The organism is Limisphaerales bacterium (assembly GCA_014382585.1).
Lineage (GTDB): Bacteria > Verrucomicrobiota > Verrucomicrobiia > Limisphaerales > UBA1100 > JACNJL01.
In genome coordinates this window covers 146,799-204,469 of the sequence record JACNJL010000026.1, presented here as the reverse complement: position 1 = coordinate 204,469, position 57,671 = coordinate 146,799, and the positions used below count along the sequence as shown (strand labels likewise).

45 protein-coding genes (1 of these 45 only partly in view) are annotated in these 57,671 nt (G+C 57.1%); 26 read left to right on the top strand and 19 right to left on the bottom strand.

The annotated features are described in order from the left end of the window. The 7 genes from nuoH to H8E27_04290 form a co-directional block, all read left to right on the top strand. Nucleotides 1-283 carry the end of an NADH-quinone oxidoreductase subunit NuoH gene (gene nuoH, locus H8E27_04320; protein MBC8324832.1) on the top strand. Its footprint begins 770 nt before the window's first position, so 283 of the gene's 1,053 nt are visible here — the last part of the coding sequence; its start codon lies beyond the left edge, outside the window; its stop codon occupies nucleotides 281-283. A 1-nt stretch (nucleotide 284) separates the two neighbouring features. Continuing rightward, the gene (locus H8E27_04315) at nucleotides 285-935 is read left to right on the top strand and encodes an NADH-quinone oxidoreductase subunit I (protein MBC8324831.1); all 651 of its coding nucleotides are present in this window, start codon (nucleotides 285-287) and stop codon (nucleotides 933-935) included. Between the two features lie 112 nt (nucleotides 936-1,047). Further along, the gene (locus H8E27_04310; protein ID MBC8324830.1) at nucleotides 1,048-1,572 is read left to right on the top strand and encodes an NADH-quinone oxidoreductase subunit J; all 525 of its coding nucleotides are present in this window, start codon (nucleotides 1,048-1,050) and stop codon (nucleotides 1,570-1,572) included. Next, the gene (nuoK, locus tag H8E27_04305; GenBank protein MBC8324829.1) at nucleotides 1,569-1,895 is read left to right on the top strand and encodes an NADH-quinone oxidoreductase subunit NuoK; all 327 of its coding nucleotides are present in this window, start codon (nucleotides 1,569-1,571) and stop codon (nucleotides 1,893-1,895) included. The genes H8E27_04310 and nuoK overlap by 4 nt, the downstream gene beginning before the upstream one ends. Before the next feature lie 3 nt (nucleotides 1,896-1,898). After that, nucleotides 1,899-3,776, top strand: a complete 1,878-nt coding sequence (gene nuoL / locus H8E27_04300; protein ID MBC8324828.1) for an NADH-quinone oxidoreductase subunit L — start codon at nucleotides 1,899-1,901, stop codon at nucleotides 3,774-3,776. Between the two features lies 1 nt (nucleotide 3,777). Then, complete coding sequence (locus tag H8E27_04295; protein ID MBC8324827.1) at nucleotides 3,778-5,286, top strand: NADH-quinone oxidoreductase subunit M; 1,509 nt, start codon at nucleotides 3,778-3,780, stop codon at nucleotides 5,284-5,286. Then, nucleotides 5,283-6,767, top strand: a complete 1,485-nt coding sequence (locus H8E27_04290; protein ID MBC8324826.1) for an NADH-quinone oxidoreductase subunit N — start codon at nucleotides 5,283-5,285, stop codon at nucleotides 6,765-6,767. The genes H8E27_04295 and H8E27_04290 overlap by 4 nt, the downstream gene beginning before the upstream one ends. Here H8E27_04290 and pyk read toward each other — a convergent pair. Continuing rightward, nucleotides 6,764-8,176, bottom strand: coding sequence for a pyruvate kinase (gene pyk / locus H8E27_04285; GenBank protein ID MBC8324825.1), 1,413 nt, complete (start codon nucleotides 8,174-8,176; stop codon nucleotides 6,764-6,766). The genes H8E27_04290 and pyk overlap by 4 nt on opposite strands. Before the next feature lie 114 nt (nucleotides 8,177-8,290). Between pyk and H8E27_04280 the strand changes: the two genes are divergently transcribed. Next, nucleotides 8,291-8,530, top strand: coding sequence for a ferredoxin (locus H8E27_04280; GenBank protein ID MBC8324824.1), 240 nt, complete (start codon nucleotides 8,291-8,293; stop codon nucleotides 8,528-8,530). A gap of 57 nt (nucleotides 8,531-8,587) precedes the next feature. Here the strand turns inward: H8E27_04280 and H8E27_04275 are convergent, their stop codons facing one another. After that, on the bottom strand, nucleotides 8,588-9,823 hold the full coding sequence (locus H8E27_04275) for a competence/damage-inducible protein A (GenBank protein MBC8324823.1): 1,236 nt from the start codon (nucleotides 9,821-9,823) through the stop codon (nucleotides 8,588-8,590). A gap of 80 nt (nucleotides 9,824-9,903) precedes the next feature. Between H8E27_04275 and H8E27_04270 the strand changes: the two genes are divergently transcribed. From H8E27_04270 to H8E27_04260, 3 genes are all read left to right on the top strand, one after another. Continuing rightward, a complete protein-coding gene (locus tag H8E27_04270) occupies nucleotides 9,904-10,377 on the top strand; it encodes a transcriptional repressor (GenBank protein ID MBC8324822.1) in 474 nt (157 codons plus the stop codon). 136 nt (nucleotides 10,378-10,513) lie between these two features. After that, nucleotides 10,514-11,764: a hypothetical protein gene (locus H8E27_04265; protein MBC8324821.1), complete on the top strand. Its 1,251-nt coding sequence runs from the start codon at nucleotides 10,514-10,516 to the stop codon at nucleotides 11,762-11,764. Nucleotides 11,765-11,844: 80 nt separating this feature from the next. Next, nucleotides 11,845-12,444 (top strand): FMN-binding protein, encoded by a 600-nt coding sequence (locus H8E27_04260; protein ID MBC8324820.1) that lies wholly within the window; start codon nucleotides 11,845-11,847, stop codon nucleotides 12,442-12,444. Nucleotides 12,445-13,448: 1,004 nt separating this feature from the next. Here H8E27_04260 and H8E27_04255 read toward each other — a convergent pair. From H8E27_04255 to rpsU, 3 genes are all read right to left on the bottom strand, one after another. Beyond that, nucleotides 13,449-14,867, bottom strand: coding sequence for a sigma-54-dependent Fis family transcriptional regulator (locus tag H8E27_04255; protein MBC8324819.1), 1,419 nt, complete (start codon nucleotides 14,865-14,867; stop codon nucleotides 13,449-13,451). A 31-nt stretch (nucleotides 14,868-14,898) separates the two neighbouring features. Continuing rightward, entirely contained in the window at nucleotides 14,899-16,221 is a 1,323-nt protein-coding gene (locus H8E27_04250; protein MBC8324818.1) for a CCA tRNA nucleotidyltransferase, read from the bottom strand. 65 nt (nucleotides 16,222-16,286) lie between these two features. Further along, nucleotides 16,287-16,484 carry a 30S ribosomal protein S21 gene (gene rpsU / locus H8E27_04245; GenBank protein MBC8324817.1) on the bottom strand — a complete coding sequence of 66 codons (198 nt, stop codon included), beginning with the start codon at nucleotides 16,482-16,484 and terminating at the stop codon, nucleotides 16,287-16,289. Nucleotides 16,485-16,687: 203 nt separating this feature from the next. Between rpsU and H8E27_04240 the strand changes: the two genes are divergently transcribed. The 8 genes from H8E27_04240 to H8E27_04205 all read left to right on the top strand — a co-directional run bounded on the left by H8E27_04240 (nucleotide 16,688) and on the right by H8E27_04205 (nucleotide 23,793). After that, nucleotides 16,688-17,962 (top strand): hypothetical protein, encoded by a 1,275-nt coding sequence (locus tag H8E27_04240; protein MBC8324816.1) that lies wholly within the window; start codon nucleotides 16,688-16,690, stop codon nucleotides 17,960-17,962. Between the two features lie 87 nt (nucleotides 17,963-18,049). After that, nucleotides 18,050-18,634 (top strand): RNA polymerase sigma factor, encoded by a 585-nt coding sequence (locus tag H8E27_04235; GenBank protein ID MBC8324815.1) that lies wholly within the window; start codon nucleotides 18,050-18,052, stop codon nucleotides 18,632-18,634. 36 nt (nucleotides 18,635-18,670) lie between these two features. Beyond that, nucleotides 18,671-19,027, top strand: a complete 357-nt coding sequence (locus H8E27_04230) for a hypothetical protein (GenBank protein MBC8324814.1) — start codon at nucleotides 18,671-18,673, stop codon at nucleotides 19,025-19,027. A gap of 16 nt (nucleotides 19,028-19,043) precedes the next feature. Further along, a complete protein-coding gene (locus H8E27_04225) occupies nucleotides 19,044-19,649 on the top strand; it encodes a hypothetical protein (GenBank protein ID MBC8324813.1) in 606 nt (201 codons plus the stop codon). Nucleotides 19,650-19,711: 62 nt separating this feature from the next. Further along, the gene (lpxK, locus tag H8E27_04220; protein MBC8324812.1) at nucleotides 19,712-20,887 is read left to right on the top strand and encodes a tetraacyldisaccharide 4'-kinase; all 1,176 of its coding nucleotides are present in this window, start codon (nucleotides 19,712-19,714) and stop codon (nucleotides 20,885-20,887) included. Nucleotides 20,888-20,895: 8 nt separating this feature from the next. After that, nucleotides 20,896-21,783, top strand: a complete 888-nt coding sequence (locus tag H8E27_04215; GenBank protein ID MBC8324811.1) for a hypothetical protein — start codon at nucleotides 20,896-20,898, stop codon at nucleotides 21,781-21,783. Beyond that, nucleotides 21,780-22,838, top strand: a complete 1,059-nt coding sequence (gene waaF, locus H8E27_04210) for a lipopolysaccharide heptosyltransferase II (GenBank protein MBC8324810.1) — start codon at nucleotides 21,780-21,782, stop codon at nucleotides 22,836-22,838. Before H8E27_04215 ends, waaF begins: the two co-directional genes overlap by 4 nt. A gap of 43 nt (nucleotides 22,839-22,881) precedes the next feature. Beyond that, a complete protein-coding gene (locus H8E27_04205; protein ID MBC8324809.1) occupies nucleotides 22,882-23,793 on the top strand; it encodes a serine acetyltransferase in 912 nt (303 codons plus the stop codon). 25 nt (nucleotides 23,794-23,818) lie between these two features. Here the strand turns inward: H8E27_04205 and H8E27_04200 are convergent, their stop codons facing one another. Then, entirely contained in the window at nucleotides 23,819-25,219 is a 1,401-nt protein-coding gene (locus H8E27_04200) for a DUF1501 domain-containing protein (GenBank protein MBC8324808.1), read from the bottom strand. Nucleotides 25,220-25,301: 82 nt separating this feature from the next. Then, nucleotides 25,302-25,916: a hypothetical protein gene (locus H8E27_04195; GenBank protein ID MBC8324807.1), complete on the bottom strand. Its 615-nt coding sequence runs from the start codon at nucleotides 25,914-25,916 to the stop codon at nucleotides 25,302-25,304. Between the two features lie 182 nt (nucleotides 25,917-26,098). Here H8E27_04195 and ruvB point away from each other — a divergent pair, with 182 nt between their 5' ends. From ruvB to H8E27_04175, 4 genes are all read left to right on the top strand, one after another. Further along, nucleotides 26,099-27,115: a Holliday junction branch migration DNA helicase RuvB gene (ruvB, locus tag H8E27_04190; protein MBC8324806.1), complete on the top strand. Its 1,017-nt coding sequence runs from the start codon at nucleotides 26,099-26,101 to the stop codon at nucleotides 27,113-27,115. Nucleotides 27,116-27,195: 80 nt separating this feature from the next. Next, nucleotides 27,196-28,329 (top strand): ATP-binding protein, encoded by a 1,134-nt coding sequence (locus H8E27_04185; protein MBC8324805.1) that lies wholly within the window; start codon nucleotides 27,196-27,198, stop codon nucleotides 28,327-28,329. Nucleotides 28,330-28,442: 113 nt separating this feature from the next. Next, nucleotides 28,443-29,954, top strand: a complete 1,512-nt coding sequence (gene carB, locus H8E27_04180) for a carbamoyl-phosphate synthase large subunit (GenBank protein ID MBC8324804.1) — start codon at nucleotides 28,443-28,445, stop codon at nucleotides 29,952-29,954. 12 nt (nucleotides 29,955-29,966) lie between these two features. Continuing rightward, nucleotides 29,967-31,226, top strand: coding sequence for an MFS transporter (locus tag H8E27_04175; GenBank protein MBC8324803.1), 1,260 nt, complete (start codon nucleotides 29,967-29,969; stop codon nucleotides 31,224-31,226). A gap of 10 nt (nucleotides 31,227-31,236) precedes the next feature. On the opposite strand, the gene H8E27_04170 is transcribed toward H8E27_04175, so the two are convergent. The 5 genes from H8E27_04170 to H8E27_04150 are packed head-to-tail and all read right to left on the bottom strand — an operon-like array spanning nucleotide 31,237 to nucleotide 42,277. Beyond that, nucleotides 31,237-32,028: a DUF3445 domain-containing protein gene (locus H8E27_04170; GenBank protein MBC8324802.1), complete on the bottom strand. Its 792-nt coding sequence runs from the start codon at nucleotides 32,026-32,028 to the stop codon at nucleotides 31,237-31,239. After that, nucleotides 32,025-34,592 (bottom strand): hypothetical protein, encoded by a 2,568-nt coding sequence (locus tag H8E27_04165; protein ID MBC8324801.1) that lies wholly within the window; start codon nucleotides 34,590-34,592, stop codon nucleotides 32,025-32,027. The genes H8E27_04170 and H8E27_04165 overlap by 4 nt, the downstream gene beginning before the upstream one ends. After that, the gene (locus tag H8E27_04160; protein ID MBC8324800.1) at nucleotides 34,585-36,300 is read right to left on the bottom strand and encodes a fused MFS/spermidine synthase; all 1,716 of its coding nucleotides are present in this window, start codon (nucleotides 36,298-36,300) and stop codon (nucleotides 34,585-34,587) included. Before H8E27_04160 ends, H8E27_04165 begins: the two co-directional genes overlap by 8 nt. Continuing rightward, nucleotides 36,297-37,670, bottom strand: a complete 1,374-nt coding sequence (locus H8E27_04155; protein ID MBC8324799.1) for a dipeptidase — start codon at nucleotides 37,668-37,670, stop codon at nucleotides 36,297-36,299. Before H8E27_04155 ends, H8E27_04160 begins: the two co-directional genes overlap by 4 nt. A gap of 32 nt (nucleotides 37,671-37,702) precedes the next feature. Then, on the bottom strand, nucleotides 37,703-42,277 hold the full coding sequence (locus H8E27_04150) for a hypothetical protein (GenBank protein ID MBC8324798.1): 4,575 nt from the start codon (nucleotides 42,275-42,277) through the stop codon (nucleotides 37,703-37,705). A 162-nt stretch (nucleotides 42,278-42,439) separates the two neighbouring features. On the opposite strand from H8E27_04150, the gene H8E27_04145 reads away from it, so the two are divergent. Then, nucleotides 42,440-43,165, top strand: a complete 726-nt coding sequence (locus tag H8E27_04145; GenBank protein MBC8324797.1) for a glycosyltransferase — start codon at nucleotides 42,440-42,442, stop codon at nucleotides 43,163-43,165. A gap of 2 nt (nucleotides 43,166-43,167) precedes the next feature. Here the strand turns inward: H8E27_04145 and H8E27_04140 are convergent, their stop codons facing one another. Genes H8E27_04140 through H8E27_04125 form a run of 4 tightly spaced genes read right to left on the bottom strand, consistent with a single transcriptional unit; the run spans nucleotide 43,168 to nucleotide 49,042 of the window. After that, complete coding sequence (locus H8E27_04140; protein MBC8324796.1) at nucleotides 43,168-45,171, bottom strand: hypothetical protein; 2,004 nt, start codon at nucleotides 45,169-45,171, stop codon at nucleotides 43,168-43,170. 60 nt (nucleotides 45,172-45,231) lie between these two features. Further along, complete coding sequence (locus H8E27_04135; protein ID MBC8324795.1) at nucleotides 45,232-45,816, bottom strand: hypothetical protein; 585 nt, start codon at nucleotides 45,814-45,816, stop codon at nucleotides 45,232-45,234. Beyond that, nucleotides 45,813-47,297 carry a hypothetical protein gene (locus H8E27_04130; GenBank protein MBC8324794.1) on the bottom strand — a complete coding sequence of 495 codons (1,485 nt, stop codon included), beginning with the start codon at nucleotides 47,295-47,297 and terminating at the stop codon, nucleotides 45,813-45,815. The genes H8E27_04135 and H8E27_04130 overlap by 4 nt, the downstream gene beginning before the upstream one ends. Next, nucleotides 47,297-49,042 carry a type II/IV secretion system protein gene (locus tag H8E27_04125; protein MBC8324793.1) on the bottom strand — a complete coding sequence of 582 codons (1,746 nt, stop codon included), beginning with the start codon at nucleotides 49,040-49,042 and terminating at the stop codon, nucleotides 47,297-47,299. Before H8E27_04125 ends, H8E27_04130 begins: the two co-directional genes overlap by 1 nt. 313 nt (nucleotides 49,043-49,355) lie before the next feature. Here H8E27_04125 and H8E27_04120 point away from each other — a divergent pair, with 313 nt between their 5' ends. Continuing rightward, on the top strand, nucleotides 49,356-50,357 hold the full coding sequence (locus tag H8E27_04120) for a hypothetical protein (GenBank protein MBC8324792.1): 1,002 nt from the start codon (nucleotides 49,356-49,358) through the stop codon (nucleotides 50,355-50,357). An 11-nt stretch (nucleotides 50,358-50,368) separates the two neighbouring features. On the opposite strand, the gene H8E27_04115 is transcribed toward H8E27_04120, so the two are convergent. Further along, nucleotides 50,369-53,854 (bottom strand): pyruvate carboxylase, encoded by a 3,486-nt coding sequence (locus H8E27_04115; protein ID MBC8324791.1) that lies wholly within the window; start codon nucleotides 53,852-53,854, stop codon nucleotides 50,369-50,371. 122 nt (nucleotides 53,855-53,976) lie between these two features. Here H8E27_04115 and H8E27_04110 point away from each other — a divergent pair, with 122 nt between their 5' ends. Continuing rightward, nucleotides 53,977-56,502, top strand: a complete 2,526-nt coding sequence (locus H8E27_04110; GenBank protein ID MBC8324790.1) for a CehA/McbA family metallohydrolase — start codon at nucleotides 53,977-53,979, stop codon at nucleotides 56,500-56,502. Between the two features lie 37 nt (nucleotides 56,503-56,539). On the opposite strand, the gene H8E27_04105 is transcribed toward H8E27_04110, so the two are convergent. After that, on the bottom strand, nucleotides 56,540-57,337 hold the full coding sequence (locus H8E27_04105) for a hypothetical protein (protein MBC8324789.1): 798 nt from the start codon (nucleotides 57,335-57,337) through the stop codon (nucleotides 56,540-56,542). 15 nt (nucleotides 57,338-57,352) lie between these two features. After that, complete coding sequence (locus H8E27_04100; GenBank protein MBC8324788.1) at nucleotides 57,353-57,544, bottom strand: hypothetical protein; 192 nt, start codon at nucleotides 57,542-57,544, stop codon at nucleotides 57,353-57,355. Between the last annotated feature and the right edge of the window lie 127 nt (nucleotides 57,545-57,671).

Genomic DNA, 57,671 nt, shown 5'->3' with positions numbered 1-57,671 from the left:
CGCCGTGAGCGCGATGATGGTGGTGCTATTCCTCGGCGGTTGGACGCTTCCCTTCGCCGGCCTTAACGAGACGGCCACGTCACTCGGAATGGGGCTCTTGCAAGTCGGCATTTTCATTGGCAAACTCCTGCTGTTTATGGGTCTGTTCATTTGGGTGCGCTGGATGTTGCCGCGTTTCCGTTACGATCAGCTAATGGACATCGGCTGGAAACGCTTCGTGCCCCTGGCGCTGGCAAATATCGTGGTGACGGCGATTTACATGTGTTTGACCCACGGAAAATAAAATGGCCATCAAAGTCCAACGCGTAAAATTGAGTCTCTGGGAGCGCCTATTCATTCCCACCTTGTGGAACGGATTCAAGGTCACGCTCGGCCATTTTCTTTCGTTCAAAAAATCAAAAGTCTACGAAGAGAAAAACAAAGACAATCAATTCAAGACCACGCTGAGCTATCCCGAGGAGCTTTGGACTGTGCCGCCCGGCTTTCGCGGCGCGCCGTATTTGGTGAGCGATCAGGATGCCGCCACCAAATGCGTGAGCTGCCAACTTTGCGAATTTGTTTGCCCGCCAAAAGCCATCCGCATCACCCCGCCCGGTGAGGATGGCGAAACCGCCCACCGCGAAGGCGCGGAAAAGATGCCCAAGGAATTCGAGATCGATATGCTCCGCTGCATTTTCTGCGGCTATTGTGAAGAAGTTTGCCCCGAGGAAGCCATTTTCCTCGCCAAGGATTATTACGAAGGCTACGACGAAAACAAAATGCGTCGCGACTACGCCCTCACCGCCAGCAACCGCAAGGAAATGATTTTCAACAAAGACAAACTCCTCGAACGCGGCGGCACCCATCACGATCGCATCAAGAAATGGGAAAAGAAAACGGCGGATGCGAAGGCGCAGGAAAACTTTCCCGTTGGGAAAAACCCCAAGGCCCAATGACCAAATCCCAAGGAAACCCCAAACCCCAATTCTCAAGCTCGCCCCCTGAGTTTGGGCCTTGCTCATTGGTCATTGATAATTCCTTGGGCCTTGGTCATTGGTCATTGGTCATTTGATGGATCTCCTCTTTTACATCTTCAGCGCGCTCACCCTGCTTTGCGGGGCGCTGGTGGTGTTTAATCCGTTCAGCCGCAACCCCGTCACCAGCGCGATGTTTCTGGTGCTCACCATTATTTGTATGTCGGGGTTGTTCGTTTTGCTCAAAGCGTTCTTTTTAGCGGCGGTACAAATCCTGGTGTACGCCGGCGCAGTGATCGTATTGTTCCTGTTTGTTATTATGCTGCTGAACATTAAGGAAGAAGAACGGCAACGCTTCCGTAAATTCGGCACCTTCCTCGGCGCGGCGGCCGTGGCGGGGTTGGCGTGGATTTTGGTGACCACCGTAACTGGCTCCCGCGTGGATGAACGCAGCCTCGCCGACAACGCGGGCGAAACCAAACCACTCGGCGAATTGCTTTTTACCAATTACGTGATACCCTTTGAAATTGTTTCACTACTGCTTTTGGTGGCGATGGTCGGCTGCATTTTACTCAGCAAAGCCCCCGACACCGAAGACCCCAAGGAGGAAACCGAATGACCGGCGTCGGCCTCGAACATTATCTCGTCGTCAGCGCGGCGCTGTTTTGCCTTGGGCTGTTGGGCGTGGTCATTCGCCGCAATCTCATCATCATGTATATGAGCCTCGAGCTGATGCTCAATGCCGCCAACCTTGCGTTGGTTTCCTTTTCCCATCATCAACCGCCCTCGCCCCACGGCTCTCCGTTGGACGGGCAAATCATGGTGTTTTTCATCATCACCGTCGCTGCCGCCGAAGTAGCCGTGGGCCTCGCGCTGATCGTGGCGCTCTACCGCAAACGCCAAACCACCGACGTGGCCGATCTCACCTCGATGAAACTCTAACCAATGACCGACTCTGAACTCAAATTGACCTTCGCGATGGTCATCCTGTTTTTGCCACTATTGGCGGCGGTGGGTATTGGCCTCGGCGCGCGGCGGTGGCGCGGAGTCAGCGCAGGCCTTTCATTAGCGGCATCCACCCTCGCCTTTGTTTGCAGCCTCATCTTGTTCATCAAATTCCACGATGCACCGGCCGCGCTTGTGAAACCCTTGACCGCAATCGGCGGCGAACAATGGCTCCAACTGGATGGCTTCACCGTGGATTTCGCCGCGCTCATCGATCCGCTCAGCCTGTTGATGCTGCTCATCGTCACCACCGTCGGCACCCTGGTGCAAATCTTTTCGCTGGCTTATATGAAAACCGACGCGGGCTATTCGCGCTACTTCGGCGGCCTAAGCCTCTTCCTGTTTTCGATGCTCGGCATCGTGCTGGCCTCAAACCTTTTACTGCTGTTTATCTTCTGGGAACTCGTCGGCGTCTCCAGCTATTTGCTCATCAGCCATTGGTTTGAAAAACCCACCGCCGCCGATGCCGGCAAAAAAGCGTTCATCACCAACCGCATTGGCGACTTCGGATTTTTGCTCGGCATCCTGTTCGTATGGCAACTTCACGGCACGCTCGACATCACTGCATTGGCAGAAATCGGCGCGGTGGGTACGGCGGCGGGCTTGTTAATTTTTTGCGGCGCTGTTGGCAAGAGCGCACAGTTCCCGCTGCACGTGTGGCTGCCGGACGCGATGGAAGGCCCCACGCCCGTGAGCGCCCTCATCCATGCCGCCACGATGGTGGCCGCCGGTGTTTATATGCTTTGCAAACTGTTCTTCCTGTTCACGCCCGACGCGCTGGTCATCATCAGTTGGATCGGCGGCATCACCGCGCTGCTCGCGGCACTGATGGCGATCCAGCAAAACGACCTCAAACGCATCCTTGCCTATTCCACACTGTCCCAGCTTGGCTATATGGTCATGGCCGTGGGCTGCGCGGGGCCAGCGGCGAGTATGTTCCATCTCACCACCCACGCCGCGTTCAAGGCGCTGCTGTTTCTCGGCGCGGGCGCGGTGATTTATTCCTGCCATCACGAACAGGATATTTGGAAACTCGGCGGCCTTCGCAAAAAACTGCCACTCACTTACCGCTCATTTGTCACCGGCGCGCTCGCACTGGCGGGCTTTCCGTTGATGAGTGGCTTCTTCAGCAAAGACGCCATTCTCGCGCAAGCCTATGTGGCCAATCAACCGCTCTTTTACCTCGGCGTGGCAGTGGCGTTGCTCACGGCGTTTTATATGATGCGCTGTGTGCTGGTCGCCTTCCACGGCGAGCCGCGCGGCGAAGCAGCCCGGAAAGCTCACGAGGCACCGGGCGAAATGATCGGGCCATTAATCTTCCTCTCCATCCTCAGCATTGGCCTGGGCTGGCATTTTTTTGGACTGAACGATTTTCTATTAAACAAAAATATTTGGCTGAGCACAAAAATTACCGGCGCGGTAATTCCAAATGAAATGACTCACGCTGCCCATCTCGCAGCAATGGTTTCTGGCACGATCGCCAGCTTGGCGGGATTAGCGCTCGGCTGGGTGGCCTATCGCGGGGTGAAACAGGATCCTCTCCCCGGAATGCTCGGCGCACTGGCGCGCGGCATGCGTGACAAATTTTACTTCGATGAACTATACGTGTGGCTCAACCGATGGACACAAGAACGCCTGGCGCGTTATGCCGATTGGTTTGACCGCTGGATCATTGCCGGCCTTGGCGTGCGTGGCACCAGCGGTGCAATCGATCTCACCGGTTGCCTCCTGCGCCTCGTGCAATCGGGCAACCTCCAAACCTACGCCCTGCTGTTGGCACTGGGTTTGCTCGTGATGCTCACTTTTTTCCTATTCTAAAATGTCGCCACTCACTTACATTTTTGGTTGGCCGATTTTGATGGCGCTGGTGCTGATGGCCGTGCCGCGTGAAAACCGCGCCGTGTTTCGCTGGGGCACCATCCTCGCCACACTCGGCTCACTGGTGCTGGCGCTGTTTGTGTTCGTTAAATTCGAACCGAGCACCGACCTCACCTCCGTCAACCACGGCTACGCTTTTGTGCAATCCGCCCAGTGGATTCCCAGCCTCGGCATCAGCTTTCACGTCGGTGTGGATGGCATCAGCGTGCTACTGGTACTCATGGCCGCACTGGTCGCGTTTGCCGCCGCCTGTTGCGCCGGTGGCATCAAGGCGCGCGAAAAAGAATTTGCCATTCTGATGCTGCTGATGACCGGCGGCATCCTCGGCGCGTTTATGGCGCTCGATATTTTCCTGATGTATTTCCTGCACGAACTCGCACTCATCCCCACATTCATTATGATCGGCGTCTGGGGCCGCGGCGAGAACCGCGAATTCGCCGCCTACAAAACCACCCTCTATCTCAGTCTCGGCGCATTGCTCGCGTTGGTGGGGCTGATGATGATTTACCTCCACTACGAAACATTCAACCTGCCGGAAATCATCCATCGCATTCAATCCACCCAGCCCGACTTGATGACCACCGGCCAACAAGGGCTCATCTTTGCGCTGTTAATGTTCGGGCTCGGCATCCTCGTTGGCTTGTGGCCCTTCCACACGTGGGCCCCGCTGGCTTACGGCGCCGCGCCCACTGCCACGGCAATGATGCACGCGGGCGTCATCAAAAAGTTCGGCTTGTTTATGATCATCCGTGTCGCCCTCCCCATCCTGCCCGATGGCGCGCAACAATGGCTGCCGGTGCTCGCGTGGCTTTGTCTGGGCAACCTCCTTTACTGCGGCCTCGTGGCGATGCGCCAACGCGACCTCAACGGACTCATCGGCAACTCTTCCGTGGCGCATATGGGCTTTGTGTTTCTCGGCATCGCGAGTATGTCGCTCATCGGCCTCACCGGCGCAGTGATGGTGATGGTGGCGCACGGGCTGCTCGCCGCGCTGGCCTTCGCGCTCAGCGGGCATCTCCATCAACAAGCCCGCACGCTGGATATGGATAAACTTGGCGGATTGCTCACCGTGATGCCGTTCTGGGGCACACTGTTGTTAATGGCGCTGCTCGCCGGTTGCGGTTTGCCGGGCTTCGCAAATTTTGCCGGAGAAATCACTGTGTTCTTCGGCGCGTGGAAAACGCTGTCGCTCATCACCGGCATCGCCGCGTGGGCGGCGCTCGTGATCGGCGCGGTTTATATGTTGCGCGCCGCACGCCAATTGCTGCACGGCCCGCGTGCGGACGACGCCCCGCATACCGAGGACATCCCCGGCTGGCACAAGCTGCCTTTCATTCTGCTGCTCGGCGGGCTGTTGCTCTTTGGCTTCGCGCCAAAACTGTTGACCCATAAAATTGAAACCGCCCGCGAAAGCCTCGAGCACGTGGTGGAGATGTACAACCGCAAATGAATCTTTCCCTCATCAGCCTTGAAATCGGCGTGGCGCTGCTCGGTGTGTTGGTGTTGATGGCGGGCTTGTGGACACCGCCCAATCGACGGCCACTGTTGGGCTTCTGCACCGCACTCGGGCTCACTGTGATGCTGGCGCTGCTGGTGAAACAAGGGCTCACCGCCGAGCCTCTCACCGACTCCAGCGGCGGTTTTGTGCGCGATGGGCTGGCGGTGTTTTTCAAGGCGCTGTTCTTGTTGGCGGGAATTTTGGTGACCCTGCTCACGATGGGATTTGCCAATCGCCTCCGCACCGGCGGCGCAGAGGTGTACGCGCTCAACTGCTTCGCGCTGTGCGGGATGCTTTTTGCCGCGTCGGCCAATAGTTTTGTAATGCTGTTCGTGGCCATCGAGTTGATCACGATTACGTTTTATGTGCTCACCAGTTTACAAAGCCATCGCCTCCGCTCGCTGGAAGCGGGCATCAAATATCTCATCCTCGGCGCAGCGGCCTCGGCGATAATGGTCTTTGGTATCGCGCTCATTTATGGCAGCACCCACACGCTGCAGTTTAACCTCATCGCCGATGGCTTGGCCGCGGGACACATGAAGCAACTGCTGTTGTTCCAACTCGGCGCGCTGCTGTTGCTTGCCGGACTGGCATTCAAAATTGCGGCCGTGCCTTTCCAAATTTGGGCGCCCGATGTGTACCAAGGCGCGCCTGCACCGGTGACGGCCTTCCTCGCCATCGGCTCCAAGGCGGCGGGATTCGTGCTGCTGTTGCGCGTGCTGTACACCGCACTCCAAGTACAGCCCAACGGCCCGCGTTTGTTGGAGCCCGCCACAATGCTCTCGGTGATGGCGGCGGCCACAATTATTTTTGGCAGCCTCTGCGCGCTGCGCCAGCGCAATCTCAAACGACTGCTCGGCTACGCAAGCATTGCCAGCGCGGGCTATGTTTTGCTCGGCATCGTGGCACTCAATGAACGCGGCGCGGCGGCGGTACTCGTTTATCTTGCCGGATATTTGTTCGCCGTCATCGCGGCGTTCACCGTGATTTCCATCCTCACGCCCGACGACGAGGACGAAGACCTCAGCATCCTTGCCAACCTCCATCAACGCTCGCCACTCATGGCGGTGACCCTCACGCTGGCGGTTGCTTCGCTGGCGGGCATTCCCCCGCTCGCGGGGTTCTTGGGAAAAGTTCTTTTGCTGCGCGCGGTGATCGAACCCGCCGCCACTTTCCCGTGGCTCGTGGCCGTGGCGTTGCTCGGCGTGGTGGCCTCGCTGTATTATTACTTCGGAATCATCCGGGAAATTTTCTGGGGCAGCGGCCAATGGTGGGCGGAAAAAGCACCGAAAACCGCCCTTATCAAACTCGCCGATTCGCAGGTGGTGGTGCTGGGGGTGTGCCTGCTGGGAATGCTGGCACTGGGGGTTTATCCGGAACCCGTGCTGAAATTGGCTAATGACGCCGTCCAGGTGTTACGGTTGGCAAATTAGCCCACCCGGCACATCTGCACCGAGTCAGCAATTTCTTCAACCGCACTACTGGAGCTGACCACGACAACGATGTCGCCCGTATCCAATAATGATCTGGCAACCAATTCCTGTAACGCGTGGTTCACCGCCTCATGAGATCCAACTTCATCCCACGGTAATACCACCGGCCGCACCCCGCGAAGAAGTGCGAGCGGGGACGCCACCGATGCGTCGAGACACAGCGCCAAAATCGGCGCGCTGCGCGGGCGCATCCACGCCACCTCGGGAGCCAACCGGCCCGCCCGGGTGAACACGATGATTGCCTGCGCGCCCAAATCATCGGCCATGTGGACGGCGGCCTTGGCGAGTTTTTGGCGCTCGTTGGTGAGCGTGGCGAGTTCGTGAAAGCGTGCTGCGGGTTCGCTTTCCATTCGGCGCGCGATGCGGTCCATAGCTTCCACGCAAAGATTCGGAAACTCGCCAACGGAGGTTTCGCCGCTGAGCATAATGGCGTCGGTCTGCTCGAAAACGGCATTGGCCACGTCGGTGACTTCGGCGCGCGTGGGCATCGGTTCGTTAATCATACTCTCGAGCATATGCGTGGCGACGATGACGGGTTTGCCAACGGCTTGGCAGGCGCGCACGATTTCACGCTGCAAAATAGGCAGATCTTCAAAGGGGCATTCCACACCGAGATCGCCCCGCGCCACCATGATGGCATCGGCTTGGGCGATGATGGCGTCAATATGTTTCACGGCGTGTTGATCCTCAACTTTGGCGATGACCTTGGGCGGACGCGGATGGCCGGCCACCCGTTCCTGCAACAAAGCAACATCCGCCGCAGCGCGCACGAAGGACAACGCGAAGTAATCGACATCCAATTCCAATCCTATGGCGACATCGGCGCGGTCTTTCTCGGTGAGCGCAGGAAGATTAACTTTGGTGCCGGGAAGATTGATGTGACGTCGATTGCCGAGCTCGCCTCCGACTTCCACTTCGCACTCGGCCACGTGATCGGTCAGGCGTAGCACGCGCATCCGGATGAGTCCGCTGTCGATGAGGATGGTGGCGCCTTCCTCGATGTCATTAAGAAAATCCGGGTAATTGACGCTCACACAACGCTCGCTCTCAGCAGCAGCGTCCACGGTAAAATCAAAGCGGTCGCCTGTTTCCAAACACACCGGCGCGGGCAAATCGCCGGTGCGAATGGCCGGCCCCTGCAAATCCATCACGATCCCCGCTACACAACCGCGCGTGACGGCGGCAGCACGAATATGCCCCGTGACACTTCGCACCCAATCCTGTTTGGCGTGCGACATGTTGAGGCGAAACATATTCGCGCCGGCATCAAGCAGCGCGCCGATGGATTCTTCCGTTTGTGTAACCGGCCCGAGGGTGGCCAAAATCCGTGTCTGCCGCGTACTTTGCATCGGCGGAGATTGGGGTTGGATGTGTCATTAAGCGAGAATATACGCCGTAATTCGCCGTATAACCTTGATTCGGCAATAAAATGCGCGTAGCTTCCGCGCGGATAAAATTGGATTATGGCTGAAAAAGAGAACAAATACGAAGACAACGCCGCGGGCAAGTACTACTGCGACGAAGAATGCATTGACTGTGACTTGTGCCGTGAGACTGCACCGGAGAATTTCAAACGCAATGAAGACGGCGGCTACTCATTCGTTTACAAACAACCCGAGAATGAGGAAGAACAGGCGTTGTGCGACGAAGCGATGGAAGGTTGCCCCGTGGAAGCCATCGGCAGCGATGGCGCGGACGACTAAGGCGACCGAGGAATTGCTTCAAAATTCCCAGCCCGCACAAGCGGGCTATTTTTGTGATTACGGTGATTGCGCCAACCGTAAAAGATTCATCGCCCGTTGCACCACCAATTGTTTGAACGTCTCGCGATCAGTGGCGATGCGGGCGCTTACCACCTCCGTGCTATTGGGCGTGGCGCAGGCGATGAAGACGGTGCCGACGGGTTTCTCCGGTGTGCCGCCATCAGGGCCGGCGATGCCGGTGGTGGCTAGCGCATAATCCGCCCCGTGCGTGGCGCGCGCGCCTTCGGCCATTTGGCGGGCGACAATTTCGCTCACCGCACCGTGTTCGGCGAGCGTTTCGGGCTTCACACCGAGGGTGGTTTGCTTGGCTTCATTGCTGTACGTGCAATGACCCGCGAGGAAAACAGCCGATGCGCCGGGGACATTGGTAAGGTGATGGGCGAGCAATCCGCCGGTGCACGATTCGGCCACGGCGAGGGTTTTACCGCTCACGGTGAGTTGGCGGATGATGATGTCTTCCATCAACTCGTCATCGACGCCATAAATTTGCGGGCCTAATTTTTCGCGGACCAGGGCTTCAGCTTGGGCGATGCAATCAACTGCGCCTTTCCCGCTTGCGGTGAAGCGGACGTCCACTTCGCCGGCGCGGGCGCAGTAACCGATTTCCAATCCGCCACTGATGAATTCTGCCAAGGTTGGCGTGATGCTTTCTTCCACCGTCGTTTCGCCCACACCAAAAGTTTTGAGCGTGCGGATGGTGACAGGATTTTCCGGCGGCAATTTTTCGGCGAGCAATGGCTCGACCGATGCAGTGAACATCGGCCGCAACTCACGCGGCGGTCCGGGAAGCAAAATGAGCCACCCGCGGGGCGTGGGCAGCGCGAGGCCGGGCGCGGTGCCGTGGTCATTGCGCAGCACGTTGGCGCCCGTAGGCACTTGGGCTTGAATGAGCACGGCTTCAGACATCGGTCGGTTTCGGTTTGCAAAATGCGTGGTGATGCGGTCACGCGTTTCGGCGTCTTCTTCGAGCGACAGATCAAGAAGCCCGGCAATGAGTTGGCGGGTGAGATCATCACCGGTGGGGCCAAGGCCGCCGGTGATGAGGACGAGTTCAGCGCGGGCAATCGCTTCGCGGGCGGCGGCTTGGATAGCTTCGCCGGTATCGGGGACGGTTTGCTGATGAGCAAGCGTGTAGCCGGCACGCGTGAGTTGTTGGGCGAGCCAATGGTGATGGGTGTTGAGGACGTTGCCGAGCAGGAGTTCGCTGCCGGTGTTGATGAGTTCCACGCGCACGGACGGAGAGTGCCACGCCGGTGGATAACGCGCAATGCCGGGGCATTGACTTGAGGCGGGCTAATTGAGTAAGCTGCCCTATGCCCACACCGGACAGGAAGGCAGCGAAGGAAGCGTTCATCGCTTTTCTTGAGGAGAAAAATCTGCGAATCACCACGCAGCGCCGGGTGATTGTGGAGACCGTATTTAGCACCGACCAACATTTTACCGCTGAGCAATTGCTGGATTGGTCCCGCGAACGCGACTCAAGCGTCAGCCGCGCCACGGTGTATCGCACGCTGCCGCTGCTCACTGAGAGCGGCCTCGTGCATGAGATGGATTTCGGCAAGGATTACAAAATTTACGACCCCAACTACGCGGATCATCCGAATCATAATCACATCATTTGCGATGATTGCGACAAGATTGTGGAATTCGAGAGCGACAAACTCGATGCGTTGGAAACTGAGATTTCCAGCAAACTGGGTTTCTCCGTGAAATCGCAGCAATTGCGAATTAACGCCTCCTGCGAAGAGATGAAAAAGCTCGGCGCGTGCAAAAACAAAGACCATTAAACTCTGTTTTTGTGGGATAAAACGCACTCCTCACCTGTTTAAAACTTTTTCCAAAAAAGACCTTGACGATGAGAACCAGTCTCATTACCTTCGGCCCAGCAAGTCGAGACCGAGTCTCAATTGCAGGAAGAACCCGATGAGTGAACTACTGAAATTCGCCTGCACGGCAGCCATTTTGGCGAGCGCATTGAATGGTGCCGCCCAGGATGATGACCGCATTGATGCCCTCGAAAACCAAATCCGCGCGATGCAGCAGCGGTTGGATGCAATCAAAGAAGCCGATGCCGCCAACCGCCCGCCCGAATGGCTGGATCAGGTGCACGGCAAGGGGTTGACCATCGGTTTTTATGGTGAGGCCAAGTATAATATGACAAAGGGGAGCAACGGGAATTATTTTGACCCGCATCGCTTCGTGCTCATCCCGGGTTTCAAGCTGAGCGACAACGCTTACTTTAATTCCGAAATCGAAATTGAACACGGCGGTGTGGATGACAAAGATGACAGCCGCTTCCGCGGTGAAGTTGAAATCGAGCAGTTTTATTCCGACGTAAAAATCAACGACTGGCTCAACTGGCGTTCGCTCGGCGTAAGCCTTATTCCCGTTGGCAGCATCAACCTCCATCACGAACCGGATCAGTTTTATTCCGTGCATCGGCCCATCATGTATAAGTACATCGTCCCCTCCACGTGGATGGAAGGTTCGATGGGCCTTTTTGGCGACGTGCCGCAGGTGGAAGGCTTGAGTTGGTTCTTCCTCGTGTCGCAGGGTTTATCGTCTGAAAACGGCACGTTTGCTGACGGCTCCAAAGGTGTGCGCGATGCACGGCCCAACCTCAACGCCAAAGGCGACAACCGCCAGCTCGCTTACACGATGCGTCTGGAATACGACGGTGCTTCATCCGACACCGACTGGCTCAAAGGCCTTTCCGGCAGCGCCTCCAGTTACTTCGGCAACTATCAGGAAACCACAACCACCGACACCGATGTTTATCTGTGGGACATCGAGGCCAAGTACCGGTGGCACAGCGGGTTTATGAACAACTTTGAGCTGATCGGTGACTACGCGCAATGGCACTTCGCCAGCCCCGACGCCATTGCCGATGCGAATGTGGGCGACCGAATGTTCGGCTACCGCCTCGAGCTGGCCTACCACCACGTGCTCGAAGGCGATCAGGAACTCATCCCCTTCTTTCGATTGGAAGGCTACGACACCTCTGAAGGCAGCAAAGACAGCAACGCCTTTACCGACACCGGCTCAAGCAATTACCTCACTTACGGCGTTTACTACCAGCTCAACCGCCATATGGAATTGAAAGCCGCCGTGCGGCAGTCAATGGATGACGTCGACAACACCGAATTTTCCATCGGCGTTGGCTACCAATTTTAGGTTCCCGGAGCAAAAAATAGGATCGGTTAACCACTGCACCATCGACGCCCGTTTTCACGGGCGTCGATTTGCCGCAAAAAATGAAACGCAACATACAGCAAACACAGCTCACTTGGCTCGCCCTCGCGGCGGTATTGTTGCTAACCGCCCTGCCCACGCAGGCGATGCGCTATCTTACGCCGATGCAGGCGCAAAAACTGTGTTTCCCCGAAGCCGACAAATTTGAATGGCAACAGCGCAAATTCACCGCCGCCGAAGCGGCCCAAATCCAAAAGGCTTCCGGTGTGCCCTTGAAACTCCCCGGCGCGTGGTACGCCATCGCGATGAAAGATGGCCAAGTAATCGGCGCGGTGATAATCGATCGCGTCAAAGGCAAACACGAAGCCATCGACTTCGCGGTCGCGCTCGATGCCGTGGGCAAAGTGCGCTGCATTGAAATTCTTGAATACCGCGAAAGCATCGGCGATGAAGTGCGGCGTGCCGGTTGGCGCAATCAGTTTCAAGCCAAAGACAACCGCTCCAAACTCAAACTCAATGACGATATCGCCAACATCGCCGGTGCCACCATCTCGTGCCGCAACGTCACCGAAGGCGTCCGGCGCGTGTGCCATACTTGGCAGTTGGTGCTGCGCCCTGCTCTGGTGTCTGCTAAGCGGCTGCCAAAGCTGGCCGCCCGCTAACGCGGAAGCCATTGCCCCGGTCACGCGCGTTCAGCCGCACCTCGGCACGTTTGTTTCCATCACCGTTTATGCCGATGCCGCCAAGGCGCAGCCCGCCATCGCCGCTGCTTTCGATGAATTTCGCGGCGCCGACAAACTCCTCAGCATCCATCGCCCCGACAGCGCCCTCGCCCGCGCCAATGACAGCGGCGATCTAAGCCCCGAACTCACCCCCGTCATCCAACGCGCCCTCGACATCGCCAAAGAAACCGACGGCGCATTTGATCCCACCATCCGCCCGCTCGCCGATCTGTGGGGCTTCATCAAAAAAGAAGGCTATCGAATGCCCACCGAAAGAGAATTACGCATCGTGCTCACCAAAGTGAATTTTCGTCACATAGAAATAAAAGAAAATCACTTTATCAAAGGCGCGCACGATATGACCATCGACCCCGGCGGCTTCGGCAAAGGCTACGCCGTGGACCGCGCCATCGCCGCGCTGCAACGCCATGGCATCCAAAATGCAAAGGTCAAAGCCGGCGGCGACCTCCGTGTGATCGGACTCCCACCCGGCAAAAAACACTGGATCATCCGGCTCGAAGACCCCGAAAAAAAAGGCCAGCGCACCCCCGTAAAACTACGTTCGGGCGCAATGAGCACCTCGGGCCAATACGAAAACTTTATGATCATCGATGGCAAACGCTACGGGCATTTGCTCGACCCCCGCACCGGCAAACCCATCCAAGGCATCGCCGCCTGCACCCTCACTGCGCCCACCTGTTTTGAATCCGACGCCTACGCCACCGCCGCCTCCGTAATGGGCGTAAAAAAGAGCCAAGAGAAATTAGGCGAACGTTTTGGAATGCGATTTGTGTTGATGGATGAAAGCGGGGGATTGCGAGTGTTGATGACGGATCGCTTCCCTCGATGAAATGGTTGGGACGTTCTTCGCGTGTCCACGGACGCGCAAAGCGCGTCCCTACCACCCGGGCCACCGGCCCGGGCTACATCATCCATCAACCAACCTACTCCACCGTCAACTCACGTCTTATCTCAAATTTCTCAATCCGCTTGCGCAGCGTCGCTCTGGTGATGCCCAGGAGTTTGGCGGCTTGGACTTGGTTGCCGTTGGTTTCTTTGAGGGCGTTGATGATGAGTTCGCGTTCGACGGCGGGGATGATCTTCAATGTTTTATCCGCGCGCGCCCATTGGAAGAGTTTGGTGGAAAGGCTGGCAAGATTGTCGTCGCCGGCTTGCGGGGTGGCATCGGGGGCGGCTTGAAAAATTTCGGGTGGCAAATCTTCGAGCAAAATGGCGTCGCCTTTGGTCATCACGAGTGCGCGTTGGATGGCGTTTTCCAGTTCACGAACGTTGCCGGGCCAATCGTGAGATTTAAGCTGCGCGAGGGCGTCGGGCTGGAGCGTTTTGGGGCGCCGCGGGTTGGGGGAATTTTTGGTGAGGAAATAATCGACGAGTTGCGGAATGTCGCCCGTACGATCGCGCAGCGCGGGGAGTTGAATGCGAACGACGTTGAGGCGATAAAATAAATCCTCGCGGAATTCGCGCGCGGCCACGGCTTTTTCCAGCGGTCGATTGGTGGCTGCGATGATGCGCACATCGGTTTTCACGGACGTGTTGCCGCCCACGCGCTCAAAGGCGCCGCTCTGCAGCACGCGCAGCATTTTCGTTTGCGTCGGCGCAGTCATATCGCCAATTTCATCGAGAAAAATTGTACCGCCATCGCATTGCTCAAACTTGCCGATCCGTTGGGTATGTGCACCGGTGAACGCGCCTTTTTCGTGTCCGAAGAGTTCGCTCTCCAGCAAATGCTCCGGAATCGCGGCGCAGTTGATGGCGAGAAAGGGGCGGTCGCTGCGTTGGCTGTGGCTGTAAATGGCGCGCGCGACGAGTTCTTTGCCGGTGCCGCTTTCGCCGGTGATCAGCGCGGTGGCATCGCTGGCGGCGAGTTGGCCGATGGTTTTGAAAACCTCCTGCATCGCGGGGCTTTGGCCGATGATGCCCAGATCGTAATCTTCTTTTTCCAGCAGCGGCTCGTACGACACGACCTGCTTCATCGCGCGCGCGGCGGCGAGGGCGTTGGCGACAAGCTCCTTGAGCTTGGGCACGTCGAAGGGTTTGAGCACGTAATCGAACGCGCCGTGTTTCATCGCGGCGATGGCGGTTTGGGTGGTGCCGAATGCGGTCATCAAAATAACCGGCGTTTTAGAATCAAACTCACGCAGGCGTTGCAGCGTTTCGATGCCGGTGAGGCCGCCCATTCGGACGTCCATAATGACGAGGTCCGGCCGCAATTGCGGGATCAGCTCGAGCGCTTCCTCGCCACTGCCGGCGGTGTGCAGCTCGAGGCCAGCTTCCTGCCCGAAGATGCGCTCAAAAGAATAGCGCACGTCCGCTTCGTCGTCGATGAGCAGCAATTTATCCATCAATGTGCGCGCAGGATAGCGGAGGGCAGTTTCATTGGGCAGTTTTTTTCTTGGCATCATTCACCCATGCGAGTGCTTCGGCGCGGGTGGAAAATTCCTCGGCGAGTTGGCGGTCGCGGATTTCGTTGAGCAGTTTTCCCAAAGGCGGGCCGGGTTTGATGCCGATTTCCATCAAATCGCGGCCACTCACCAAAGGCTCGATGAGCGCGGGTTGTTCGTTGAGGGCGGCTTGTTCGGCGCGCAGGAAATCGTAAATATCCAGCTTGGCGTGCGAGCCGAGGCAATCGATGCGGTGTTGTTCGAGTTCGAGTTCAAACGTGGGACGCAGCAGTATTCGGCGGAGTTTGGCTTTGCGCATTTTGGGGGCGACGGCGAGGTGCATATGCTCGCGCACGGTGAACACGATTTCGTCGATTTGTTTGCGCGGAAATTTCAGGCGCACGAGAATGACTTCGGCCATCTCCGCGCCGAGTTTGTCGTGGCCGTAATGATGGATGCGACCATCTTCGCCTACGGTGGCGGTGGCGGGTTTGGCGATGTCGTGAAGGAGGATCGTCCACGGCAATTCCGCAACCGCCTCGGCGGGCATCGAATCGAGCATCAAACGGATGTGTTTATACACGTCGCCTTCGGGATGATATTCGGGCGATTGCTCGCAGCCGATGGTGAGCATCATTTCGGGCAACACGTGCTCGAGCAAACCGCTGTCGCGCAGCAAATCCAAGCCGCGCGCGGCGTGTGGCGGGCGAAAGAGTTTGAGTAGTTCATCGCGAATGCGTTCGGCGCTGACTTTGGTGATTTTCTCCGCGTGCGTTTGTACGGCGGCGAAGGTGGCGGGATCGATTTGGAATTCCAGTTGCGCGGCAAAACGCACCGCGCGCAGAAGGCGCAAATGATCTTCGCCAAACCGCTCGGCGGGATCACCGATGGTGCGCAGCACGCCTGCCTTGAGATCCGCCTCGCCACCCACCCAATCGCGTAGCTCGTTAGTGATGGGATTGAGGAAAAGACCGTTGATCGTGAAATCGCGCCGGAGCGCATCGGCCTTGGCATCGCCGAAGGTAACGTCATCTGGCCGACGTCCATCAGTGTAACCACTCTCGGCGCGGAAGGTGGCGACTTCAAATTGCCCTCCGCCTTCGAGCACAAGCATCACGCCAAAGCTTTTGCCCACGCCGATGGTTTTGGGAAAGAGCGCCTCAACCTGTCCGGGCCGCGCGTCGGTGGCGATGTCGTAATCCTTGGGCGCGGTGCCGCGCAATTCATCGCGCACGCAGCCGCCCACCAACCACGCTTCGTGACCGGCGGTGTGCAGCGTGCGGAGAATGCGGATGGCGATTTCGCGTGAATTCATTGTGGCAAAAAAAAATGCGCCCGCAGGCGCACTTGTTCAATTCAAAGGTCCGTGAAATTCAGGGCCTAATACTCCGCATAACGCGCGGCGAGCATCGCGGAGAACTTCGCCACTTTCATTTTGCGGCGCTTCTTCGCGCTGGGCTTCTCGAAGGCACGCCGGTTACGGATGTCCTTGATGGTGCCCTCACGATCGAGCTTCTTCTTCATACGCCGCAGCGCGCGCTCGACGGGTTCGCCTTTTTTCAGTTTAATTTCTGTCATTAACCTAAATTCACCTCCAAACCGTTAGGTTGCCCCGCTGGTTTTTGGCCCTCGGGGACGGGGACAATAGCAAAGACAGCAATTGTGTCAATTCCAACCGCCTTCAAAATTGTGTAACGACTACCCCCAAATGACGTCTTCCAAAACAACCGAGGTGGGAATCGCTCCAGTTTTCCCTCAAAACTAAAGAAAACACGAAAAAAATGAAAAATTGTAAACTTACCTTCGCCTTGTTAACCGCTGGAATTGCGGTGATTTCAGGCAATGCCGATGATCAATCCGGCCCGAAAACCCTGTCAAAAAGCGAAATCACCAAAAAATTTGACCGAAACGGCGATGGAACGCTGGATTATCGGGAGAAAATGACATTCCTCCGCAGCCTCGATGAGCAAGGCCGAGCGGCTTATCGACGCGCATTTTTCTCAGATAACCAACAGAAAAACGCGCAAAACAACAACCGCGATGCCGATTGGGCGCGCCAAGCCATCGAGCGCCACAACGCGTCGCGGGCACAAAGTTCCAGAAAATCCGATGCCCCAACTTCACGGCCCCCGCGGCCCGATGTGCCTCGGCGCGATGGCGCCTCCACCGGAGCAAACCCGTTGATGATTTTCATGGCAAACGACAAAAACAAAGACGGAAAAATCTCCGTAAAAGAAGCTCCCGAGCGGATGACCTCAGGGATCGGCTTTACAAAGATTGATTCGAACCGCGATGGTTTTATCGACAAAAAAGAGTTCATGGCACTGCATTCCAAAATCACCAGCCGAGCGGCCCAAAATAATCATCGCGATAGCGACCGCAAACCCCAAACCCTCCAGCCTTCCTCTCGAAGTGATGAAGCACGAAAAGCATGGGCCGAGCGGATGAAAAAATATCAGGAAGCGCGCGCCAAAGCAGCCCAAGGACGCGATAGCGATCGCAAACCCCAAACCCGCAAGCCTTCCTCACGAGGTGACGACGCCCGCAAAGCATGGGCCGAGCGCATGAAAAAATATCAGGAAGCGCGCGCCCAATCGGCCCAAGGAAACTGGGGCCGCAACTCGCAACAGCATCGACCTTCGGGCGATGACATCCGCAAGGCCATCGGCGAACGCATCAAGCAATTCGCCCAAGCTCGCCAGCAAATGAGCCCACAACGCTTCGGCCAAAGTCGCGCTCCCCAACAAGGCCCGGGACACGGCATCATCCAAATGCGCCAACGGATGGCTCAAAGCCAACGCGGCCCTCGTGGCCCGCAGCAAGGCAAGCCTTCCGGAGTGTGCCCGCATTGCAAACGCGGCCCCGCGCCCCAAGCAAAGTTTGGCCCTCAAGGCCACGGCCCACAACGCGGTGGCATTCGCGGCCCTCAAGGCCACGGCCCACAACGTGGTGGCGCTCGCGGCCCTCAAGGACACGGCCCTCAACGCGGCGGTGATCGTGGTCCAAAAGGACACGGCCCGCAACGCGGTGGTGATCGTGGTCCGCGTGGGCGTTAGTTTTAAAACCAATTCCACAGGCCATCGGGGATAACCTCGGTGGCTTTTTTCGTGGGTTGAATCACTGGCTCTGTTATCAATAGCGCGATGGATGCGACGAGTGCAACGGACAAAGAACTGATCGCGGAGGTGCTGGAAGGCAATTCGGATAGTTTTGAACCGTTGGTGGTGAAGTATCAGCCGCGCGTGTTCGCCATTGCGCGCCGTTATGCGCGGCGCGAGGATGAGGTGGAGGACATCGTGCAAACGGTGTTTATGAAGGCGTACAGCAAGCTGTCGAGTTACCGGGGCGATGCGCCTTTTGAGCATTGGCTGATGCGGACGGCGACGTTTACGTGCTATGATTTTTTGCGCAAACACCAGCGCAATCGCGAGTGGAATGCCACCGATTTATCCACTGAAGAAAATGAATGGCTGGAAAATGTGGGTGAGGATAACAGCGAAAAAGAGGCCCATCAATCGGCCGCAAAGACGTTGGTCGATCGCCTGCTGGAGGGGCTGAAACCGGATGATCGGATGATTATTACGATGCTCGATATCGAGCAGAAAACGGTGAAAGAAATCTCGAAATTGACTGATTTTACGGAGTCAAACGTGAAAGTGCGGGCCCATCGCGCACGGGATAAAATGAAAAAAATCCTCGCCACGCTGACCCCGGAAAAGTACCTGTAACCGCGTCCGCAAACAGGCCGTCTGCATAATAGAACGATGAAGAAGACAGAGGACATTTTAGAGAGATTGCTCACGGAAACACGGGGGATTCCCGCAAATGACCGGGTGCCGTACGCCTTCGAGAAGCGCATTATGGCGCACATTAAAGAGGCCCCCGTCGCTTTAGCTGATGCGTGGTCAGTTTGGGCGCAGTCACTTTGGAAAGCCGTGGTGCCCTGCCTCGCCGTTTTGGTGATGGTGGCCGTGTGGATGAAAGCCCCCACCGATGGCTCCGGTGCCACCACACCGCAAGGCAACGCCGCTCCGGCAATTGCAAATTTTGAAGCTCCCGGTGAAGAGGATTTAGAAAGCATTGTGATGCTGGCCATTGATCCGGATTCTAACGGTGAATAACGGCGAATAATTTCTGATGCATCAATGGAAGGTCATTCTGGCCACCGTGCTGATTTTCGGCAGCGGTGTGGGCACGGGGCATTTACTCAACCGCCGCAATCCCTCTGATACGCTGAATCCGGCCTCCCCAGCGAATCCGATCAATCCGAACAGCAAGTTTTCACCGGCTAATTCCAAAGGCCCCAAGGAGTTCCCGCAATCACCCGCGCGCCCGATGATGTTTCGCTCGCACGGATATCTAAATAATCACCTCAAGCTCACCGATGAGCAAAAAATACAGATGCTCAAAATCCGTAAGGCGGGCCACGACCGCGTGCGCGAATTTGGCAAACCCTTCCGCGAACAAATTATCGTTGAGGACAAACGCATTCGACAAGAAATCCGTGCCCTCCTCACCCCTGAACAAGCGCGGACATTTGATCGCCTGCCGCACTTTCGAATCAACCCCGAACCCGGCCGGCCCGGTGGTCCCGGTAGCGGCCGCCCACTTCGTCCCCACCCCGGTTTACCCCGCACCAATAGCCCACGCTCACCCCAGCCAAACACGGACCCCGGAGGCCCATCGGCCACGCCACCCAATCCGCCCAATTCTACCGCCCCAAATCGGGCCGCTACCGCCTGACGTTCGTTGGCTTCTTTTTCGTTAGCTTGAACTGCGGCTAAATCTCCAGCACACTTCCCCCAATGCGCGAAACGCTCCGTGCCTGGCAGGAACAATTTGAAACCTTCGCGCTGGAGGTGATTTTCAACGAGCGCCGCGGCAAACGCGCCACGGCTTTGCGCGGACTGCTTTTTTGTCTCTCCAAGATTTTCCTCGTGGGCGTGAAAGGCCGCCGTTGGCTTTACGAGGCCCGCATCATTCGCGATCATCCCCTTGGCGTGCAGGTCATCACCGTCGGCAACCTCACCGTCGGCGGCACAGGCAAAACGCCAGTCGTCGAAAAATTTGCCCGCGTGCTACAGGATCACGGCCGCAAAGTCGCCATTTTATCGCGCGGATATCGCTCCAAACCACCGCCCTTTTTGCAGCGTTTGCGTAACAAACTTCTGTTTCAGGATGACACCACGCCGCCTCGCGTGGTTTCCGATGCCAAAAACCTGCTGCTCAATTCTGAGGACGCCGGCGACGAGCCGTATATGCTTGCCTCCAATCTCAAAGACGTCGTTGTGCTGGTGGACAAAGACCGCGTGAAATCCGGGCGCTACGCCATTGAGAAATTCGGCTGCGACACGCTGCTGCTCGATGATGGGTTCCAATACTGGAAACTCGCCGGCCGCCGGCGCGACATTGTGCTCATCGACGCACAGCTCCCGTTCGGCAACGAGCAACTCCTCCCCCGCGGCACCCTGCGCGAGCCCATCCAAAATCTTAAACGCGCCGACACCATTTTCATCACCAAAAGCAATGGCGACACCGCCTCGCTCCGCGCCCGCATTCGCAAACATAATCCGCAGGCGGGCATCATCGAATGCGTCCACTGGCCACTTTTTTTCCAAGACGTGTTCAATCCCGATCAACGCGAAGAAATCGGATGGCTGAAAGGCCGCAAGGTGGCCACGCTGAGCGGAATTGCGCAGCCGGAGAGTTTTGAAAACAGTCTCGCCGATCAGGGTGCCGAGCTGGTGTACACCAAACGCTTCGCCGATCATCACCGCTTCACTCAACAGGAATTACTCAACACGATTAACCGCGCCAAGAAACGCCGCGCCGAAGTTATCATCACCACCCAAAAAGACGCCGTGCGCTTCCCTAAACTCGACCGTGTGGATCTCCCCATTTATTATATGCGCGTGGAGATCAAAATCCTCACCGGCGCAAAAGATTTCGACGACTGCGTCCGCAAAATTCGTTTCCGTTAACCGGCGTGATGGAAACTCTGCTTTATATTTTTGCCCGCACAGCCGTTACCATCGCCCGATACCTGCCCATTCGAGGCCTCGCCCGCCTCGGCCGCTGCGCCGGCGCGTTGGCGTGGCACCTTGATCGACGCCACCGCCAAATGGCGCTGAACAATTTGGCCGCCAGTTTTCCGGAAAAACCCACCAACGAAATCCGCGCACTCGCTAAAGAAAATTTCCGGCGCCTTGGCGAAACCTACCTCAGCATCCTCAAGACCGGTGCAATGAACGCCGAATTGATTTCAAAAATTCTAGACATCGAAGGGTACTCGCAACTGGAAAAAATCCTGCAAGCGAACCCCAACGCACGCATCCTGCTTGCCATCGGCCATTTTGGGAATTTTGAACTCTTTTCGTGGATGAAACTCGCCGTGCCCTCCGGCAAAATCGCCACCACCTACCGCGGCCTCCGCCAGCGGAAATTAACCGAGCTGATGCTCGCTCTCCGCAAAGCCTCCGGCTGCCTCTACTTCGAGCGTCGCGAAGAAGGCCCCCAGCTCAAGGAAACGATGAAACAGCCCTCCATATTGCTCGGCCTTTTGGCTGATCAACATGCCGGCGATGGGGGCCTGCGATTGCCGGTATTTGGGCGCGAAGCCTCCGTCAGTGCCGCGCCCGCCGTGATGGCCAAGCGTTATGGCTGCCGCCTTTTTCCGTCGGCCTGTTTCCGCACCGCTCTTGGAAAGTGGAAACTAGAACTTGGCGAAGAAATCCCACTTCGCGAAAACGGCAAGCGCCGCACCACCGAAGCCGTCACTCGCGACATCATCGCCGCACAGGAAAACTACATCCGCCGCGACCCCGCGAATTGGTTTTGGGTGCACAACCGCTGGAAACCCCGCCCCAAATCCAAATGAACACGCCGCAATCCATTCTCATCCGCAGCGTCAACTGGCTGGGCGATGCCATTATGTCCCTGCCCGCCATTGATCGATTGCGAGAAGCGCACCCCGAAGCGCGACTGACACTCCTCACCCACGAAAAACTCGCCGGTCTTTGGAGCGGCACCGACCACTTTGACGAAGTACACACTTTTGCAAAGGGCGAATCTCCCTTCACCATCGGCCAACGACTGCGTGAACATCGTTTCGACACCGCCCTCATCCTGCCCAATTCCCCCCGCAGCGCCCTCGAGTGTTGGCACGCGAATATCCCCCGCCGCATCGGCTACGCCAGCCGCTGGCGCAAGTGGTTTCTCACCGACGCCATCGCCCCCCACCCTCACGCCGTGCCGATGCACAAACGTCTGCCGCTGGATATCGAATACCGCATCACCAACGATCTTCCGCCCGAAAAATATCCCGAACACGCCCATCACATTCATCAATACCTGCACCTTGCCAAACAACTCGGCGCCAGTGACAAGCCCAAGGCCCCCATACTGCACCTGAAAACATCGCCTTCAAAAAATACCGGCACCCCAAAAATCGGCCTCATCGCCGGAGCCGAATACGGCCCCGCCAAACGCTGGCCCACCGCACATTTTATCGAAGCCGGCAAAATCCTCATCGAAACCCACCAAGCCCACTTGCTCCTGCTCGGCGGCCAAGGCGATGCGGAAACCGCCACTGAAATCGCTCATGCGCTCCCCGCGGAACACACTACCAACCTGACCGACAAAACCACCCTCGGCGAATTGGTCACCACCCTCGCCGGATGCAACGCCGTACTCACCAACGACACCGGCCCGATGCACGTTGCGGCCGCCGTCGGCACGCCGGTCATCGTCCCCTTCGGAAGCACCAGCCCTGAACTCACCGCGCCCGGTTTACCCGGTGGCGATACACATCAATTTCTCCGCACCACCGCCCCCTGCTCGCCTTGTTTTCTAAAAAAATGCCCCATTGATTTGCGTTGCCTTCGTGACATCTCCCCCGCCCAAGCCGCCGCTGCGGTGTCACGGGTGTTGTAGCTCCATCCTTGCGCCGCTCCGCCGTGTGAGGTTTACTCGCCGCGTGAAAATTACCGAGCTAACGGATCGATTGATCGCCTCCTACGCCAGTGTGGGGGGCATCAACCATTTGGACGGCACCAATCTACCTTCCAAGAGCAGCATGGTAGATCTCACCTCGGATTTGTTGACGCTGCTGTTTCCGGGTTTTTTTGACAATAAAGTCACCCATTCCTCTGAGTTAAAAACGGAAACAGCTCTGCTGATGGATGCCGTAGCCGGTCGGCTGGAGGATGAACTCCTCAAGAGCATTGCACATTCTCCCCCCACCGAAGCCTCTACGAGAAACCCCCGCGAAGCTGCTCGCGAGTTGACAATGCATTTACTGGGCAGTCTTCCGGCCGTGCGGAAAGTTCTCAGCACCGATGTGGAGGCTGCGTTCAATGGCGATCCCGCCGCCAAGAGCCACGAGGAAATTATCGTGAGCTATCCCTTCATCGAAGCCATCGCCGTGCAGCGGTTGGCCCACGTGCTTTACGAAAAAGACGTCGCACTCCTCCCACGCATTATGACCGAATGGGCGCACGCACGCACCGGGATGGATCTCCACCCCGGCGCGACCATCGGCCATCACTTTTTCATCGATCACGGCACCGGCTGCGTGGTGGGCGAAACGACGATCATTGGCGATCACGTGAAGATGTATCACGGCGTCACGCTCGGCGCGCGCTCCACTTCCGCCGGCCAAGGGCTGCGCGGCAAAAAACGCCATCCCACCATTGAAGATCACGTCACCATTTATCCCGGCGCCACCATCCTCGGCGGCAGCACCGTTATCGGCGCCCACAGCACCATCGGCGGCAACGTGTTCATTATGGACAGCGTCGCCCCCAAATCACTCGTCATCTACGACGGCCTCGATATGCGCGTGCTGAACAAACAGGAGAAGAAGAAGGCCGAAGATTTTCGAATGTGATCGTAGCCCGAGCCGGTGGGCTAGACTACACTAACTCCCGAATCGGCCGGCCGGTGTCGCAGAGGTATTGCGGGCGGCCGGTGGTGTCGTTCACGGTGGTGGCGTTCGGATCCAAGCCGAGGTGTTGGTACATCGTGGCCATCACGTCCTGATAATGCACGGGGCGTTCTATGGGTTCGGCGGCAATTTTGTCGGTGGTGCCGATGACTTGGCCGGTGCGGATGCCGCCGCCGGCCATCAACCCCGGCGAGACGCGCGGCCAATGATCGCGCCCGCCCTTGGCGTTGACCTTGGGCGTGCGCCCGAATTCGCCCCACGCAACGATCAGCACATCATCGAGCATTCCGCGTTCACCAAGATCGGCAACGAGCGCGGCGAGGGCGTGATCCACCACGGGCACGAGATGGCGCATTCGGTTGAAGTTGCTGGAGTGCGTATCGAAATCGCTGAAGGAAACACTGACGACGCGTACGCCGGCTTCGATGAGGCGACGGGCGAGCAGTAGTTTGCGCGAGGCGTTGTAACCATCGGCGGTCGTGCCGCGCACACCTTCTTCTTTGTGACGCGGCGTGTAGCGCGCAAGCATTGTTGGATCTTCCTTTTCCAAATCCATCGCGTCGGCAAACTTGCCTGAAGTAAGAATGCCAACGGCTTGTTGATTGAATCGATCCATCGCAGCCACCGTGGCGCTTTGATCGATAGCGTGGCGGACGCCATCGAATTGGCGCAGCAAACCGACGCGATCATCGAGGCGTTTAGCGTTGAGACCCGCGATGAGTTTGAGGTTGACTTGATGATCCTTGCCGAGCCGCGCCAGCTCGCCCTTCATCCCTTGCTCCAGTTCGCGCCGGAATAGGTGCGAAATATCCGGACGAAATGGTTTGAACGCCGGCCCGAGAAAACCTGCGCGCGCGCTATTACGCGCCAATGGCCGACCCTGCATAAGATCCACAAACGCCGGCCCATTGCCGTGGGCGCCGAGCAATTTATCCACCACACATCCCATCGCAGGACGCCCGCCGATGTTGGCGAGGTCTTTGATGTGATACCCGCTTTGGCACTGAAACCCATCATGCCGACCGGCACTGCCCACCAGCGAACGCAGGAACACAAATTTATCCGCCGCAGCCGCCACTTGGGGCATCAACTCGGTGAGATGCACGCCGGGAATTTTAGTTTTGAGGGACGAGAACTCGCCGCGTAATTCCGCGGGGGCTTCTGGCTTGGGATCGATCATATCCATCTGCGGCGGCCCACCATCGAGATGAATGTTGATGACGGCTTTGTGTGATTTGCCGCTCGTGGCCTCTGCGCGCAGCACATCCGTCAGCGTCAACCCGCCCACGCCCAACGCGCCAGCACGCAGAAAGCTGCGCCGAGTAACACCATCACAGTGCGTTACCTTATTGCCGATGAAATCCAGCATCAATGAGATTTAGACTGCCGCGGAGGGGGGATTTGTTCAAGGAAAGAATCACCACAAGGGCAACCTCTGTGGTATAAAACAGCTAAATAAAAACCGGACTTCCTTTAATTGGATTTCGCAATTCCGGTGGCAAACCAAATTGTTCATCCACAAAGCCATCCAGCCGGTCGCGGGTTTTTTGGGAAAGCAGCTCGTTGAGTTCTTCATCCACGTTGCCCGCGAGCGCAATCGGCAAGCCGTTGAACACCAAATCCGGCCCGTCGCAAAAGGCGTAGTAATGATACTCCTCCGCCTCGGCAATGGGCGCGCCGGTGACGAGACAATGCGAGAGCCAGCGCGAAACATCCGTGCCGTGCGCCTCCATCATCGGCCCCGTGCGATCCTCAATTTCATACTGCTCCATATATTGGTTGATCGCCTCAATGGATTCCACCGAAAGTTCCTCCTGCATTTTCGCGCGGCACGGCAGGCACATCGCGTATTCAAAAATGACTTCCTCGCGATGAAACGCCTTGTGAATCAAATACGACGTGCCATCCTGCAACAACGCCTCATCGCACAAAGTGCATTTGGCAAATGGCCCTTCCTCCATAAATGAATGAAACTGCGGCGGCACCGGAATATAATTCGGCCAAAACTCTGCCTCCGACGATTCATCGGATTCCTCAAAAGGCTCATTTTCATCGCGCTCCGCCATCGCCGCAAGAGTATCGAGAGAATGCCAAATGACCAAGGAAATCCACACACCCAAACTCCAAATTGGGTATTGTGGGTTGATCATTCCTTGGGACTTGGGATTTCGCCTTTGGGCATTCCCATCCCCCCCTGTGAATCGAATCGCCTTGTCCCGCCCTCGCCCTCTCCCCCACTCTCAACCCAATGGCCACGCGGGTGACTGATGAATTGGGGGAAGCGGATGCGGCGTTTGAATCGTCGCTGCGGCCGGTGGCTTTTGCGGAGTTTGGCGGACAAGACAAAGTGCGCGAGCGGCTGGAGATTGCGGTCACCGCCGCCCAACAGCGCAAGGAGCCGATCGATCATCTCCTGCTTTCCGGCCCGCCCGGACTGGGCAAGACCACGCTGGCCAACATCATTGCCAAAGCGATGGGCGGCAACCTGCGCGCCACCAGCGGGCCGACTATTGAAAAAGCCGCCGACCTCGCGGGCTTGCTCACCAACCTCGAGGAAGGCGATGTGCTCTTCATCGATGAAATTCATCGCATGCAAAAAACTGTGGAGGAATATCTCTACCCCGCGATGGAAGATTACCAACTGGACATCATCATCGACCAAGGCCCGAACGCCCGCAGCGTACGGCTCAACCTCCCGCGATTTACTTTGATTGGCGCCACCACCCGCAGCGGACTGCTCACCGCGCCACTCCTCACGCGCTTTCCCATTCGCGAACGCCTCAACTATTACGCCGCCGACCACATGACCCGCATCGTCACACGCTCGGCGGGTTTGTTGGAGGTCGACATCGACGAACAAGGCGCAACCGAAATCGCACGCCGCAGCCGCGGCACCCCGCGCATTGCCAACAACCTCCTCCGGCGCGTCCGCGATTATGCTCAAGTGAAGGCCGACGGCACCATCACCAACGCCATTGCCGACGCTGCGCTCGCCATGCTGGAGATTGATGGCCACGGCCTCGACGAGATGGACAAGCGTATCCTCGAGACCATCATCGTGAAATTCAACGGCGGCCCCGTGGGCGTGAACTCCATCGCCGCCGCCGTCGGCGAGGAGGCCGATACGCTGGAGGAAGTCTACGAGCCCTTTCTGATCATGGAAGGCTATCTCCAACGCACCCCCCAAGGCCGCACCGCCACCGAACTGGGCCATCAACGACTGGGCCTGAACCCCGACGGCGGAAAGCAGCAGAGTTTGCTTTAAATTGCTCTAAATCAGCGGGTTATGAAAAATCTCTGAAACCCTACTTTACATATGGACGTCTATATGTAAAGTTTACTTTCATGATTGAACGGACTCCATGGCAGTCCCGATTGCAGCGGGCTTGGCGGAAGGTGCCAATTGCCTGGCTGACGGGCGTGCGGCGCGTGGGCAAGACGGTGTTGGCGCAGTCGTTGGGCGAGGTTGAGTTTTTGAACTGCGACCTGCCGAGCACGGCGGAGCGGCTGCGGGACGCGGAGGGGTTTTTCCGGTCGGTGAAAAAGAAGGTGGTGGTGTTCGACGAGGTGCATCAACTGCCTGACCCAAGCCGGCTGCTGAAAATTGCTGCCGATGCGTTCCCGAAATTGAAGGTGCTGGCAACGGGTTCATCAACGCTGCAGGCCACGAAAAAATTCCGCGACAGCCTCACGGGCCGCAAACGGGACGTGGTGTTGACGCCGGTGTTGGTGGAGGAGTTGCCGGCATTTGGCGTCGTGGATTTGCGCGAACGGCTGTTGCGCGGCGGATTGCCCCCCGCTCTGCTCGCGGAAAACTGGGAGCCTGAATTTTATGGGGAGTGGTTTGACTCGTACTTCGCGCGCGACGTGCAGGAATTATTTGGCATTGGCAAGCGCGCCAGTTTCTTGAAACTGCTGGAGTTGGTTTTGCGACAGAGCGGCGGGCAGGTTGAGGTGACGTCGCTGGCCAAACACTGCGGCGCCACGCGACCCACGGTGATGAACTGGCTGGATGTTTTTCAAATCACCCACGCTGCGCGTTTGTTGAGGCCCTATTCCGCAGGGGGCCGGCGTGAATTGGTGGGGCAACCAAAGGTGTATGCTTTTGACACCGGCTTCGTCTGCTATGCCCGGGGCTGGGGCGAACTGCGACCGGAAGATTGCGGATTGCTTTGGGAGCACTTGGTGCTCGATACGCTGCTTTCCATTCCAGTTACCAAGATTCACTATTGGCGCGACAAGCAGCAACGCGAGGTTGATTTTGTTATCCCGCGCGGACGCGGCACGGTCGATGCCATTGAGTGCAAATGGTCCACGGATAATTTTGAGACGCGCGGACTGAAGGCTTTTCGGGCGAATTATCCGAAAGGGCGGAATTTCGTTGTCAGCCCACAAGTGGTCACGCCCTACTCGCGAAAACCAAGTGGATTGCCCGTGAAGTTCATTCCGGCAGACTGGCTGCGCAAGGAAATAGGTTGAGCCTTTAGTCTCAGATTTTGAATCTGCGTTCATCTGTGCCTCTGTGGTAAAATCCGGTTCCCCCAAAAATCTCTGTCCACGCGCGCCGTTTTCCGGTATCCCTCCGGCGGTTTATGCCACGACGAGACGACATTCATTCGGTTCTGATTATCGGCGCTGGCCCGATTATTATTGGGCAGGCGTGTGAGTTTGATTATTCGGGAACGCAGGCCTGTAAGGCGCTCAAGGAGGAGGGCTATCGTGTGGTGCTGGTGAATTCCAATCCGGCCACGATTATGACCGACCCGGAATTTGCCGACCGCACCTACATCGAGCCGGTCACGCCCGAAGCGGTTGAGAAAATTATCGGGCGCGAATTGGCCGAGATGAAGTCGCTCGGGGCCGAAGGTCAGCTTGCTTTGCTCCCCACGCTCGGCGGGCAGACCGGCCTCAACACTGCGATGGAGCTTTTCCGAACCGGCGTTTTGGAAAAGCACGGTGTGGAAATGATCGGCGCCAAGGCCGACGCCATCGAGCGTGGCGAGGACCGCGAGCGTTTCAAGGAATTGATGCTCGAGATCGGCTTGGACGTGCCCGTGAGCGGCATCGCCCACAACATGGAAGATGCTTGGGCCATTGCCGACCGCATTGGAAAATTTCCCCTCATCATCCGGCCCGCCTACACGCTCGGCGGCACCGGCGGCGGCATCGCCTATAACCGCGATGAATACGAGGAACTGACCAAGAAAGGCATCGACCTTTCGCCCGTGAATGAAATCCTCATCGAGGAATCACTCATCGGCTGGAAGGAATACGAGATGGAAGTCATGCGCGACAAGGCCGACAACTGCGTGATCATTTGCTCCATCGAAAACTTTGATCCAATGGGCGTGCACACCGGCGACAGCATCACCGTCGCCCCCATCCAGACGCTCACGGATAAGGAATTCCAAATCATGCGCGACGCGAGTTTCGCTATCATCCGCGCTGTGGGCGTGGAAACCGGCGGCTCGAACATCCAGTTCTCCGTCAACCCGGACAACGGCCGGATGATCGTCATCGAAATGAACCCGCGCGTGAGCCGCAGCTCCGCCCTCGCCTCCAAGGCCACCGGATTTCCGATTGCGAAGATCGCCGCCAAACTCGCCGTCGGCTACACCCTCGACGAGATCCCCAACGACATCACCCGCGAAACCCCCGCCAGCTTCGAGCCCACCATCGACTACGTCGTCACCAAGATCCCGCGATTCGCCTTCGAGAAATTTCAACAGGCCGATCCCACGCTCAATACTCAAATGAAAAGCGTCGGCGAAGCCATGGCCATCGGCCGCACGTTTAAGGAGAGCCTGCAAAAATGCCTGCGCTCCATGGAGATCGGCCGGGCCGGCCTCGGTGGCGATGGCAAAGGCTGGCGCGTGGGCGACACCGTCTATGGCGACCGCGACATCCTGCCGCGCGATCTCATCACCCAGAAACTTACCACCCCCAACGCCGAACGCGTCTTCTACCTCCGCCACGCCCTCCGGGCTGGCCTGACCGTCGACGAAATCTTCGAGCTCTCCAAAATCGACCGCTGGTTCCTCACCCAAATCCAGCAAATCGTCGACTGCGAAGAGGAACTCGCTTCAGCTGATAATTCAGCTTAATCTTTCCGGCCCTTGAACCGGACAGCCCTCACTTACCGCTACGAACGCCTTCGGGCGGTGGCTTCGGGGATTCTGGAAACGGCGTTCACGGCTTTCCTGTTGTTAATCGCAGTGCAATGGTTTGACTTCGGGGCAACGGCGAAAGCGACGATCGCGGCGGCGGGGGCGCTCGGGTTTATGCTGGGGCCGGTGGTGGTTTCGCGTGTGGCGGACTTGGGCTGGACCACTGCGCAGGCAGCCTCGCGTCTGGCGCTGGGCGCGGCGGGGTGCTTCGCATTACTGGCGGCAGTGAATGATCGCTGGATTTTCATTTGCGGCATTATTGTGGCCACCACTTTGGGTACAGCGACTATCCCGATGGTCACCCAAATTTATCAGGAAAATTATCCAGCTAAACAGCGCGGAAAATATTTTTCGCGGTCAGCCATGATTCGCATCATCAGCGCGGCATCGTTTGGCTTGCTAGTAGGCTGGATTTTAACCAACGGCAACGACAGCCAAAAACTTTCCCACTTTCCCTGGGGATTGATGTTGATATTTGCATTCGCATTCGCGTGGGCGGCCTTCTGTTTTTCGCGTCTCCCCGGCAAGACACTCACGGGCGCGGAAGGCACACATCCCTTCCGCTCGCTGCGATTTGTAAAAGAGGACAAATTGTTCCGGCACATCCTCATTTGCTGGATGATCTTTGGGATTGGAAATCTGATGCTTTTCCCGTTGCGCGTGGAATATCTTGCCAATGCAGGCGAATACGCGGACGTCTACACGCTGGGGTTTGAGCCCACTCCCGCCCGCATTGCGCTGATCCTTGTTTTCATCCCCAACATCGTGAAGCTGATCTTCAGTCCGCTTTGGGGAGGCCTCTTTGACAAAATGAATTTTTTTGTGTTGCGAGTGATTCTGAATCTTTTCTTTGCGGTATCGCTGGCACTCTTTTTTCACAGCACTTCAATGACCGGACTGTGCATCGCATCGGGACTTTTCGGAGTAGCCAACGCGGGCGGCGAAGTGGCCTGGAGCCTTTGGGTTACCAAATTTGCGCCCGCGAAACACGTAGCCGATTATATGAGCGTGCACCTGTTTTTCAATGGCATCCGCAATTTCATTTCTCCCTTCCTCGGCTTTTGGCTGATCGGCTTGATGCCCGCCAGCAACCTCAGCCTTTTCAGCGCCGGGCTTATCATCGCCTCCAGCGTCGCGTTGCTTTCGAATTACCCTTCCGGCGAAAAAGCGCGGCGCGGCGCGGCGCTTACCGAAGAAATTTCCGATTGATGATTTATGATTACGAACGGAGTAGCTCAAGCAACTGCTCGCGTCCATCGGTGACGTTTTTGTAATCGGCAACATCTTCTGGCATCGTGGCGATGGCGCGGTACAAACCGGCTTGAGCTTCGGGGAATTTTTTGAGTTCTGCCAGTAACACATTCACCAAACGAATGCCAAAGAGCAACGCTTGTGTTTGCGGCAGCCTGAAAAGCACTTGATCTTCAATCCGAATCCACACCTCGGCATCAGTAAATGGCGGCGTGAGGCGCGGGGTGTCTCGGGTGGGATGTTGGTTGAGTTCCGGCGAGCGGCTCAGCCCCCAATTGGAGCGCTCCCATGCCTTGCCCGGTTCGAGATGAGCAAGGAATTTATCGAGGCGCGCGCCGAGGGATTCGTTGAGCGTGGGCACCGGCGAATGGATGGCGTGTACCGGCAGCCCGATTTTTTCTTCCGGCCGCCAAGATGACGGGAAACAGACCGCCCCCGCTCGAAAAGTGAACCGCCCCTTTTCGTCCGGCAATAAAATCAGAAAATCCGGCTCCCAATGCAGCGCCAGTTCGCGGCACCCTCCCCCGTCCAATCCAGCCCAAGCGAGGCATTCGGCAACAGCTTCGGCCGCGGATGATTCCTCAAATACACATTGTGTCGTGGCTTCCTCCAAGGCGTTTTGGCGCCCGTCCATGAGGGTGGAGTGGTCCAATGTATCAGCGAAAAAGCTCGCTGCATTGCCCGGGCGTGCGCCAAAGCGAAACTCAAAATCGTGGTCCGGAAATAAAGAGAGCCACGTCGGTTGTTCGCCCGAGGTCATTGCGCTTGCCCCGTTAACCGTTTCCAGCGATCGCCCCAACGATACCACCAATCGGGTTTATACATGATCCGGAAAATGCTCGCATAATCATCAGACCACAGCGGCGAATCTTCGTCCTCTGTAAGATCCGCAAACGGATAGCCAAACAGTGCGGCGGTTTCAAAAAATTCCGGGTCACGACCCAAGAGCACCCAAGCGGACCCATAAACCCATTCTTCATCTATGCCGCCATCAAGGTTATTTACCACCATCATTGTAAGCCCGAATTCCCGAGCCAAGCGCCGCACCACAGGTTCCAAATCCAGATACCGATTTGAAATGTGAACGGCCAACACCCCTTTTGGATCAAGGTGTTTCAGGTAAATCGCCACCGCTTCCCGCGTCAATAAATGCACCGGAATGGAATCACTGCTAAATGCGTCCAGCGCCAGCACGTGAAATCCCTGAGGCTTGCCCGCGCGCAACTCTGCCTCCATCGACAACCGCGCATCGCCCAGCACCACCTCGACCTCAGCCCCGCGATCTTTTGCCTGCAGCAAATAGGTAAACGTGCCCACCTCCAACGCGGATAACTTCACCACTTGCGGGTTGATCTCGTACATTCGATAATAATCGCCCTGCTCTGCATAGCCGGCCAAGGTTCCCACGCCGAGGCCCACTACGCCCACGCGCAACCCTTGGGTGGAATTTGCATCAATCGGAAAATGTTGTACTGCGATTCCCACACCTGTTGGCGGGCCATAATATGTTGTCACCCGTTTACTGGCCTCGGTTCCGGTAAATTGGTAGCCATGTGTAATGCGGCCGTTTAGCAACAAACGAAACTCGTCATCGCCAAGTGAGAATTCTGATATTTTCAAAATCCCATAAAATCCGCGCTCACGATAAATCGCATCGCCACGCCCGTCGCGGGCTTGGATGATCAGCCCCACCGCCAACGCCACCAGCACCGGCACCCAACCGCCCGCAGCCCAGCCCCATTGGATGCGCCATCCACGCCAAGTACGCACACTGTTCCAAACGAATGCATTTAACGCCAACAACGCGGTGACCACCCAAATGCCGGGATGAAATTGGTTGAGATAATGAAATTTACTGTTAACCAAACTATCTCCAGCAATTACCAATGCCACCAGCGTTAATGTTAATGCACCAAACGCACCGATGATTCCCGCATATAATTCACGCGATTCTGTTCGCCGCAATGGTCCCCACCATTGCTGGTACACCAAGCGCGTTAACAAACAGGCCACCACAAAAGGCACCATCACCGAGAGTGCGCGCCATTTTCCGTTTAAGCTGGAATCCTTCAACAGCGCCAAACAAACCGTCAACCAACACCCCAATAAGATCAGTCGCAGATGCCACTTGGTCACCCGCCAATCTTCACGCCGCACACAACACGCCACAAAAAAAAGCAATCCGACCGTCCACAATGAAATATGGAATTCCCAATAGCCATCAAACCAAAGCGGCGCCAGCACCGCCACAAACAATCCTCCCAGCGCACCGCCACCCGAAATGCCAAGAAAATATTGCGTCAACCGCGCCGGCTCCGGCCGTAGTCGATAGAGTTCTCCGTGGCAAACCATACAGCTGACAAACAGCGCGCCACAGAGAAGGCCTACCTGCGTGAGGATGCCCATATCCACCCCCTCCTTTAACGCCCAGATAACTCCCACCCATAGCGGCACCAGCAACGGCACAAAATATTCGCGCACGTACCAACGAGGGTTGTCGAAGCAAATGATAAAGGTAATCAGATAAAGCGCCAGTGGCAGCACCCACAGGAAGGGCACGACGGCCACATCAAGGCAAAGCTTGTTGGTGGTGGCCATCAGCAGCGCCGTCCCACAGGCGGGCAGCGCCAGCCACAGTAGCCAGCGCATGGCTTTGGAAAGTGGGGATTCCTCGGTGGATTCCTCCAGCTCTACTTTGCCAACATCCTTGGCGCGATACAAACGCCACGCCAGCCAACCACACGCGGCACCATAAAATAGCATGCCCCACGACCAGCCATTCACTTGCGAAGTCCGTGAGCTCCACGGTTCCACAAGGAACGGATACCCAACCAACGCCAGTAAGGAACCCACATTGGAAAGCGCATACAAACGATACGGCGAACGCCCCGGGTGCGTGCGCGCGAACCACGCCTGCACCAGCGGCCCCGTGGCGGAGAGCACGAGATAGGGCAACCCGATGCTCAAGGCAAGCAACAGCAGGATTTGCAGTGTGGGCGATTCTCCTCCCACCGGTTTGAGACTTTCACTGGGCGTGATGGGCAAGGTGATCACCGCCAGCGCCAGCAACACCCCGTGAATAATCACCTGTTTGCGCAGCGGGAAAAAGTGGTTGAGACAATGCGCGTAAGCATAGCCGCCCAGCAGCAGGCATTGGAAAAATAACAGGCACGTCGTCCATACGCCGGGCGTGCCGCCAAACCACGGGAGGATGTATTTGCCGATCAGCGGCTGCACGAGAAACAGCAGAAACGCACCCCAGAAAATGGTCACCGCGAATAGCGGGAGCCCCACTGCGGAGGCTTTTGTTTCGCTTTCAGCCATCAGTGGATTGGATGAAATCCATTAACCCACGCCGATTTGCTTCACGGTTGTGGGCGTCGTAAAATTCCACGGGATTGAAATCATCCAGCAGAATGCTCCCCACGTTGGGATCATACACTCGCTCTTTTTTCCACGCCAATCCGAGCTCTTCCTGCATCTGGAAATGTTCAGAAAAAAACGGTCCCGTGCCATTGGCCTCTTGCCACCAAGTGACCCACTCCGTCCGGATGGCGCTATCCTCAACCAACGCCGCCATCCGTTCGCGAGCCTCGGCGTTGGGGGCGGCGGGCGGGCGGTGCTTCACAAGCTTGCCCGCGGCCGTGGCCACAAAAAACACATTGCCCTGTCCCGAGGCATGAACGGTGACGCTGTGTTCGCCGACAAAAACCGAGCGCAGGGTCTTGTCCAGCGAAGCAGCAAAAAACTGGCGTTTATCCGTGGACTCCCCAAAACAGTTAATCACCAGCACACCCGTAGGCGAAAGATGTTCGCGGATGGAGGTGAAGGCTTCCTGCGTCATGAGATGGCTGGGAGTGGAATCCCCAAGGAACGCATCCAAAATAATCGCGTCGTATTGCTTATCCGATTGATTGAGAAACTGTCGCCCATCGGAGACGATCACGTTGACCTTGCTGGAATCAAACCCAAAATATTGCTCAGCCATCGGGATCACCGCGCCGTTAATTTCCACGACATCCACCGCCACGCCATCAGCCGCCAGTTGCATTGGCACAATGCCCACGCCCATACCGATGCAAAGCGCGTTATCCAGCTGAGGCGTGTAAGCATGCGCGAACCACCGCAACGCCCCGGAAAAAAGCGCGCGGCTCTGACCCGTTTTAGGATCGTACGTGTTTTGAATGAGTTGATCGTTGAGATATCGGCGCTCCACATTCTCCCCGTCACGATATTCGATGACCAGCAACTCGCCATAATTCGAGTTACCGCGATAAAGCACATCCCAGGTTAGCCCGCCATATTTCATCGTGTCCGCAAATTCCCCGCGCAAACCGCTGTGGCCCAGGCCGGCCGCAAGCAACCCCGCCACCACCAACCCGGTAACCGCCGACTCGCTACGCCCCCACACCATAAAGTAAACCGCCACTAACGCAACCAAGACGCCCGCAGTAATCAGCATCGTCACCGAGTTTGGGAAATTTGGGATGAGCACATACCCAATCAACACCGCCCCCGCCACGCTGCCGAGAGTGCTAATGGCAGTAAGTCGGCCCATGTTGCCTCCCACTTTTTCAACTGATTGCGTGAGCACGCGCACGAGGAAAGGGCCGGTCATTGACAGCAACGCCAACGGCACGAGAAACAAAAACGCCGAGGCAAATAGCGACGCCCACTCGAGCGGGAGCTTCAAGAGTTTGAAACAAATCGGCCGCACCATCGACACCGTGCCGACGAGATACACCGCGGCACCCAGAATAGAATAATAAAGAAAATTCAAACGCGGCGAGCGGTCTACCATCCAGCCCCCCACAAAATAACCCGCGGAAAGCGCGACCAACGTGACCGCGATTTGAGCCGTCCACACAAAATGCGAAGTCCCGAGAAAAGGCGAAAGCATTTTCGCGCCAAGGATTTCCACGATGAGAATTACCGCGCCCGTGATGGTGGCGGTAAAGTATAAAAATCGCCGCAGCCCAGCGGATAATTCCGCGGGCTCGGCCTTGATGGAGGTTTTTTTGGATTCGTTCACGATGATGCGGCGGCCAAGGCCGGCCAAAGACGGGCGCTCATAGCCGCGCCGTTATGGAAACAGGTGAGGTCAAATTTTTCATTGGGCGAATGGAGATTATCGTCCGGCAACGCCAACCCGAGCAGCAGTGAATCCGCGCCCAGCACTTTTTTAAATTCGGTGATAATCGGAATGGATCCGCCTTCACGCAAAATAACCGGTTCGTGTCCGAACGCTTCGCGTAACGCACCCAATGCCGCCTGCGCCCGCGGGCCGGTGGGCGACACCAAATATGGCTCTGCGCCGTGGCCTTCTTCGATTTCCAATCGTACGCCGGGCGGGCAAAGCCGTTTCAACTGCTTTTTCAGTAGCCGCAATATTTCACGTGGCTGCTGGTCGGGCACGATACGGCAGGTAATCTTCACGCGTGCCCATGAGGGGACAATTGTCTTGCTGCCCTCGCCCTGATAGCCGCTGGTGAGACCGTTGATTTCCAACGTGGGCCGCGCGCTCCGTTGTTCGATGGCGGTGAAGCCTGCCTCGCCGTAGAGACCGTTCACCCCGAGGAGTTTTTTGTAGCCCGCCTCACTGTACGGGAGCCGTTTGAATTGCTTTCGTTCGTGGGCGGAAAGGTTTTGCACTTTGTCGTAAAATCCGGGTACGGCAATGCGCCCTTTGTTGTCGAGCAATGCCGCCAACATTTGGCTCAGCGCCATCGCGGGATTTTGCACGCTGCCGCCGTAAATTCCTGAATGCAAATCCGCCTTCGGCCCGCGCACGGTCACCTCCATCGCCGCCACGCCGCGCAGGGCGTAGGTGAGCGCGGGATGTTTTTTGGATGGCATGCCGGTGTCGGAAACGACCACAGTGTCGCATTTCAATTCTTTTTTCTTTTGGCGCAGAAATGTCGTCAGGCTTTCGCTTCCCACTTCCTCTTCGCCCTCGATCACAAACGTGAGATCGCACGGCAATTCAGTGCCGGTTTTCAAAAACGCTTCCACCGCTTTGAGATGCGCAAAATGCTGTCCTTTATTATCCGTGGCTCCGCGTGCGTACACCGCGCCATTGCGAATGATGGGCTCGAAGGGCGGTGAGTTCCATTCGTGTAGCGGCTCCGGCGGCTGTACATCATAATGGCCGTAAACCAAAAAGTGAGGACGTTTGCCCGGCCGCTTGGGGGTGGTCGCTGTCACGATTGGATGAAAATCCGTGGCGTGTTTCTTTGCCTTGAGCCCGATGGCGCGACAGTGATTCACCACCCAATCTGCCGTGGCGCGCACGTCTTTGGCGTGTTTGCTCTGGGCAGAAACACTGGGCAAGCGAAGGTATTCGCAGAGCTCCTCTTCAAAGTGGCCACGGTGGGCTTGGAGGTAATCAAAAACCGGTTGCATGCGCGCGGAGTGTACCAAATAGGGGCACTCAATCAATCCTCGTTCCCGCCGGGAATGAGCCACCGCAGAAGGCCCAATGGATTCACGATCATGTCCTCTTCCTTGTTGAGCAACGGAATGGGCAGTTTGCGAAATAATCTGCCGGGGGTGGCCGTCAATTGCCTGCCCACCATCAGTGACAAACCCAATTCGTTTGGCTTAAAAACTATATCATTTAACGGGCCTGAAATCGAAAGACAGGGGGGAATTTTCACAAACTTGTTATTCGGGAAAACAAACGCGGCCGGACTATATTTGTTTGCTAAATTGGGGGCGAATTCGATGGTGAGTGTTTCGTTGATGAGCGACTTGTCCCAATGATTTGCCAGCTTAAACTCACCCTGAATATTTGCCCGTACGAGTGGTCCGGCCACTGTGAAATCATGTGAAATGAGCCCTTTGCTCACAGAAATTTCCAACTCTCCCTGATCCAAATGGCTGGCCCCCAATTCCTTGTCACCCAATAGAGACGCGATATTTCCTAAAGCGCCTGACACTTGATTCATGGGTAATGACAGGCCGGGAACAATTTGGATAATGCTGGTCACCGCGGATGGGATGACATTGGGCTTGGGCATTTTGCCATCGCGAAAAAAAGCCCAATGCGCTTTGGTGGTTGTAAAATGGGCCGGGCCGTTATCAATGCCGCGCAGCAAAAAACTCTTTTGAAATTCAGGCCCGCTCAACGCATTGGCGGCCACATGGAATCGGGCATCGAGCAATCCGTAATTGTGCGCGCGTTTAATTTTGAAGTAATCATTCAGCTGATTCAGCGGAAGCTGTTCACAGGAAATATTCATTGCATAACGCGTGCGATTTCCCTGCGGAATAAACCAGCCTTCGGCCATCACGGGGGTCCCGAAGAGTTTCATTTCCAGCGGTTTCAAATGCACTTCGTCGCCATCGAGCACGATGCTTCCCAACACATTCGTACCGGTGAGGCCAAACCAGTGCATTTGTTTCACATCAAAATCCCACTGGAAATTATGGAACACCGAGCGCGTCACCGCAGGTGCAGTGGGTGCGATGGGCGCAACCGGGAATGCGGCGGGCTTGGGTTTGCTAAATTGTTCAAACATTCCCTCCAGTGCCGTGATGTCGAGCGACTTAGACTTAACCTTCAGATGCCCCGAAGGATTCGCGCGCCGGGAAAAATCCAAACGGCCCGCCACTTTCAAACTGGATTCCCCGGTAAACGCATTGGTGGCCGTTAATGTCGCAGCGCAATTATCGAAGTGATAAACGTGATTGGTCACACCGCCCTTGAAATTGAGCAGCAAAGCACGGGCAGGCGCACGCTCGGGATCCCCCGTCAACCGCACGCGATCCAAATGAAGAAGGGCATCCACCTGGCCGCTACCTGCCCCATCAATGCGCACCAAGCCTTTGAGCATTTTAACGCGGATCGTTTGGAATGCGGGGCCGCCGAGCAAATCGGACACGGGGGCAAGGACAAGCTGGTCCAAGTCCCGGCAGTCCAATTCCAGATTTCCATGACTACGGAAGGGATTGAAATCACCTTTTACGCTGAAAGTGCCGCTGTGTTTATTGTTGATGAAAATAAACCCGCGGGTGCCGCTGGAGCGGAGTCGCCATTCGCCGGTTCCGGGCATAGTTTGTCGGGCGAGGTCGAGTGAGGCGGTGGCGCTAAGGATTTTATCGGGCCATTGCTTGCTTGGATCGTCCATCCGAACGCTGGCGAGTTCTACATCGCCTTTCAATTGAAACTCACCTTGGCCGCCACTGGTAATCTCCAATTGGCCCGGGAGCTGCAGCACGCCTTGGGTGAGTTTGCGCGGGGCAAGTTTTTTACTGAGCAAGGGCTGTAGCAAATGATGGTTGATGAAGCTCTTTTCCTTTTCCGCCGGCGGTTGAAACACCACGCGCCACCGATGGGTGCCGGGGTGATGCTGGCCACTGAAGCGCAAACGGGCGGCGGTTTTATCGGGCAACATTATTTTGAGGTTTGCATCCCGAATCGTATTGACCGGTTGGCCGTCCTCAGGAATTGCACGCGAACAATCAAGGTAAAGCTCGGCGTTCATCGGCACCTTCGGCCAATCAAAACCCCGCGCCTCGGCGAGCACCCCGCTGGCGTGAACGATGCCGCGCAGGGTTCCACCACCGTGACCGTCAAGGTTGACCTCGGTTTTCCCAATCCATTTAAGTTTGCCGCCGGTCCACGTCAGCGCTCCACCGTTGTCGGCCAACCACGGTGCGAGCAAGCGATGATCCAGCTCGGCGTCGTCCAGGGTGAAGGCGGCGGCACCGGTGTGCGGATGCCAGCCGCCGGTGAGTTGCAGTTCGCCATCGAGCACATCGGCGCGCGGAAATTCTACCCGCATGCCGGCCACTGACACCGGCCACCGTGCTATGCGGCTTTCGTCCAGCGTCAATTTCCCACTGGCGGAAAACGTCATCGGCGCGCGCCAACCGGGTTGGCGGACGTCGGTGAAGGTCGCTTGACCGTTCACTTGAGTGTGCCGGCCGGGAATGTGATTCACCGAAACGGTGGCCGCTAGCACGCCATTGGTCAACTGCGTGATGCCGGTTTGGGCAGCAAACCGAGCGAGCCGGAAATCCTTCAACACTATTTCCTGAAAATTCAGATGGCCCGAGCGCAAATCCCAGTCGCCTTTGGCGGTGAGGTGCGGTGCAATTTCAAAGCCGCGCAACGCTACGCGCGCGCCAAGGCCATTCACCTTGAGCCGGTGACCGCCGTCGAGGCGCAGGTCAACATTGGCCCGTGTGAACAGGTTAGTGATTCCGTGTTGCCCCGCCTGAACATTGAAATTGGCCAGATTTAGTTGGCCCTTAACGGACTGAAATTGCGGAGCGCGCAGGCCCGCGGTCATGGTCCCGTTAAAATCAAATATTCCGCTCAGTGAATTGGGCGCTTTGGATATCCACGGACGTACGCGCGCCAAATCGGCCCGCACCGTGGTTTGCCCGCTGGCTGTGCGTTCGCGTAAATCACAAAGCACATGGTTGCCGGAGGCGAGAAACGCCGGGGCGTTGGTGCTGCCGAGGCGCAATGAATATTTGGATAGCGTTAACTGGCGAAAATCCTGCAGTGTCCCATCCGCGCGCAGGCTGGCAGGTAAGAGAATGGGATCGCCTTTCTGCAACCGCAAGCCGGCACCTTCGGCCGCAAGGGCAAAGCCAATGCGACGGCCGGCTTCCTGAAAATGAATATTCACACCGGCAGCCACGTGGCCTTCCACAGCGTATTGCCCCAGCAACGAAGGCCAATCGGCAAGATTGATATCTTGCGCAGAGAGCGAAAATAACGATTCGCCCAAGGGTGCGGCGCGGGTGCTCCAGTCAAATTGCATGGGGCGATCGAGATGCCCAACGAGCAAAGGAGTGCCCTCATGCGCGGCGTTCACTACCAGTGTGTCGAGCCGAGCGGTGCGGGCGGCCGTGTCGATGGCGAACGCATATTCTCCTCCGCCACGTTCCAGCGGCGGCGTGGTGAATTCGCTGGAGCTGAGATGGAATGGCTGCGCCTGCAGGGTCCCGCGCACTTCCAGCGTTTTGCCGAATCCCGCCACGCGAACGTGGTTGGTTGAGTCTAGCACCGTGGAATGAAAATCCAGCCCTACCGGCCGACCCAGAAAATTCAGGACCCGTTGATTCACCCCATGCAATGCCACCGTAAGATTTGCCGCGCCGGTGCCGGGCTGCAAGGCACCGCTGGCCTCGATCTTGCCCAACGCAGTGCCCGCGTGCGTAAAGTGCAGGGCGAATCGTTGCAACGTTTCTGCGGTGACTTCGGCGTCCAATTCAGTGTTCAGCCCCGTGGCAAATGCAAATTGTCCGGTAGCCAGAGCCACTTGAAAATGACCTTCGCTTTTGAGCCGCGTGAGGAGCAAATGTTCATCAAGTTGGTGTGTGAATTTCACCTGAAACTCACCAGCCAATCCTTGGCCGGGTTGCTGGAGCGGTTTCAAGGAGTACCCGGCGCGACCGTTCACGGTGAGCTCGCTGGATCGGCCGGAAGCAAATTCGTTGGAGGTAATGGTCACGCCGGATAATTGCACGGATTCGGTGGTGCCACTTTGATGGTCACATCGATACTCCACCCGCGCGCCGTGGATTGACATTTGTTTAATTTGGAACGGTTTCCCGGGGCGATTTGAACGAGGGCGCTCAAGCAAGGGGGCATAGTTGGCTTGGCCGTTCCGGTCGATGTGTAGAAATAGTTCAGGTTCGTCGCATTCAATTTTCCCGAACGCCATGCGGCCCGCGAACAAATCGCGCCATTGATAATTGATTTGCACGCGGGAGGCTTTGAGGAGAGGCCGCTCGCCGATGGTGTGGAGCGTGACGCCTTCCAACTGAAGTTGGCTACCGAACGACCAACGCGAGTGTTCAAATTGTACGGTTGAGTTAAGGGCGTGGTTTAGTTTGGGAAGCAATACCGCGCGCATGAACCAGTTGCTGCTCAGCACAGACCAACCCACGATGAGCAGCAGCAACACGATGCCCACACCCCACACCAAACGGCGCCGCCATCGGCCCGGCTTACGCGGGGTGGCCACCTTTTTTTTGGGAAAACTCTCCATTGCGTTGCCGTTAAAAACCGAGGAACAAAAGTATCAGAGGGAAAAGGAAGTCTCAATGACCAATGCCCGCGTTCCAAGTTACCGCGTTTCCTTGGGCCTGGGCATCAACCCTCGTAAATTTTCCCGACTTTCAGTTTCCCGCCGTTCGGAGCATAGTGCGGCGTGTTGATCTCCGTTGCTATTCCTGCGTTTAACGAGGAGAAACTGTTGGGCGAAACCTTGGCGGCAGTGGATGCCGCCGGCGAGACCTTTCGCGCTCGGGGTTGGGAAATGGAGGTGGTGGTTTGTGATAATAACTCGACCGACCGCACCGCCGCGATCGCGGAGGCAGCCGGAGCGCGAGTGGTGTTTGAAGCACAAAACCAAATCTCCCGATCGCGGAATGCGGCGGGGAATGCCGCGCGCGGGGATTGGATTATTTTTCTTGATGCGGATTCCACACCCTGCGAGGGGCTCTTCGCTGCCACGGCGGAATGGATGGAAGAGGAAAACACCCTCGGCGGTGGCGCGGTGATCCGGATGAAAGCGATGCCGTGGTGGGCGCGCATGGGGCTGGGAATTTGGAACTTAATCAGTCGCGTATTTCGTTGGCCCGCCGGCTCGTATATTTTCTGCCGCGCGGAAGCGTTTCGCGAGTTGGAAGGCTTCAGCCATAAACTGTATGCAGCCGAGGAAATTGAATTCGATCACCGCCTCAAGCGGCTTGCCCGCCGACGGCGGCAGCGGGTGCGCATCATTTGCCATCCGCCACTGCTTTCCTCCAACCGCCGGATGATCATGTATTCCCCATTCCGCCTGATGGGATTTATGCTCCGCTCCACCTTCACGGCAGGCGTCAACCTTCGCCGGCGCGAAACGTGCAACTGGTGGTACGACGGCCGGCGTTAAGCTTAGCGCTGTTGACGCCGCAATTGATCCAAACCATTGAGCCGCCGTGGTTCGGCTAACGGTTTCTCATCGGGTTGATTCAAGTCGATGCCATGCCGCTCGCGCATAATTTTCTCCTTGCGCTTGCGATCTTCATCCAAAAAAACCTCCCATTTATTGGTCAGCAAGCGTTCGTTAAACTGCGCCGCTTTCAAGCCCGGTTTGCCTTCCAGCTCGCTCAGCGCTTTTGTGTAAGCTGCCTCGGGCGAAGCCAACACGGTGGGCCGCATCATCACGATCAGCTCGTTACGTTCGTTAACATCCACGGTACGCCGGAATAATGCGCCCAAAACCGGGACGTCGCTTAACACGGGAACGCTGCTTTGTGTTTCGGTGACCTTGGTTTTGATAAACCCGCCGAGCACCACCATCTCCCCATCACGCACATTCACCTTGGCGTTGGCCGAACGATCGGTGGTGATGGGCACGGCGTTGCCGTCGATGATTTGTGAGCCAACGATGTCCTGAATTTGCTGGTTAATTTCCATGGACACCACGCCTTCGTCATTAATGAAAGGCAGCACTTCCAGCGTGATCCCGATTTTTTGCATTTGATACTGCGAACTGGTGCCGCCATTGATATCGCGAATGGAGCCGGTGACCACCGGTCGCGTGTCACCGATGAACAGCTCGGCCAATGATGCATGAGTGGTTTGGATGCGCGGCCGCGAAAGGATTTCCACGCGGGTATCATTGTTGATCGCCTCGAGTGCCACCTCCCAGTTCAGGCCAAACTTGCCCCAGTAATTGAACCCGGCACCGGATCCTCCAACGGAGTTGGTGGCAAACGCCGCCGGCCCGAGTGCCGAAGCCAATGCGCTGGAAAAGCCACCCTGATTCGCGGCTCCGGAATCATTGCCAATCCCTTCCTGTTGCTCGCGAATCGACACCCCGAATGTGGCATCATCGCCGAGAGCCACATCCATAATAATTGCCTCGATGAGCACCTGAGGTTGGACTCGATCCAGCTTGGTGATGAGATTCTTGGCCTGCTCCACTTTCGCGGGAGTGCCTACGATAATGACTTCGTTGCCGCGTTCCCATGAGATGATGGATGTTTCGCCAAGGATGGCCGCGCCCGTGCCGCTGAAGGCCGCGCCCTGCACCACCTGCGAAAGGCGTTGCTGCAATCCTCCCCGCTGTGAACTGCCGGCCGTATTGCTGCCGCCGGCGGGAGAGCTGCTGCTGTTGGTTCGACTGGTGGTGCCTCCCGTCCGACTGGTGCTGCCACCGGTGCGGCTGGTGCTGCCAGGGCGCGTATTGGCAGCGGCTGACCCCGTGGGGTTTGTGGTGTACGAACCGATCGCCGCGGCGATATCCGCCGAGAGGGCGTACTTGATTTTTACCACGGCGATTTCCTGTTCATTTTTTTCCTCCACATCAATGAATTCTAACATATCTAACATCCGGCGCACGTTGTTGGAGAAATCGCGAAGCACAAGTGTTTTGGTGCTCTCAATGGCCTGCACTGCCTGAGGTGATTTAGCAAACGCGGTAAGCAAATCCACTGTGTCTGAAGCTTTCACATGTTTGAGCTGGTGCACATAGTTGATGTACACTTCGCCCTCGGGCAATTCTTCCTTTCGCAACACGGTAATGGGCGGCGGAGTTTTCACCACTTCAGAGGCTGGGATAGCTTGAACCACCTTGTCGTTTACCACCACAATGGCGATTCCCCGGGTGGACATCAGCGTTTCGTAAAACGTCTTGGCCTCACGAGCGGTGAAGTCGTTTTTGGTGCGGAAGGAAAACGTCACCTTCGGCACATTCATACCCGTGATCACGGTTTTGCCGGTCATTTCGCTGTATTCCTCCAGCAACGCCTCGAGGTCAATGCCCTGCATGATGTGCCCCTTGTGCAGCACAATGGGTTCTGCCACCGGCGGCTGTGGCGCGGGCGGGGCTTGTTGAGCGCGAGCCGGGCCGAGGGCCGCCAGCAGTGCGAGGGTCATTATGGTTTTTTTCATACGCTTGATCTTTCTTTCGCTAGGTTGAGTTGGATCGTAAAATAAACGGATTGAATCGGATTAACGTTTCTTTTTTTTCTTGGATTTATTTTCACCAAAATTGGGCTTTGGATAGCTGGCGACAAATGACATTTGCACCTGAATGCGTTGGCGATCCGCAGTCGGGCTGATTTTGTAATCACTCACACGGATCATGGAATCTTCTTTGCCAGCCACATCCTGTAGGAATTTCACAAAATTAATCAGGCTAGTTTCAAACGCAACACTGCGTTTGTGCTCCTCGAAGGGGTTATCCTTGCGGGTGCCCGAACGGGCAAGGTCATTTCGGGTAAGCGTGATCCCGTTTCCCTCTGCTTCCCGGCGCAGCGTTTCAAGCACTTTGGCAGCTTGTTCACTGCCACTGGCCACACTGGCATTGGGGTTCAGCTCGGCCACTTTTTTTGTGTAATCCTGATGATTCGCTTGAACGATTTTTTCCCGCTGTAATTCTGATTGATGTTCACTCAGTTGAGCACGAAGCCTTAACAGTTCCGGCCCCATCGAAAACCACAACAGATTGCCCCCCACCAGCGCACACATCAGGAAAATATTCACCGCGCGGCGTTCTTCCGCCTTCACATTCAGCATGTTTAATATTGCGATCATTTCAATTGTTCGTTTGGCCGGATCATGCAAACGATCGTCCACCGCCCCGGACCATCTGCGCCGGCGGCCCCTTCACGCGAATTGATGGTACTGACCTCGTGGAATAATTTGCGTGATTGTTTTGAAACCGGATCGGTAACCATAATGCTTGCGAGATTATTCCGATAAATATCCACCCGCCTGCCTTCCCCGGATTCCACCTGGCCGGTGAGGGTAATGTTATTCCCTTCACCCCGCACCTCCACTGAGTTAATAAATCCGAGTGAGAGTTGTTCGGGCATTTGTTCGGCCACCTCCTTAAGCACTTGCAGGGCAGTCAATCTGCTGTTTCGCTGCATCACCAACAAATTGCGTTTGGCCACAAGGATCTCAACTTCCTTCTCCATCGCCTTCATTTTTTTCAATTGCTGATACTTCGCCTCCTTTCGCGTGGCGGTTTGCGCATTCAACACAAAATATCCCGCCACCAGCATCACGTATAATAACAGCATCCATGTCAGAATGCTGCTGAGCACGCGATCCACATCCTGTCGGTGATAGCTCGCCCGACGTTCGGGAGGGATGAGATTTCCCTGTTGAAGTGGGCGAGCGGCGCGTGCGGCGCAGGCAGCGGCCAATGCGCTGGCATCAGGCGGGGCCTCCACCTGAACCCCTTTCCCCGCCCATTCGTTAAGGATGGGCAACCATTGCTCTCCGTGCTCCGCTGCGATCACCAAATGCCAATGGGTGCTGCCGGTGAGCCACCCTTCCATCTCGCCGGCCCAAGTGGTGGCGGTGAGTTGCTCGGTCAATTCATTTAGATGTTCGGCGGAGGACAAGATGATTTGGGTGATGTTTTGCAACACGCCTTCATCCCACCAAGCCACCGTGCACACCACGCGCCCCTCAATGAAACGCGGGTAAATCCAGGCTCCATCGGGGCGGTCGCCACCCTGCGGCGTGGCCAACACCTGATGCATAACCGCCACTTCTAGTCGGTCGGGAAAATAACCGGCCGCTTCCAGTTCGCCCACGCATTCTTCCACCACCGTGCGCTCGGCTAACATGACTACCACCGTTTGCTGCTCACGATCCGCACGGTGCATCGGGACCACTTCGAATGACCACACCGCGCGCCCCAACGGCAGCGGCGAAACTTTGTCCAATTGCAGCTCCACCATGCCCGGCAATTCGCGTGCCTCGCACAGAGGCAAATGCAAGACGCGGAAAAACACTTTGTCCGCCGGCAACCACGCGTCATTTTGACAATGCGGGCTCCACATTTGGCTGGCATTGCGATCTAAATGCTTGATCGGAATTTGCTCGGCCGACTCGGATTCACGAACGTCCACCAGCTTCATCTGGTTTTTACTATTAGAAAACCGCCAGAACTGCTGTCGACCCGAGGAACAATCCACCACATTGCACGCAGCAGGCAACGCTTCAGCAGCTTGTGCTTTGGCCCGGGGCTTCGGCTTCGGTGTATCGTTGGAATCGGCCACTAAAAATTCTCCTGAGGTTCGTTACCCGAATCGGGCGACTGGGTGACGCGCAACACTTCTTCGATCGATGTCTTGCCCGCCAACGTTTGGCCCCAGCCGTATTCGCGAAGGGTAACCATCCCTTCCGCTCGCGCCTGAGCGGCGATTAGTGAAGCCGCCGCGCGATCAATGACCAGTTGCTGAATCGCCTCGCTCGCCACCAATAATTCGTAGATGCCCGTACGTCCCTGATACCCCCGACCGCCACACGCATCGCATCCGGCCCCATGCCAAAACTGCGCCTGCGAAATCTGGGCGGGCGGGAATTCTACTTTCAACAGGTATTCCTTCGCCACCTGTTGCTCAACCCGGCATTCCGGGCACAATGTCCGCACCAACCGCTGAGCCATGATCGCCTCGATAGCGTCGGCCACCAGAAAGGGTTCCGTGCCCATATCGATGAGCCGCGTATAGGCGCTGGGCGCATCGTTGGTGTGCAGCGTACTAAACACGAGGTGGCCAGTATTGGCGGCTTGAATCGCAATCTCCGCCGTCTCGCCATCACGAATCTCACCGACCATTATCACATCCGGATCCTGTCGCAAAAAATGCCGCAGCACGTGCGCAAAGGAGCGCCCAATATCGTTTTTAACCGACACTTGGTTAATGCCCTTCATTTCATACTCCACCGGATCCTCCACCGTCATGATGCGCTTATCGATGGAGTTAATGGTGTTGAGGAAGGAATAAAGCGAAGTGGACTTACCCGAGCCGGTGGGCCCGGTGACCAGCATGATGCCATGCGGCTTGGTGATGATTTCGCGGATACCCTGCTCGATGCGGCCGGTCATCCCGAGGCTGTCCATCCCCTTGAGCACGCTGCCACGTGTGAGCAGACGGAGCGACACGCTCTCGCCGTACACCGTGGGCACGGTGGAAACACGAATATCAATCTCCTCACCTTTGACGCGCACGTTGATCCGACCGTCCTGCGGCATGCGTTTCTCGGCGATGTTCATGCCGCTCATCACTTTGATGCGCGAGATCAATGCCGCCTGCAAAACTTTAAGCGCCGCCGGCAAGGGCATCTGATGCAAAATACCATCAATGCGATGGCGGATTTGCAGCTCATCCTCGTGCGGTTCAAAGTGGATGTCTGTTGCCCGGCTCTTGTAAGCCTGCCAGATGACCTGATTCACAAATTTAATGATGCTCGCTTCCTGATCCCCTTCGGCGATTTCCTTTTCATCGCCAAACATCAGCTCCAAATCATCCTCATCCCCCACCTCGTCCTGCGCCAATTCATCAATCGTCTCTGCGCCCACACCGTAATATTTCTCGTAGCTCTTTTCGATTTCTTCTGAAGAGGACAACACAAATCGCACCGGCCCCATCGCGGCAAAACGAACCGCGTTCAATAAATCCGTGTTGAACGGGTCGGACACCGCCACTAACAACACCCCTTCCTCCACGCTGATTGGGACTACGCGATATTGCGAAGCGATCTTGGAAGAGATACGGCGGCGCGCCTCGGCGGTGGGCTTTACGTCAACCAATTCAACGCGCTGCCAATCGTAAGCCTCAGCCACTCGCGAGAGAAAATCAGCTTCAGTCTTACCACTGCGTTTACAAAGAAATTCCGGCAAGGTGCCCGCCTCCGTGCCGCCAACACGCTCCGCACGCCAATCCGACTGCCATTGGTCAAACTGATCCGGCTCCGCTAATTGCGCGGCGACACAAAAGTCCCTGAATGAAGTATATGCCATCCCTACACCCCGCCCGTTTCCAGGCGCCCATTTACCCCTTTTGCCAATCAAATTGGCAGCCACAAGATATTGTGGCCCGGTGAAAAACTACCACATTTGGCGGTATCGGCAAGCCTAAAACGGTGCTACTTATCCTCACATATCGCGCCTAAATCGACTAAAACAAGGGGGAAACAAGCCCTCTTCGATGATGTGATTTCACATTGGAGACGCTCCCTTGCACAGAACGTTACCGTGGATCACTCCGGATTAATCTTGCCGCCACCGCGCGCGATCCCTTGACTGGGGAATGCGCCGGTCCGCACTATTTTTGATGCTGTTCGCCCTCTGGGTCACCGGCTGTTGCCTGCCGAAACCCACTTTGCATTTCGAGGCAGACGCGGTGGTGGCGATCGGCAACGGCACCCTCACCGTGCGACCCAAAGGGGGGGAACCTCTGTTGGGGAAAACCCAAACGGTTTCAGGACAAATTCAATTCACTCCGCGCTTTCCATTTCTTGCCGGTCAAGTTTACGAAGCGGTGCACACCGATTCCAATGGCCAACGCACCTCCATCGAGCACACCTTTGCCATCCGCGCCGCAGCGCCGCGCGTTTCCGCCGTGTATCCCGGCGGCGGAATACTGCCTGCCAATCATTTAAAATTTTACCTCCACTTCACCGAACCCATGCAGCGCGGGAACATTTTTCAGCACTTCCAACTCATCAACCTCACCACCGGCAAACCCGTCGACGAGCCCTTCCGCGAAACCGAGCTTTGGAGCGCTGACGGAAAACGCCTCACGCTGTGGCTCCATCCGGGCCGGCAAAAGACCGGGGTGAACCTGAACCTCGAATTCGGCCCGGCACTGAACCCCCACCAGCGATACGTGCTGGAAATATCTGGAAAATGGCAATCCGAAGCCGGCGTGCCCCTGAAAAATTCATTCCGAAAATCCTTTGCCACCACCAAAGCAGACCGCGCACAGCCCGATCTCGAGTTCTGGGAAATCACCCCGCCCAAAGCCAACACGCGCGACCCGCTCATGATCACCCTCCCGCACCCGCTCGATTGGGCGCTGCTGCACACGATGCTCACCGTGCTCGATGCGCAAGACCAAAGGGTCGATGGCAACATCGAAGTCTCCCACCACGAAACCGTCTGGCGTTTCCGCCCAACCAAACCTTGGGCGGACAACGGCTTCCGTTTGAAAGTGGGCTGGGAACTTGAAGATCTCGCCGGCAATAATCTCGAACGCCTTTTTGAAGTAAATCTGGAAACCCCGTCTGAACCCGCTTTCGCCCGTCCGCGGTATTTGAATTTCACCCCAAAGTAGGAAGACCTCTCCTAACCTTCGCGCAATTCCATTACGAGATCTTTTGCCTCTACCGATTCGCCAATGCCAACGTGGATGACGCCCACCACCCCATCGGCCGCGGCGTAAACCGTGGTTTGCATTTTCATTGCCTCCATCGTGATCAGTTTGTCGCCCTTCGAAACTTTGGCGCCCACGCCCACGGCCAGCTCGGTGATGATCCCGGGGATGGGCGCGCCCACGTGCAGATCATTGCCGGGATCGGCTTGGGCTTGGGCTTTTTCCTGCACGTTGAGCGAGGCATCGGCAATCTCCACTTCGCGCGGGTAACCGTTCAGCTCGAAGGTCAGCGTGCGCAATCCATCTTCGTCCGGCGCGCTGATGTTGATGAGCTTGATGTAAAGCGTCTTGCCCTCTTCAATGTCCACGGCGATTTCCTCGCCGGGATTGAGCCCATAAAAATATGTGGAACTCGGCAGCACGGAGACATCGCCATACTCGCGCCGGAATTTGTTGTATTCCCGAAACACGTCGGGATACATCAGGAAACTCAACAACGCATCGTCGCCGGCTTTGCGATGGATTTCGCCTTCCAGTTTTTTGCGCGTGCGCTCGAGGTTGAGCGGCTTCAAGTCCGCACCGGGGCGACCCTTGAGCGGTTTTTGTTTTCCGAGCACCACTCGCTGCACTTGGCGCGGCCAACCGCCGAGGGGTTTACCAAGCCGGCCTCTCATCATATCAATCACTGATTGCGGGAAAGGCGTGGATCCCGGCTCAAGGTTCACCACGTCCGCCGGCTTGATGCCGCGCGTGACCAAAAACATCGTCATATCGCCCACCACTTTGCTGGACGGCGTCACTTTCACGATGTCGCCAAACAAATCGTTCACCTCCGCGTACGTGCGCGCCACTTCCTTCCAACGCGCGCCGAGGCCCATGCTCTCCGCTTGTTCACGCAGATTCGTGTATTGGCCGCCGGGCATTTCGTGCTCGTAAATATCGCCAATGCCACTGCGCGGGCCGGTGTCGAACGGCGCGTATACTTTGCGCACTTGCTCCCAGTAATCGGAAAATTCATTTAACGTGCTCAGATCCAAACCCGTCTCGCGCGGCGTATGATCCAGCGCGGCCACCACGCTGTTCAGGTTTGGCTGACTGGTGGAACCGGAGAGCGACGCAACCGCGAGGTCAACAATATCCACGCCGGCTTCCGACGCCTTGAGCACCGATGCAGCATTCACGCCGCTGGTGTCGTGCGTGTGAAAATGAATCGGCAACCCCACTTCACCACGCAAAGTTTTCACCAGCTTGTGCGCGGCATACGGACGGCACAAGCCCGCCATATCTTTAATACAGAGCGTGTGCGCGCCCATTTTCTCGAGTTCCTTCGCGAGTTTCACGTAGTACTCCAGCGGATACTTGTCGCGCCGGCCGTCGAGAATATTGCCGGTGTAACAAATGGTGCCCTCGCACACCGCGTGCGTGTGCTGCACCGCCTCCATCGCGGCCTTGAGGTTGGGAAGGTAATTGAGCGAATCAAAAATTCGGAAAATATCCATGCCACTTTCAGCAGCGTGTTTGACAAACGCCCGCACGACGTTGTCGGGATAATCCGAATAGCCCACGGCATTGGATCCGCGAAAGAGCATTTGGAAACAGATATTAGGAACCGCCTCGCGCAGTTGGCGCAGGCGTTGCCAAGGGTCTTCGCGCAGAAAACGCATTGCGGTGTCGAACGTCGCGCCCCCCCACATCTCGAGGCTGAATAGTCCGGCCGCGCGATGCGCGACGGCGTCGGCGATGCGCAGCATATCCGCCGTGCGCATTCGGGTCGCAAAGAGGCTTTGGTGCGCATCGCGCAGGGTGGTGTCGGTGACAAGCAACCGCTTTTGTTTGCGCGTCCACTCGGCGAATTTTTCAGGGCCTTGTTCGAGTAAAATCTGCCGCGTGCCCGCAGGCGGCTCGGTGTCGCCATTGTGTTTCGGCGGCGCAATCGCTTTAAAAGGCTCCTTCACTTCAAAGCCTTTCGTCTGTGGATTTCCATTCACCGCCACGTCGCCGATGTAATTGAGCAACCGGTTCGCCCGATCGCGCCGACGCTTGAAGGCAAACAATCCCGGCGTGTTATCGATCAAGGCCGTGCTCGCTTGCCCGCTACGAAACGTTTCGTTTTTGATCACGTTCTCAAGAAACGGAATATTCGTCTGCACGCCGCGAATTCGAAATTCCTTCAACGCGCGCTTCATCCGATCCAGCGCAAGCGGAAAGCTCATCCCGCTCGCGGTGATTTTCACCAGCAACGAATCGTAAAAAGGCGTGATCACACTGCCCGCATCGCCCTGCCCGCCATCGAGCCGAAGTCCAAAACCAGCCGCCGAGCGATAGGCGATAATGCGCCCATAATCGGGCGTGAAATTGTTGGCAGGATCTTCAGTCGTCACGCGGCATTGCACAGCGTGACCGACGCACTTCACATTTTTCTGCTTGGGCAGCTGCATCATGTCGCCGTGCAACGCGTGCCCTTGTGCCACTTGAATCTGCGAGCGCACGAGGTCAATGCCTGTCACCACTTCTGTAACCGTGTGCTCCACTTGAATGCGCGGATTCATCTCAATGAAATACCACGCCTTGGAATCCATATCGTACAGAAATTCCATCGTACCCGCGTTGTCGTATCGGATGTGCTTGGCCAATTGCAACGATGCCGCGCAGAGTTCGTTCCGCACCGTTTCGTCAAGCGCCACACTTGGGGCGATCTCCACCACCTTTTGATAACGCCGCTGCACCGAGCAATCGCGTTCGTGCAAATGCAAAACGTTGCCGTGTTGATCGCCCAGGATTTGCACCTCAATGTGCTTGGCATTTTGCACATACTTTTCGAGGAACACCGCCGGATTCCCAAACGCACGATCCGCCTCGCCACGCGCTTCATCGAGCAACCGCTCCAAATCCTTGGCTTGATGCACCACCCGCATCCCGCGCCCGCCACCGCCGAAGGCAGCTTTAATAATGAGCGGAAACCCGATTTGCTTGGCAACCTTCACCGCCTTGGCGCGAGTCTTGATGGCGTCATCCGTGCCGGGCAACACCGGCACGCCGGCGGCCTTCGCCAGCGCACGCGCTTCGGTTTTGTCTCCCATTTGGCGCAGCAACTCCGGGCGCGGCCCCACAAACGTCATTCCCGCCTTGGCGCACGCCTCGGCAAAATCCGCATTCTCAGCCAAAAATCCGTAGCCGGGATGCACCAGATTGACCCCGCGCTCGGAAGCCATCCCGACGATGCCTTCAATATCGAGATACGCGCCCACCGGCCCCTTGCCCACGCCCACCATATACGCCTCATCGGCCTTAAACCGATGCACCGCCAGCCGGTCTTCCTGCGCGTAAATGGCCACCGTGCGCAGATCCATTTCCGTGGCCGCGCGAAAGATGCGGATTGCAATTTCGCTGCGATTGGCCGCCAATAACTTCACCGGCGCGAGAGGCGCCGACGCGTTTGATTTAGTTTTCCTCGCCATGAACGCGAGGCTTTTAGCAAAAATCCAGTGAAATGAAAAGTCCGGGGTACGCTCACCGTTGTGCCCGAGATAATGAATTCACTTGCCACCAGATTGCTCCCCGCCACAATGCCCTCAACGCTATGAAGAAATTCCTCATTCTCCTATTCCTTAATCCCCTCCTCTCCCAAGCCGCCGTGACCGCGTTCGAGGTCGGCCCGGGCAATACCGATCAACTGCCCAAAGGCAAGGAAGCCGACGGCATCATTGGCGATTTCATATTGCGCAATGACCACGTCACCGCCGTCATTTCCGGCAACCAACCCCTGCGCCGGGCCAACATGAGTACCTTTTACGGCACCGGCGGCATCACACCCGGGTGTCTTTATGACCTCACTCTAAACAAACGCCAAAACGACCAGCTCACCATCTTTGCCCCCGGCAGCCAGCGCGGCGACATCTCGCACATCCGCATTACCCAAGCTGGCGGATCCGGAGCCGACGCCGTGGCGGAGATTGAGGTGGTGGTGGCCGCCGAACGCAACAAGGGGCTTTTCAAAAAACATGTGTACCGGCTGGACGCCATGTCCCGTGGCGTATCGATCACCACCACCTACCGCAACGATTCCAAGGAAGCCCGCCGCGGAAGTGTGGACGACTACTGGAAACCCTCCGGCAAACGCGGCACGTTCCAGGGCGTGCGCTGGATTGATGCCGTGGACCCGGCCGATCGCGGCAGCTACGCCGCTGTCTGGGTTAACGGCCAACGCCGCAGCGGCATCGCGCCAAATCCGGGATCCCTGTCCCTCAAGCCAGGCGAGACGGCGACGTACACGCGCTTCCTTGCCGTGGCCAATTCACCCGCCGCCGCGGTAAGTGAAGCCTTGGTGTACGCCTCATCCGCTAAAAACCTGCTGGTCGGCGAACTGAAAGACCCGGTCGGACAACCCGTGAATGACGCCACTTTCGAAATCCGCCACGGCAATGAAACGCTGCCGGGTTATCCCTTGGGCCAAGGAAAGTTTGTCGTGTACCTGCCCGACGGGGAATACGGCGTGCGCATCACCGCCCGCGGCCGAACACCCGTAGAGCGCAAGGTGCCCCTGAAGGGCAATCAAGCTTCGGTGCTCAACGAGAAGCTCAGCGCCCTTTCCGGGGTCGCGTTGAACATCACCGATACCGGCGGCAACTCGATCCCCTGCAAGGTGCAGTTCAGCGGTCTCAACGGCACAGCGACCCCCAATCTCGGCCCGCAAAACCGCGCACACGGTTGCGTGGACCAATGGCACTCGGAGACCGGCAAGTTTAACGTGCCGCTTGATCCGGGGACGTATCGATTGGTCATCACGCGCGGCATTGAGCACAGCCATCTCGTGCGCGAACTCACCGTGAAGTCCGGTGAATTTGCGGCGGTGACCGGTAGCCTCAAGCGGTTGGTCAACACCGTCGGCTGGGTGAGCACGGATTTCCACAACCACTCCACCCCCAGCGGCGATAACCAGTGTGGCACCGACGACCGCCTGATCAATCTCGCCGCCGAGCACATCGAATTTGCGCCCACCACCGAGCACAATCGCCTCTACGACTGGACGCCGCACATCAAAAAACTCGGGCTCACCGAGCATCTCCGCACCATCGTCGGGCTCGAGCTCACCGGTGGTGGTGCCGGCTCGCATCACAACGCCTTTCCCTTGCCCGCGCCCCAGCCTTATGCGCAGGACGGCGGCGCGCCCGTGTTCCAGAACGACCCGCGGCTCAATGCCATCGTCCTGCAAAACCACGGCGGTTGGAATCCCAACCGCTGGGTGCACATCAACCATCCCAACCTCACTGAGAAATTCTGGGACCGCAATCTGGATGGCAAGGCCGACGGCGGTTTTGCCGGGTACGAACAATACATCGACGCCTTTGAGTCTCAGAACTTCCGGGGCAACAACATTCTAGCCACCGCCCCGTGGACCCTTTACCGGCGCGGCACGCAAGAAAGGGTGCGCGAAGTTCGCGAGTTTATCTGGCTGCAGATGCTCAACCAAGGCTACCGCACGCGGGCCATTGCCGTGGCCGACGCCCATTCCGTGTACGGCAACGGCGTCGGCGGCTGGCGCACCTACATCCCCAGCAGCACCGATGCGCCGGCCAAGATTGATCCGGACGAGATCATCCGCAACGCCAAGGCCGGCCGGCTGATGCTCACCACCGGTCCGTTTCTGGAAGTAACCGCTAACGGCGCCCTGCCCGGAAGCGAAATCACCGTCAAGGACGGCCAGGTCAAATTGAAGGTAAAAATCCAATGTACCGACTGGGTCCACATCAACCGCGTGCAGGTTCTCGTCAATGGCCGGCAGGACCCGAACCTCAACATCACCGCCAAGAAAAATCCGAAGATGTTCAACAGCGCACCCGCTGTGTTTGAGACCACCTTCACCGTGGACCTCAAGGAAGACGCCCACCTCATCGTCGTGGCCATGGGCGAAAACGCCGATCTCAAAACCGGCTACGGCACCAGCACCAACGCCAGTCTCAAACCCTGCGCCTACATCAACCCCATTTGGGTGGACACCGACGGCAACGGATTCCAGCCCAACAAAGACACTCTCGGTTGGCCGCTACCGTTGGGCCGACAGGACCCCGCCAAGATTCGTGCGTTGTTAAAAGCGAAAGGAAAGTAACTCTCACGCAGAGCAGCGGAAGCGTGGAGCCGACCCTTTAACGCCGGCGGCGGTTGCGCGGGCCGGAGTTGTCGGTGTTGGGCGTCTTGCTTTCCCAGCGTTTGCCGGCGCGGACGCCCGCGGCGCGGTGTTCCTGATAGCTTAATTGATTGGGCTGATGTTGGTTCAGGCCCAAGGCAAAATGTCCTTTCAACCGAGTCAACGGCAGGTCCAACCCAATCTCCCGGATTACCTTTCCCGTCAGCCCAAATGTCCCCGGCTGAATCACAATGATGCCCGCCTTGACCGTCAGCCCTTCGATCGCCTTGAGTTCATCCGATTGGCCCACCCGAACGTATTGCGCCCGCCCGATGAAATCATCCGACCACGCCAGCGCGGCGAGCTTGGTTTCCATAGCAGCGCGCTGCTTGGGATCCGCTGAATACAGCGCCACCAATGGCTGGCGATCCGCTGCGGCCACATTCAAGGCCAGCCGCAGGTCCGCCAGATACGGCACGGGCGGCGTGCCGGCCGCTTTGTCTTTGCCGGGATAGGCCAAGGCAATCGCCTCCATCGTGTCCCCCATCTTCGCCAACACCGCCTCGGGCTGCGTGTGGATGCCTGGCCCAGCTTGGCCCCCAAACGCCCATGCCGGACTCCGGCCGGCGCGGACAATGGATGTTTTCCCATCGGGCGTCAGGATGCCGAACACGGTGTTTTGCAACTGGCCACCGCGGGCGAAGATGCCCTTGAGCACTTCGTTTTCCGCGGCATTTTCATAAGTGGCCAAGCGAATGCACACAAACTTGCGCGAGGCGGCGACTACTGATTTGTGGGACAGGAAACTCCCGTCCATGCTCGTTTTGCCCGGTCACCACACACCCGGCACCGTCTGGCACTGCGGCGCGCCGGAGATGAGCAGGATCGGTTTGCCCGTGCGCTGCGCCTCAGCCAAGCCGCCCTGCCACGTGCCAAACCACGCAATTTTGTCGGCCGCGGCAGACGTGAAGACGCATAAATTCACCGCAAAAAACCCTGTGAGAATGAGAGGGATGAGTTTCATTATTTGATACTTCCTGTTCCCCTCGGACGATTTTCGTGCGCGCCAAGTTACATTTTTCGTAACTGTTGAGCGTCACCGGGCGTCCTAATTACTCGAACTCAACCGAAGTCTGAAGATTCACAAAAAA

What these genes read in the sequence shown, in the direction of transcription:
- H8E27_04315 (MBC8324831.1), top strand. Translation starts at nt 285, where the DNA reads ATGGCCATCAAAGTCCAACGCGTAAAATTGAGTCTCTGGGAGCGCCTA.
- nuoK (MBC8324829.1), top strand. Translation starts at nt 1,569, where the DNA reads ATGACCGGCGTCGGCCTCGAACATTATCTCGTCGTCAGCGCGGCGCTG.
- nuoL (MBC8324828.1), top strand. Translation starts at nt 1,899, where the DNA reads ATGACCGACTCTGAACTCAAATTGACCTTCGCGATGGTCATCCTGTTT.
- H8E27_04295 (MBC8324827.1), top strand. Translation starts at nt 3,778, where the DNA reads ATGTCGCCACTCACTTACATTTTTGGTTGGCCGATTTTGATGGCGCTG.
- H8E27_04290 (MBC8324826.1), top strand. Translation starts at nt 5,283, where the DNA reads ATGAATCTTTCCCTCATCAGCCTTGAAATCGGCGTGGCGCTGCTCGGT.
- pyk (MBC8324825.1), bottom strand. Translation starts at nt 8,176, where the DNA reads ATGCAAAGTACGCGGCAGACACGGATTTTGGCCACCCTCGGGCCGGTT.
- H8E27_04280 (MBC8324824.1), top strand. Translation starts at nt 8,291, where the DNA reads ATGGCTGAAAAAGAGAACAAATACGAAGACAACGCCGCGGGCAAGTAC.
- H8E27_04270 (MBC8324822.1), top strand. Translation starts at nt 9,904, where the DNA reads ATGCCCACACCGGACAGGAAGGCAGCGAAGGAAGCGTTCATCGCTTTT.
- H8E27_04265 (MBC8324821.1), top strand. Translation starts at nt 10,514, where the DNA reads ATGAGTGAACTACTGAAATTCGCCTGCACGGCAGCCATTTTGGCGAGC.
- H8E27_04260 (MBC8324820.1), top strand. Translation starts at nt 11,845, where the DNA reads ATGAAACGCAACATACAGCAAACACAGCTCACTTGGCTCGCCCTCGCG.
- H8E27_04255 (MBC8324819.1), bottom strand. Translation starts at nt 14,867, where the DNA reads ATGGATAAATTGCTGCTCATCGACGACGAAGCGGACGTGCGCTATTCT.
- H8E27_04250 (MBC8324818.1), bottom strand. Translation starts at nt 16,221, where the DNA reads ATGAATTCACGCGAAATCGCCATCCGCATTCTCCGCACGCTGCACACC.
- rpsU (MBC8324817.1), bottom strand. Translation starts at nt 16,484, where the DNA reads ATGACAGAAATTAAACTGAAAAAAGGCGAACCCGTCGAGCGCGCGCTG.
- H8E27_04240 (MBC8324816.1), top strand. Translation starts at nt 16,688, where the DNA reads ATGAAAAATTGTAAACTTACCTTCGCCTTGTTAACCGCTGGAATTGCG.
- H8E27_04235 (MBC8324815.1), top strand. Translation starts at nt 18,050, where the DNA reads ATGGATGCGACGAGTGCAACGGACAAAGAACTGATCGCGGAGGTGCTG.
- H8E27_04230 (MBC8324814.1), top strand. Translation starts at nt 18,671, where the DNA reads ATGAAGAAGACAGAGGACATTTTAGAGAGATTGCTCACGGAAACACGG.
- H8E27_04225 (MBC8324813.1), top strand. Translation starts at nt 19,044, where the DNA reads ATGCATCAATGGAAGGTCATTCTGGCCACCGTGCTGATTTTCGGCAGC.
- lpxK (MBC8324812.1), top strand. Translation starts at nt 19,712, where the DNA reads ATGCGCGAAACGCTCCGTGCCTGGCAGGAACAATTTGAAACCTTCGCG.
- H8E27_04215 (MBC8324811.1), top strand. Translation starts at nt 20,896, where the DNA reads ATGGAAACTCTGCTTTATATTTTTGCCCGCACAGCCGTTACCATCGCC.
- waaF (MBC8324810.1), top strand. Translation starts at nt 21,780, where the DNA reads ATGAACACGCCGCAATCCATTCTCATCCGCAGCGTCAACTGGCTGGGC.
- H8E27_04200 (MBC8324808.1), bottom strand. Translation starts at nt 25,219, where the DNA reads ATGCTGGATTTCATCGGCAATAAGGTAACGCACTGTGATGGTGTTACT.
- H8E27_04195 (MBC8324807.1), bottom strand. Translation starts at nt 25,916, where the DNA reads ATGGCGGAGCGCGATGAAAATGAGCCTTTTGAGGAATCCGATGAATCG.
- ruvB (MBC8324806.1), top strand. Translation starts at nt 26,099, where the DNA reads ATGGCCACGCGGGTGACTGATGAATTGGGGGAAGCGGATGCGGCGTTT.
- H8E27_04185 (MBC8324805.1), top strand. Translation starts at nt 27,196, where the DNA reads ATGATTGAACGGACTCCATGGCAGTCCCGATTGCAGCGGGCTTGGCGG.
- carB (MBC8324804.1), top strand. Translation starts at nt 28,443, where the DNA reads ATGCCACGACGAGACGACATTCATTCGGTTCTGATTATCGGCGCTGGC.
- H8E27_04170 (MBC8324802.1), bottom strand. Translation starts at nt 32,028, where the DNA reads ATGACCTCGGGCGAACAACCGACGTGGCTCTCTTTATTTCCGGACCAC.
- H8E27_04165 (MBC8324801.1), bottom strand. Translation starts at nt 34,592, where the DNA reads ATGGCTGAAAGCGAAACAAAAGCCTCCGCAGTGGGGCTCCCGCTATTC.
- H8E27_04155 (MBC8324799.1), bottom strand. Translation starts at nt 37,670, where the DNA reads ATGCAACCGGTTTTTGATTACCTCCAAGCCCACCGTGGCCACTTTGAA.
- H8E27_04150 (MBC8324798.1), bottom strand. Translation starts at nt 42,277, where the DNA reads ATGGAGAGTTTTCCCAAAAAAAAGGTGGCCACCCCGCGTAAGCCGGGC.
- H8E27_04140 (MBC8324796.1), bottom strand. Translation starts at nt 45,171, where the DNA reads ATGAAAAAAACCATAATGACCCTCGCACTGCTGGCGGCCCTCGGCCCG.
- H8E27_04135 (MBC8324795.1), bottom strand. Translation starts at nt 45,816, where the DNA reads ATGATCGCAATATTAAACATGCTGAATGTGAAGGCGGAAGAACGCCGC.
- H8E27_04125 (MBC8324793.1), bottom strand. Translation starts at nt 49,042, where the DNA reads ATGGCATATACTTCATTCAGGGACTTTTGTGTCGCCGCGCAATTAGCG.
- H8E27_04120 (MBC8324792.1), top strand. Translation starts at nt 49,356, where the DNA reads ATGCTGTTCGCCCTCTGGGTCACCGGCTGTTGCCTGCCGAAACCCACT.
- H8E27_04115 (MBC8324791.1), bottom strand. Translation starts at nt 53,854, where the DNA reads ATGGCGAGGAAAACTAAATCAAACGCGTCGGCGCCTCTCGCGCCGGTG.
- H8E27_04110 (MBC8324790.1), top strand. Translation starts at nt 53,977, where the DNA reads ATGAAGAAATTCCTCATTCTCCTATTCCTTAATCCCCTCCTCTCCCAA.
- H8E27_04105 (MBC8324789.1), bottom strand. Translation starts at nt 57,337, where the DNA reads ATGGACGGGAGTTTCCTGTCCCACAAATCAGTAGTCGCCGCCTCGCGC.
- H8E27_04100 (MBC8324788.1), bottom strand. Translation starts at nt 57,544, where the DNA reads ATGAAACTCATCCCTCTCATTCTCACAGGGTTTTTTGCGGTGAATTTA.